The organism is Microbacterium sp. NPDC089698 (assembly GCF_044749045.1).
Classification (GTDB): Bacteria; Actinomycetota; Actinomycetes; order Actinomycetales; family Microbacteriaceae; genus Microbacterium.
In genome coordinates, this window is sequence record NZ_JBIVHE010000001.1 from 169,119 (window position 1) to 225,769 (window position 56,651).

At 70.1% G+C, this 56,651-nt stretch carries 48 protein-coding genes, 2 tRNA genes and 1 other RNA gene (2 of these 51 cut by a window edge); 28 read left to right on the forward strand and 23 right to left on the reverse strand.

The annotated features are described in order from the left end of the window. Positions 1-253: the 3' end of a gamma carbonic anhydrase family protein gene (locus tag ACIPY5_RS00790; RefSeq protein ID WP_309340307.1), read on the forward strand. Its footprint begins 278 nt before the window's first position; 253 of the gene's 531 nt are visible here — the last part of the coding sequence; its start codon lies off the left edge, out of view; it ends in the stop codon at positions 251-253. A 55-nt stretch (positions 254-308) separates the two neighbouring features. Further along, positions 309-382, forward strand: a tRNA-Ile gene (locus ACIPY5_RS00795). Between the two features lie 41 nt (positions 383-423). Here the strand turns inward: ACIPY5_RS00795 and ACIPY5_RS00800 are convergent. Further along, positions 424-630 (reverse strand): CsbD family protein, encoded by a 207-nt coding sequence (locus ACIPY5_RS00800; RefSeq protein ID WP_400965535.1) that lies wholly within the window; start codon positions 628-630, stop codon positions 424-426. Between the two features lie 145 nt (positions 631-775). On the opposite strand from ACIPY5_RS00800, the gene ACIPY5_RS00805 reads away from it, so the two are divergent. Together ACIPY5_RS00805 and ACIPY5_RS00810 are read left to right on the forward strand one after the other, a co-directional pair. Beyond that, the gene (locus ACIPY5_RS00805; RefSeq protein ID WP_105689801.1) at positions 776-1,093 is read left to right on the forward strand and encodes a helix-turn-helix transcriptional regulator; all 318 of its coding nucleotides are present in this window, start codon (positions 776-778) and stop codon (positions 1,091-1,093) included. Beyond that, a complete protein-coding gene (locus tag ACIPY5_RS00810; RefSeq protein WP_400965538.1) occupies positions 1,090-1,614 on the forward strand; it encodes an SRPBCC domain-containing protein in 525 nt (174 codons plus the stop codon). The genes ACIPY5_RS00805 and ACIPY5_RS00810 overlap by 4 nt, the downstream gene beginning before the upstream one ends. 34 nt (positions 1,615-1,648) lie before the next feature. On the opposite strand, the gene ACIPY5_RS00815 is transcribed toward ACIPY5_RS00810, so the two are convergent. After that, the gene (locus ACIPY5_RS00815; RefSeq protein WP_400965541.1) at positions 1,649-2,911 is read right to left on the reverse strand and encodes an alpha/beta fold hydrolase; all 1,263 of its coding nucleotides are present in this window, start codon (positions 2,909-2,911) and stop codon (positions 1,649-1,651) included. Next, the gene (locus tag ACIPY5_RS00820) at positions 2,911-4,911 is read right to left on the reverse strand and encodes a DUF262 domain-containing protein (RefSeq protein WP_400965544.1); all 2,001 of its coding nucleotides are present in this window, start codon (positions 4,909-4,911) and stop codon (positions 2,911-2,913) included. Before ACIPY5_RS00820 ends, ACIPY5_RS00815 begins: the two co-directional genes overlap by 1 nt. A 173-nt stretch (positions 4,912-5,084) precedes the next feature. On the opposite strand from ACIPY5_RS00820, the gene ACIPY5_RS00825 reads away from it, so the two are divergent. Both ACIPY5_RS00825 and ACIPY5_RS00830 read left to right on the forward strand, forming a co-directional pair. Continuing rightward, positions 5,085-5,858 (forward strand): hypothetical protein, encoded by a 774-nt coding sequence (locus ACIPY5_RS00825; RefSeq protein ID WP_309340292.1) that lies wholly within the window; start codon positions 5,085-5,087, stop codon positions 5,856-5,858. Positions 5,859-6,076: 218 nt separating this feature from the next. Further along, a complete protein-coding gene (locus ACIPY5_RS00830) occupies positions 6,077-6,580 on the forward strand; it encodes a DUF3145 domain-containing protein (protein ID WP_045270635.1) in 504 nt (167 codons plus the stop codon). 240 nt (positions 6,581-6,820) lie between these two features. On the opposite strand, the gene ACIPY5_RS00835 is transcribed toward ACIPY5_RS00830, so the two are convergent. The 9 genes from ACIPY5_RS00835 to ACIPY5_RS00875 all read right to left on the reverse strand — a co-directional run bounded on the left by ACIPY5_RS00835 (position 6,821) and on the right by ACIPY5_RS00875 (position 17,402). After that, positions 6,821-8,062: a beta-ketoacyl-[acyl-carrier-protein] synthase family protein gene (locus tag ACIPY5_RS00835; protein ID WP_400965548.1), complete on the reverse strand. Its 1,242-nt coding sequence runs from the start codon at positions 8,060-8,062 to the stop codon at positions 6,821-6,823. A gap of 122 nt (positions 8,063-8,184) precedes the next feature. Then, positions 8,185-8,433, reverse strand: a complete 249-nt coding sequence (locus tag ACIPY5_RS00840; RefSeq protein WP_045250084.1) for an acyl carrier protein — start codon at positions 8,431-8,433, stop codon at positions 8,185-8,187. Between the two features lie 63 nt (positions 8,434-8,496). Then, entirely contained in the window at positions 8,497-9,495 is a 999-nt protein-coding gene (locus ACIPY5_RS00845) for a beta-ketoacyl-ACP synthase III (protein ID WP_309340286.1), read from the reverse strand. Then, a complete protein-coding gene (locus tag ACIPY5_RS00850; RefSeq protein WP_400965552.1) occupies positions 9,492-10,427 on the reverse strand; it encodes an ACP S-malonyltransferase in 936 nt (311 codons plus the stop codon). The genes ACIPY5_RS00845 and ACIPY5_RS00850 overlap by 4 nt, the downstream gene beginning before the upstream one ends. Before the next feature lie 110 nt (positions 10,428-10,537). After that, positions 10,538-11,746 carry a PucR family transcriptional regulator gene (locus ACIPY5_RS00855; protein WP_400965555.1) on the reverse strand — a complete coding sequence of 403 codons (1,209 nt, stop codon included), beginning with the start codon at positions 11,744-11,746 and terminating at the stop codon, positions 10,538-10,540. A 31-nt stretch (positions 11,747-11,777) separates the two neighbouring features. Continuing rightward, positions 11,778-14,501 (reverse strand): pyruvate dehydrogenase (acetyl-transferring), homodimeric type, encoded by a 2,724-nt coding sequence (aceE, locus tag ACIPY5_RS00860; RefSeq protein ID WP_400965558.1) that lies wholly within the window; start codon positions 14,499-14,501, stop codon positions 11,778-11,780. Between the two features lie 98 nt (positions 14,502-14,599). Then, positions 14,600-15,601 (reverse strand): helix-turn-helix domain-containing protein, encoded by a 1,002-nt coding sequence (locus tag ACIPY5_RS00865; protein ID WP_400965561.1) that lies wholly within the window; start codon positions 15,599-15,601, stop codon positions 14,600-14,602. Then, on the reverse strand, positions 15,594-16,583 hold the full coding sequence (locus ACIPY5_RS00870) for a helix-turn-helix domain-containing protein (protein WP_400965563.1): 990 nt from the start codon (positions 16,581-16,583) through the stop codon (positions 15,594-15,596). The genes ACIPY5_RS00865 and ACIPY5_RS00870 overlap by 8 nt, the downstream gene beginning before the upstream one ends. Before the next feature lie 129 nt (positions 16,584-16,712). Next, positions 16,713-17,402 carry a hypothetical protein gene (locus ACIPY5_RS00875; protein WP_400965566.1) on the reverse strand — a complete coding sequence of 230 codons (690 nt, stop codon included), beginning with the start codon at positions 17,400-17,402 and terminating at the stop codon, positions 16,713-16,715. A gap of 182 nt (positions 17,403-17,584) precedes the next feature. Here ACIPY5_RS00875 and ACIPY5_RS00880 point away from each other — a divergent pair. Next, positions 17,585-17,658 (forward strand) — tRNA-Val (locus ACIPY5_RS00880). Positions 17,659-17,677: 19 nt separating this feature from the next. Continuing rightward, positions 17,678-18,808, forward strand: a complete 1,131-nt coding sequence (locus ACIPY5_RS00885; protein ID WP_400965569.1) for an aminotransferase class V-fold PLP-dependent enzyme — start codon at positions 17,678-17,680, stop codon at positions 18,806-18,808. Positions 18,809-18,835: 27 nt separating this feature from the next. Here ACIPY5_RS00885 and ACIPY5_RS00890 read toward each other — a convergent pair whose 3' ends face one another. Further along, positions 18,836-21,019, reverse strand: coding sequence for a heavy metal translocating P-type ATPase (locus ACIPY5_RS00890; protein ID WP_400965571.1), 2,184 nt, complete (start codon positions 21,017-21,019; stop codon positions 18,836-18,838). Between the two features lie 70 nt (positions 21,020-21,089). Here ACIPY5_RS00890 and ACIPY5_RS00895 point away from each other — a divergent pair, with 70 nt between their 5' ends. Together ACIPY5_RS00895 and ACIPY5_RS00900 are read left to right on the forward strand one after the other, a co-directional pair. Next, the gene (locus ACIPY5_RS00895; RefSeq protein ID WP_400965574.1) at positions 21,090-21,494 is read left to right on the forward strand and encodes a YchJ family protein; all 405 of its coding nucleotides are present in this window, start codon (positions 21,090-21,092) and stop codon (positions 21,492-21,494) included. A gap of 48 nt (positions 21,495-21,542) precedes the next feature. Then, positions 21,543-22,295, forward strand: coding sequence for a zinc ribbon domain-containing protein (locus ACIPY5_RS00900; protein ID WP_400965576.1), 753 nt, complete (start codon positions 21,543-21,545; stop codon positions 22,293-22,295). A gap of 15 nt (positions 22,296-22,310) precedes the next feature. On the opposite strand, the gene ACIPY5_RS00905 is transcribed toward ACIPY5_RS00900, so the two are convergent. Beyond that, complete coding sequence (locus tag ACIPY5_RS00905; protein ID WP_400965579.1) at positions 22,311-23,150, reverse strand: aldo/keto reductase; 840 nt, start codon at positions 23,148-23,150, stop codon at positions 22,311-22,313. 144 nt (positions 23,151-23,294) lie between these two features. Between ACIPY5_RS00905 and ACIPY5_RS00910 the strand changes: the two genes are divergently transcribed. Together ACIPY5_RS00910 and rnpB are read left to right on the forward strand one after the other, a co-directional pair. Further along, positions 23,295-25,025 (forward strand): bifunctional 3'-5' exonuclease/DNA polymerase, encoded by a 1,731-nt coding sequence (locus tag ACIPY5_RS00910; RefSeq protein ID WP_400965582.1) that lies wholly within the window; start codon positions 23,295-23,297, stop codon positions 25,023-25,025. A gap of 12 nt (positions 25,026-25,037) precedes the next feature. Then, positions 25,038-25,401, forward strand: an RNA gene (rnpB, locus tag ACIPY5_RS00915) — RNase P RNA component class A. A gap of 60 nt (positions 25,402-25,461) precedes the next feature. On the opposite strand, the gene ppgK is transcribed toward rnpB, so the two are convergent. Then, positions 25,462-26,205, reverse strand: a complete 744-nt coding sequence (ppgK, locus tag ACIPY5_RS00920; RefSeq protein WP_309357002.1) for a polyphosphate--glucose phosphotransferase — start codon at positions 26,203-26,205, stop codon at positions 25,462-25,464. Between the two features lie 66 nt (positions 26,206-26,271). Here ppgK and ACIPY5_RS00925 point away from each other — a divergent pair, with 66 nt between their 5' ends. Genes ACIPY5_RS00925 through ACIPY5_RS00940 form a run of 4 tightly spaced genes read left to right on the forward strand, consistent with a single transcriptional unit; the run spans position 26,272 to position 31,784 of the window. Next, positions 26,272-26,475, forward strand: a complete 204-nt coding sequence (locus ACIPY5_RS00925; RefSeq protein ID WP_309357001.1) for an SPOR domain-containing protein — start codon at positions 26,272-26,274, stop codon at positions 26,473-26,475. 5 nt (positions 26,476-26,480) lie between these two features. Beyond that, positions 26,481-27,818 (forward strand): glutamine synthetase family protein, encoded by a 1,338-nt coding sequence (locus tag ACIPY5_RS00930; protein ID WP_309357000.1) that lies wholly within the window; start codon positions 26,481-26,483, stop codon positions 27,816-27,818. A 12-nt stretch (positions 27,819-27,830) separates the two neighbouring features. Then, entirely contained in the window at positions 27,831-30,812 is a 2,982-nt protein-coding gene (locus tag ACIPY5_RS00935) for a bifunctional [glutamine synthetase] adenylyltransferase/[glutamine synthetase]-adenylyl-L-tyrosine phosphorylase (protein WP_400965587.1), read from the forward strand. A 48-nt stretch (positions 30,813-30,860) separates the two neighbouring features. Then, positions 30,861-31,784, forward strand: a complete 924-nt coding sequence (locus ACIPY5_RS00940; RefSeq protein WP_400965590.1) for a diacylglycerol/lipid kinase family protein — start codon at positions 30,861-30,863, stop codon at positions 31,782-31,784. 57 nt (positions 31,785-31,841) lie between these two features. On the opposite strand, the gene ACIPY5_RS00945 is transcribed toward ACIPY5_RS00940, so the two are convergent. Beyond that, entirely contained in the window at positions 31,842-32,447 is a 606-nt protein-coding gene (locus ACIPY5_RS00945; protein ID WP_309356997.1) for a TetR/AcrR family transcriptional regulator, read from the reverse strand. Positions 32,448-32,567: 120 nt separating this feature from the next. Here ACIPY5_RS00945 and ACIPY5_RS00950 point away from each other — a divergent pair, with 120 nt between their 5' ends. The 3 genes from ACIPY5_RS00950 (at position 32,568) to ACIPY5_RS00960 (ending at position 37,355) form a co-directional block, all read left to right on the forward strand. Next, the gene (locus ACIPY5_RS00950; protein ID WP_400965593.1) at positions 32,568-34,010 is read left to right on the forward strand and encodes an MFS transporter; all 1,443 of its coding nucleotides are present in this window, start codon (positions 32,568-32,570) and stop codon (positions 34,008-34,010) included. Continuing rightward, on the forward strand, positions 34,007-34,948 hold the full coding sequence (locus tag ACIPY5_RS00955) for an alpha/beta hydrolase (protein ID WP_400965596.1): 942 nt from the start codon (positions 34,007-34,009) through the stop codon (positions 34,946-34,948). Before ACIPY5_RS00950 ends, ACIPY5_RS00955 begins: the two co-directional genes overlap by 4 nt. Before the next feature lie 64 nt (positions 34,949-35,012). Continuing rightward, positions 35,013-37,355, forward strand: coding sequence for a family 78 glycoside hydrolase catalytic domain (locus ACIPY5_RS00960; RefSeq protein ID WP_400965598.1), 2,343 nt, complete (start codon positions 35,013-35,015; stop codon positions 37,353-37,355). On the opposite strand, the gene ACIPY5_RS00965 is transcribed toward ACIPY5_RS00960, so the two are convergent. Next, a complete protein-coding gene (locus ACIPY5_RS00965; RefSeq protein ID WP_400965601.1) occupies positions 37,352-38,749 on the reverse strand; it encodes a YibE/F family protein in 1,398 nt (465 codons plus the stop codon). The genes ACIPY5_RS00960 and ACIPY5_RS00965 overlap by 4 nt on opposite strands. A 247-nt stretch (positions 38,750-38,996) precedes the next feature. Here ACIPY5_RS00965 and ACIPY5_RS00970 point away from each other — a divergent pair, with 247 nt between their 5' ends. Together ACIPY5_RS00970 and ACIPY5_RS00975 are read left to right on the forward strand one after the other, a co-directional pair. Next, positions 38,997-40,394 carry a hypothetical protein gene (locus tag ACIPY5_RS00970; RefSeq protein ID WP_400965604.1) on the forward strand — a complete coding sequence of 466 codons (1,398 nt, stop codon included), beginning with the start codon at positions 38,997-38,999 and terminating at the stop codon, positions 40,392-40,394. A 202-nt stretch (positions 40,395-40,596) separates the two neighbouring features. Further along, the gene (locus ACIPY5_RS00975) at positions 40,597-42,432 is read left to right on the forward strand and encodes a right-handed parallel beta-helix repeat-containing protein (RefSeq protein ID WP_400965607.1); all 1,836 of its coding nucleotides are present in this window, start codon (positions 40,597-40,599) and stop codon (positions 42,430-42,432) included. A gap of 60 nt (positions 42,433-42,492) precedes the next feature. On the opposite strand, the gene glnA is transcribed toward ACIPY5_RS00975, so the two are convergent. Beyond that, complete coding sequence (glnA, locus tag ACIPY5_RS00980; protein ID WP_309356975.1) at positions 42,493-43,917, reverse strand: type I glutamate--ammonia ligase; 1,425 nt, start codon at positions 43,915-43,917, stop codon at positions 42,493-42,495. A 221-nt stretch (positions 43,918-44,138) separates the two neighbouring features. On the opposite strand from glnA, the gene ACIPY5_RS00985 reads away from it, so the two are divergent. The 5 genes from ACIPY5_RS00985 to ACIPY5_RS01005 all read left to right on the forward strand — a co-directional run bounded on the left by ACIPY5_RS00985 (position 44,139) and on the right by ACIPY5_RS01005 (position 47,855). Further along, the gene (locus tag ACIPY5_RS00985; protein WP_400965611.1) at positions 44,139-45,050 is read left to right on the forward strand and encodes a MetQ/NlpA family ABC transporter substrate-binding protein; all 912 of its coding nucleotides are present in this window, start codon (positions 44,139-44,141) and stop codon (positions 45,048-45,050) included. Between the two features lie 5 nt (positions 45,051-45,055). Beyond that, on the forward strand, positions 45,056-46,120 hold the full coding sequence (locus ACIPY5_RS00990) for a methionine ABC transporter ATP-binding protein (protein WP_400965614.1): 1,065 nt from the start codon (positions 45,056-45,058) through the stop codon (positions 46,118-46,120). Then, on the forward strand, positions 46,117-46,818 hold the full coding sequence (locus ACIPY5_RS00995) for an ABC transporter permease subunit (protein ID WP_309356978.1): 702 nt from the start codon (positions 46,117-46,119) through the stop codon (positions 46,816-46,818). The genes ACIPY5_RS00990 and ACIPY5_RS00995 overlap by 4 nt, the downstream gene beginning before the upstream one ends. Before the next feature lie 60 nt (positions 46,819-46,878). Beyond that, positions 46,879-47,307 carry an RDD family protein gene (locus ACIPY5_RS01000; protein WP_309356979.1) on the forward strand — a complete coding sequence of 143 codons (429 nt, stop codon included), beginning with the start codon at positions 46,879-46,881 and terminating at the stop codon, positions 47,305-47,307. Positions 47,308-47,378: 71 nt separating this feature from the next. Further along, positions 47,379-47,855 (forward strand): GNAT family N-acetyltransferase, encoded by a 477-nt coding sequence (locus ACIPY5_RS01005; protein WP_400965619.1) that lies wholly within the window; start codon positions 47,379-47,381, stop codon positions 47,853-47,855. Between the two features lie 6 nt (positions 47,856-47,861). Here ACIPY5_RS01005 and ACIPY5_RS01010 read toward each other — a convergent pair whose 3' ends face one another. Further along, the gene (locus ACIPY5_RS01010) at positions 47,862-48,353 is read right to left on the reverse strand and encodes a RimK/LysX family protein (protein ID WP_309356980.1); all 492 of its coding nucleotides are present in this window, start codon (positions 48,351-48,353) and stop codon (positions 47,862-47,864) included. Positions 48,354-48,370: 17 nt separating this feature from the next. Here ACIPY5_RS01010 and ACIPY5_RS01015 point away from each other — a divergent pair, with 17 nt between their 5' ends. Then, complete coding sequence (locus ACIPY5_RS01015; protein WP_400965623.1) at positions 48,371-49,567, forward strand: RimK family alpha-L-glutamate ligase; 1,197 nt, start codon at positions 48,371-48,373, stop codon at positions 49,565-49,567. 74 nt (positions 49,568-49,641) lie between these two features. On the opposite strand, the gene ACIPY5_RS01020 is transcribed toward ACIPY5_RS01015, so the two are convergent. After that, positions 49,642-50,352 carry a DUF4191 domain-containing protein gene (locus ACIPY5_RS01020; RefSeq protein ID WP_309341588.1) on the reverse strand — a complete coding sequence of 237 codons (711 nt, stop codon included), beginning with the start codon at positions 50,350-50,352 and terminating at the stop codon, positions 49,642-49,644. Between the two features lie 156 nt (positions 50,353-50,508). Here ACIPY5_RS01020 and ACIPY5_RS01025 point away from each other — a divergent pair, with 156 nt between their 5' ends. Further along, positions 50,509-52,056, forward strand: a complete 1,548-nt coding sequence (locus ACIPY5_RS01025; RefSeq protein ID WP_400965626.1) for a hypothetical protein — start codon at positions 50,509-50,511, stop codon at positions 52,054-52,056. A gap of 6 nt (positions 52,057-52,062) precedes the next feature. On the opposite strand, the gene sucB is transcribed toward ACIPY5_RS01025, so the two are convergent. From sucB to ACIPY5_RS01040, 3 genes are all read right to left on the reverse strand, one after another. Next, complete coding sequence (sucB, locus tag ACIPY5_RS01030; RefSeq protein ID WP_400965629.1) at positions 52,063-53,769, reverse strand: 2-oxoglutarate dehydrogenase, E2 component, dihydrolipoamide succinyltransferase; 1,707 nt, start codon at positions 53,767-53,769, stop codon at positions 52,063-52,065. A 97-nt stretch (positions 53,770-53,866) separates the two neighbouring features. Beyond that, a complete protein-coding gene (gene lpdA / locus ACIPY5_RS01035) occupies positions 53,867-55,240 on the reverse strand; it encodes a dihydrolipoyl dehydrogenase (RefSeq protein ID WP_400965632.1) in 1,374 nt (457 codons plus the stop codon). Further along, on the reverse strand, positions 55,237-56,651 hold the 3' portion of the coding sequence (locus ACIPY5_RS01040; RefSeq protein ID WP_400965635.1) for a leucyl aminopeptidase. 64 nt of this gene lie beyond the right edge of the window; the window shows 1,415 of its 1,479 coding nt (coding positions 65-1,479); the start codon falls outside the window, past its right edge; its stop codon occupies positions 55,237-55,239. Before ACIPY5_RS01040 ends, lpdA begins: the two co-directional genes overlap by 4 nt.

Genomic DNA, 56,651 nt, shown 5'->3' on the forward strand with positions numbered 1-56,651 from the left:
CACGATCGGCGACGGTTCGCTGATCGGCATGGGCGCCGTGGTGCTCTCGGGCGCCGTGATCGGCTCGGAGTGCCTGATCGCCGGCGGCGCGCTGGTGCTCTCCGGAACGGAGGTGCCCGACGGCTCTCTCGTCGCGGGGGTGCCGGCCAAGGTCCGCCGCGCGCTCACCGCGTCCGAGCGCGAAGGGCTCAGGGAGAACGCGCGGGTCTATCGCGGGCATTCGACGACGCATCGCGAGGCCATGCCCGCCTGACCCCGTGCGCGAGGCGTCCTCGATCGATCACAGAGACCGGTAGTCTCGAAGATCCGGGGCGGTGGCCAAGCTGGTGAAGGCAGTGGGCTCATAACCCAACGATCGCGGGTTCAAGTCCCGCCCGCCCCACCGGATCCGTTCTCCGCACCCGGCGGGGCTCCACCGGCGGATCAGTCGTGCATGGCGTCCTTGACGTGCTCCCCGACCTTCTTCACGTCGTCCTTGAGGTTCTCTCCGGCCTCCTTCAGATCGGCCTTGGCCTGATCCATCCGGCCCTCGTTCTCGAGCTTCTCGTTGTCGGTGACCTTGCCGACGCCCTCCTTGATCTTTCCCCCCATCTTCTCGGCGGCGTTCTTCGCGTGATCGGCAGCGCTCATGGCCTGCCTCCTCTCGTGTGTGTCGTGACCACACGCTCGCAGGCCCGCCCTGCGATCGCGAGGGGGTTGACGACCGTGCACGGCATCGCTATCGCGAGGTGAGCGTACCCTTGCGGGTACGTAACGAAGAAGGTACATTCAAGCCATGGATGCAGTTCTGCAGGCTCTCGCCGACCCGAGTCGCCGTGTCGTGCTGGGCATCCTGCGCGATCACGAGGCGACGGCGGGCGAGCTCGCCGAGGCGTTGCCGATCGCGCGGCCCGGCGTGTCGCGGCATCTGCGCGTGCTGCGTGAAGCGGGCCTGGTCGACGTGCGACAGGACGCGCAACGTCGGATCTATCGCCTGCGCCCCGAGGCGCTGGTCGACCTCGACGACTGGCTCGAGGAGTACCGCGATCTCTGGGTGCAGCGCCTGGACGCCCTGCACACCGAGATCGCCCGAGGGAAGAAGGACAGGACATGATCGCGACCGGGACGATGTGGGATCTCGACGACACCCGTGGCGCCATCCGCGTCGAGGACGTCTACGACACGGACGTGGACGACCTCTGGCAGGCGTGCACGGATCCCACGCGGTTGGCGCGCTGGATCGTGCTGGTGGCCGGCGACTTCCGGGTCGGAGGCATGCTGGAGGCCACGTTCACGAGCACATGGACCGGGGCGATGCGGGTCGAGGTCTGTGAGGCTCCGCACCACCTGGTGGTCACCCAGGAGCCCGGCACCGACGAGGAGACCGTGATCGAGGCCTGGCTGTCCGCCGAAGGGGCCCGGTCCCGGCTGGTCGTGGAGGAGCGCGGACTCGGCGTCGGCGTCCTGCACTTCCACGCGGCCGGCTGGCAGGTGCATCTCGAGGATCTCGGCCGCTCCCTGCGATCCGCCGCCGGTGCGCATCCCTCCGGCTGGTCCGCCGAAGAGCCCGCGCCCGCCTGGAAGGAGCGCTGGCAGGCGCTTCTCCCCGAGTACGAGGCGGTGCGCGCCGGCTGATCGCCCGCGCGCACCGCGCCCGTTCCGGGTTCGCTCAGCGCGCGCGGCGGTCGTGCGCCAGGTCCACGAGGTGCTCGAGCACGCGCCCCGCACGCAGACCGTTGTGCTCGTGCTCACTCGTGACCCACAGACGCAGGTCGGGAAGCAGGGCCGCGGTCTCGAGGGAGAACTCGATCGGCACGTAGGGGTCGTTCACGTAGACCGAGGCCGCGCCGCGTGCGCCGGAGGCCGCGAGGGCGGCGGGATCGTAGATCGCGGGCCACTCGTGATCGGCGAGCGCGAGGGCGACATCGCGCCAGGGCTGGAAAGCGGGGACCGTCTCTGTCCAGTCGCGCCGGATGTGCTCGCCCGTGAACAGCGTGACGTCCTCGACGAAGTCGGCCGGCTCCACACGCTCGGCCGACCAGCCGGTGACGTGTCCGTTCGCGTAGCTGGACTCGTGGAACACGAAGTACAGCGGATTGCGTCCGCCGAACGGCATCGCGGCCGCGAGGTCGTAGCGGAACGCGTTGGTCGCGGGATCCAGCTCGAGCAGCTGCCACAGCGTCTGCCAGCCGTCGTTGGTGCCGAGGGCTGATCCCACCGAGCGGAGCCGCGACGGCGAGACGACCTCGCCGGACGGGAGCAGGATGTCGCCGGACTCCGCGAGATCCACCAGGCGGCGCATCCGCTCGCGATGCTCCGGGAAACGCCGGTAGTAGCGCTCGGAGGCGTCACGCATCTTGTCGTAGCAGAGCGCGTACACCTCGTCGGGGCCGCGGGTCACGGTGCTGAGGCCTCCGGTGAGGTACGCGCGGTCGATCGACGAGGCGTCCGTGGAGAGGTAGGCGAGCGTCGTGAACCCGCCGAAGGACTGCCCGAGCACGTTCCAGCGGTCCGCACCCAGGTGCGCCCGCAGGGTCTCGCAGTCCCGCACGATGGCATCCGCGCGCAGGTGCGTGAGGTGCTCGGCGACCGCCTCCGCACCGCGGGAGAGGATCCCGTCGCCGACGGGTGTAGAGCGCCCGGTTCCGCGCTGGTCGATCATGACGACGCGGTGGTGCGCGAGCGCCTGATCCAGCCAGGACGGCGCGGCGGGCGCGTGCAGCGCGCGCGGGGCCTCGGATCCCGGGCCTCCCTGCAGGAACACCAGGTAGGGGAGATCCTCGCCGCCTTCGCGGGAGACGACCGAGGCGAACACGTCGATCGTCCTGGTGTCGGAGGGATCCGACCACACCAGGGGCACCGTGAGCGTGTGCTCCTCGAGGGTGAGGTCCATCATCCGGCGGCGGATCACAGGGGCGGCAGAGATCGTCATCACATCACATTCCCGATGTAGGAGTACTTCACGAACACTTCCGCGGCCAGGCCCGACTCCTCCAGGAGGCTTTGCACCGCGCTCATCATGTATTTCGCGTCCCACCCCATGTAGAGGAAGTGGTCGGCGTCGAGCTCGTCCCAGGTGCCGTTCCACGCCTTCTCGCCGTAGATCGGTCCGCCGTTGCGGGCGTTGAACGCGTCGAGGGCCTCGCGGGTGTCCGTCCAGCCTCGCCGGAAGACCCGGTTGAACAGGTACTTGACGTCGGGCACCTCCCAGCGCTCACCGCGGTACTCGACGTAGTCGAACTCGCGCTCCCAGCCGGTCGGCCATCCTCGGCGCCGCACGGCGTCGAGGATCGGGGTGAGCCCGTCATCGTCGATCTCGACGACGGCGGGCCGGCGCCAGACCTGCACGAACGCATCGGTGAGCGCCGCCGTGCGCTCGGCGATGGCGGCGGTGCCCCACGAGTCGAGTCCGGCCAGCGCGCCGTTCTCGTCGACGCGGCTGCGGCGATAGGCGTCGCGCTTGTCCGGGAAGGACGCGCCGTAGATGCGCTCGGCGAGGTGCTCCTCGAGCAGGGTCAGGTTGCCCAGGGTCCCGGCGAGGGCGCGGTGGCTGTTCTGCTCGTCCTCAGAGTACTCGCTCCAGGGGCGCACGCCGTCGCCCGACCATGCGTCATGCGGAGCGGTCGGCACGATGTGCTCGACGTCGAAGCCGTGCGGATCCGCGACGCCCTCGATCCGGCCCAGCACATACAGCGCATGCGGCAGGTCGGTGAACTTGAGCGCGACCCGGATGCGCTCGTCGGAGGGCGTGATCCGGGCGAACGCCCGCAGCAGTTCCTCGGGCCCCTGTGACCGGGCGCGGCACAGCCGGGCGATGAGACGGTCGTTGGGGATCCCGACCACGGCACGGCGCAGCAGCAGCGACTGGATGCGCTCCAGCGTCTGCACCAGCTCATCCTTCGAGATCGCGCCGAGCCGGTGATCCCGGTACGCGCTGAGCACCAGGGGATAGGTCGAGCGGCCGAAGGTGTTGACGTAGGCCAGCTGCCGGCGGATCTCCGGATCCTGCTCCTGGGAGGGATCAAGGAGGATCCGGTAGATGTCGGAGTACTCGCGCCAGACGCGGGCATGGGCGGGCAGATCCTCCAGGCCCATGTGCGGGAACTCGTGCCGGAAGGCGCTGTAGACGCCGTGCTCGCCGGCGACCGAGACCTCCCGTCCCGTGGTCATGATGAGGAAGTGGCGCCAGAACGCGCCGATCGCCTCGCCGGTGTTGCGCTCGATCGGCAGCCAGAACTCCTCCTCGACCTGCTGCTGCTCCGCATGCGACAGACCCATGAGGATGTAGTTGTGGATCAGCTCGTGATCGCGCAGCGGCTCGCCCGTGGAGTTGAGGCTCTCGAAGATCTGCTGCGCGTTGGCAGCCTCGCCGAGGGTGATCGAGACGTGCTCGAGCTTCTGAAGACCCCGCCAGATCCGCGGCGCCTCGTCGGCGTGCACCTGGGAGCGGAAGAAGGCGTAGTTGTCGTCGAATCGCGACTCGGGCAGCTCGGCGCCGCGGCGATCCAGCACGACGGACTCGAACAGGCCCGCCCATGCCTCGTGCGGGCGGAGCTTGGTGCGGCTCGCATCGTCGGGGCGCACGAGCACCCGCGACAGTTCGGCGGCGAACGGCGGATCGGTGTCGCGTACGGCATGGTGCAGCGCGGCGATGAGCAGCATGAGCGTCGTGATGCGCTGCTGACCGTCGATGAGGATCAGGTCGGCGTCGGGGTGGGCGTGGTCCTCGGCGGAGAGGATCGAGCCGATGAAGTGCCGATGGGCGTCGTCCTCGTCCGCCACGGCGCGGATGTCCGACAGGAGCTTCTCGCAGCCGCCGATGTCCCACCGGTACTGGCGCTGGTAGACGGGCACGACGATGGTCGTCGCGGGGGAGGAGAGCCACTCGATCGTTGAGACTGCGGTTGCTTCGACGTTGGTGGCCGTGCTCATGCTGCTGTGCTTCTCCTCGGATCGCGTGCTGCTCGGACCAGTCTATTCAGGCCCCGGCGGGGGTCGGATATTCACGGCCCACCTCCCGGGGGCGTCGAAACGGCGCTGTTAGGCTGTCCTAAGAAGGGCCTGTTAAAACGTGCTGGCCCCTTATGAAAGGACATGACTCGCTCATGGCATACATCAAGTCCGCCGCCCTCGAAGACAAGGGCTTCGTCGTCCTCGACAGCTACAACCAGGAGCTCGACCCCAAGGAGTGGCTCGACATCGAGTACAACGACTGGAAGTCCTCCGGCGACACCCGCTTCGCGCCTCTCGCGTCCGCCAAGGGCGAGATCGAGTGCAACGGCTTCTGGAACCACGTGCCGCCGCGCACGGACAAGGACGGCGTCTGGATCGACGAGCAGACCGCCAAGGCCCCGAATCTCACGCGCCGCGCGCAGGAGCCGGGCGCCAACGTCGGTCGCTGCCGTGTCATCGAGCTGCAGCCCACGCCCTACGGCGAATGCCTCTACAACCTCCACCAGGACGACAACAACCGCCTGAACCCGGACGGCACCGGCTGGGTCGTGCGCGGCTTCTTCAACCTCACCGACGACAAGGACAGCTACTTCGTCCTGCGCGAGAACCGCACCGACCCGAGCGTCGAGTACCGCATCGCCCTCCCGGCGGGTGCGCAGCTGATCGTCGACACGCAGCGCCTCTGGCACGCCGCCACCCACAACGGCACCGAGCCGCGCTACTGCCTGATCACGTCGTGGACCTCGGGCCCCGAGCTGGACGCCTACATCGAGAAGTACCACGGCACCCAGGACGTGGCGAACTACGAGGTCGCGCAGGAGATCCTCGACGCGGGATACGAGGAGCAGGCGCGTCGCGACGCCGCCCGCGCCGCGTACTACGCCGCCAAGGGCCAGCAGGAGAAGATCGCGATGAGCGAGGCCTGAGCCTCCTGGTCCCTGAGCCTGTCGAAGGCCCCTGAGCCTGTCGAAGGGCCTATAGACGGTCCCCGGTGCTGCGGTGCCGGGGACCGTTGCCTTTTCGCAATGAGTTACACAGTTGTGATTTCGCTGAGGATCGGTGAGAATGGGCGCATAACCGCATACCCGCCGTGCTTCGCGGATCAGGTCGTAGGGGAAGACGCACCTGATGAAACGGAGAGACCATGGCGACAGCACAAGCACGCGGAGTGGTGTACATCCACTCCGCACCGCGCGCGCTCTGCCCGCACCTGGAATGGGCGGTCGGACGCGCTATCGGGCGCGCCGTCAACTTCGAGTGGTCGGAGCAGCCCGTCCTCGACGGCGCCCGTCGGGCGGAGTTCTACTGGGACGGCCCTGTGGGCACCGGCGCCGCTCTCGCGACCGCGATCCGCGGCTGGGAGCACCTGCGCTTCGAGGTGACCGAGGACCCGACGCCGCGCAGCGACGGCGGCCGATGGCTGCACACGCCCGACCTGGGCGTGCACTACGCGCAGACGGACGCGGCCGGGAACATCGTCGTGGGCGAGGACCGGATCCGCTACGCGATCGAGATCGCCGCGGGCAGTCCGATCGAGCTGCAGCGCGAGCTCGACGTCGCCCTCGGCTCCGCCTGGGACGAGGAACTGGAGCCGTTCCGGCACGCGAGCGATGACGCCCGCGTCGTCTGGCTCCACAAGGTCGGATAGCGGAGTCGGCGGTCGGAGAGGACTCGTGTGATCCGGTCCCGAGGGCCGGGTCACACGAAGGGACGAGGATCGGAGGAGGCGCGATTATCGGGAGTCGGAGAGCAACGACCCGGAACTCGAGAAAGCGTATCCCCGGTCCGCAACCGGAGAGATAACAGAACAGCACAACCGAAGAGAACGAGAATCGCCCCGACCGCTTCGATGAGGAAGCGACCGGGGCGATTGTCGTCGACGCGGGGCTCAGCCGTCGTAGGAGCGGAACGCGACGACCGCGTTGTGGCCGCCGAAGCCGAACGAGTTGCTGATCGCGAGCTGAGGACCGTCGCCGAGCGGCTGCGTCTCGCCGGAGAGCTTGAACGGCACCGCCGGATCCGGCTCGGTCATGTTGATCGTCGGCGGGGCGACGCGGTCGCGCAGCGCGAGGATCGTGAAGACCGCCTCGAGCGCGCCGGTGCCGCCGAGCAGGTGCCCGGTGGACGCCTTGGTCGCAGACACGGGGATCTCGTCGATCCGGTCGCCGAACACGCGCCTCAGGGCGCCGTACTCGTTCGGGTCGCCGACCGGGGTCGAGGTGGCGTGCGCATTGATGTGCGTGACCTCGTCGGGGCTCGCGCCGGCCTGCGCCAGCGCCTGCTCGACGGCGCGCGCGGCGCCGTGACCCTCGGGATCGTTGCCGGTGATGTGGTACGAATCGGCCGAGACGCCGCCGCCCACCACGTACGCGTAGATCTTCGCGCCGCGGGCCTTGGCGTGCTCCTCGGTCTCCATGACGAGAGCGGCACCGCCCTCGCCCATGACGAAGCCGTCGCGGTCGATGGCGCCGGGCCGCGAGGCGTGCTCCGGGTCGTCGTTGCGGCGCGAGAGCGCCTGTGCGGACGCGAACGACGCCATCGTGATCGGATGGATCGCGGATTCTGCGCCACCGGCGATCACGACGTCCGCGAGGCCGTCCTGCAGGTGCTCGTACGCGTTCGCGATCGACTCGGTGCTGGAGGCGCACGCGCTCACGACCGTGCGGGCGAAGGCCTTCGCGCCGAAGTGCAGCGACAGGTTGCCGGCGCCGGCGTTCGGCATGAGCATCGGGACCGTGAGCGGCATGACCCGGCGCGGTCCCTTCTCGCGCAGCGTGTCCCAGGCGTCCAGGAGCGTCCAGAGACCGCCGATGCCCGTGGCCCAGTCGATGCCCAGGCGCTCGGGGGCGATGTCGGGGGCGCCCGCGTCCTCCCACGCCTCACGTGCTGCGATCATGGCGAACTGCACGGACGGGTCGAGGCGCTTGGCCTCGTGCCGCGGCAGGACCTCCTCAGGGCGGACGGAGGCCTCTGCGGCGAACGTCACCGGGAGCTGGTGCTCGGCGACCCAGTCGTGGGTCAGAGTGTGCGTGCCGGAGACGCCGGCGAGCAGGTTGGCCCAGTTCTCCGGGGCGGTGCCGCCCAGGGCGGACGTGGCACCGATGCCGGTGACGACGATGCGCTTGGTCATGCGTGATCCTTCTCAGGGAGCGGGTGGGGGGATCCGGGTCCTTCGACGTGCTCGGGGACCGGTGAGGGCGGAAGAGGAGGATGCCACGCCCCGCGGAATGCGGGGGGTGGCATCCGCAGGTGTCACTCCTGGCCGGCGACGATGAAGTTCACGGCGTCTCCGACGGTCTTGAGGTTCTTGACCTCGTCGTCGGGGATGGTGACGCCGAACTTCTCCTCCGCGTTGACGACGATCGTCATCATGGAGATCGAGTCGATGTCCAGGTCATCGGTGAAGGACTTCTCCAGAGCGACCTCCGAAGCGTCGATGCCGGTCTCGTCGGTGATGAGCTCTGCAAGGCCAGCGAGGACCTCGTCGTTGCTGAAGGCCATGATTTCCTCTTTCTATGGGTGGTTTCGAACCGGTGAACAGTCTAGGAGGTCGCGTCAGCCCGCTCAGGGCAGGACGACGACCTGCGCGCCGAACACCAGACCCGCGCCGAAGCCGATCTGCAGGGCGAGGCCGCCGCTGAGCTCGGGGTGCTCCTGCAGCAGGCGGTGCGTGGCGAGCGGGATGGACGCCGCGGAGGTGTTCCCGGTGGTCTCGATGTCGCGCGCGATCACGGTGGTCTCGGGCAGCTTCAGCTGCTTGGCGAACTCGTCCACGATGCGCATGTTGGCCTGGTGCGGGATGAACGCGGCCAGATCCGAAGCCTCGACGCCGGCCTGCTCGAGCGCCTGCTTCGCGACCTTCGCCATCTCCCAGACGGCCCAGCGGAACACGGTCGGCCCCTCCTGGCGGAGCGTCGGCCAGGGCGCCTGTCCGTCGCGGAACTCGGTGAGGGTGTGGTTCATGCCGACCGCATCGGCCTTCGAACCGTCCGAGCCCCACACGGTGGCGGAGATCCCGGGGGTGTCGCTGGGGCCGATCACGACCGCGCCCGCGCCGTCGCCGAGCAGGAACGAGATGCTCCGGTCGGTGGGGTCGACGATGTCGGAGAGCTTCTCGGCGCCGATGACGAGCGCGTGCTTCGCGGCTCCCGCGCGGATCAGCGCGTCCGCCTGGGCGACCGCGTAGGCGTAGCCCGCGCAGGCGGCGTTGATGTCATAGGCCGCGGCCGGGTTCGCGCCCACCCGGTCCGCCACGATGGCGGAGACGGAAGGGGTCTGCTTCGGGTTGCTGATCGTCGCGACGATGACGACGTCGATGTCCGAGGGGGCGACGCCCGACTTCTCGATGGCCTCGACCGCGGCCGCGGTGGAGAGGTCGATCGCATCGGTCTCGGGGACCGCGCGCGTGCGGGTGATGATGCCGGTGCGCTGACGGATCCACTCGTCGCTCGAGTCGATCGGCCCGATGAGGTCGTCGTTCGGCACGGCATTCTCACCACGGGCCGCGCCGACGGAGTAGATGCGGGTGAACGCGGGGCCTGTGGCCTGCTTGAGCGTGGTCATGCTGCTTCTCCGTTGTTCGAGGTGCCGTCGAGCAGCGCCGCCGCCGCGTCGAGGTCGTCCGGGGTCTTCACGGCGACCGCGGGGACGCCGCGCAGGCCGCGCTTCGCGAGGCCGGTGAGGGCGCCGGCGGGGGTGAGCTCGATGAGGCCCGTGATCCCGTTGTCGGCGAACGAGGCCATGCAGAGGTCCCAGCGCACGGGGGAGGAGACCTGGGTCACCAGGTTCTCCAGCGCGGTCGTGCCGTCGGTGAGGACGGATCCGTCCTTGTTGGTCCAGAGCGTCACCGTCGGGTCCGCCGCGTCGACGCCGGAGACGGCCTCGCGCAGGGTGTCGACGGCCGAGGCCATGTACTGCGTGTGGAACGCCCCGGCGACCTGCAGCGCGATCACGCGGGATCCGCGGACGGGTGCTTCGGCCAGCGCCGCGAGGGCGGGCAGGGCGCCGGCGGCCACGATCTGTCCGCCGCCGTTGTAGTTGGCGGGGGTGAGGTCGAGGTCGGAGAGCAGCGCGAGCACCGCCTCCTCCTCGCCGCCCAGGACCGCGCTCATGCCGGTCGGCGTCCTGCCGGCGGCATCCGCCATGGCGCGTCCGCGGATGCCGACCAGGCGCATGGCGGTCTCGCCGGGGATCACACCGGCGTCCGCGACGGCTGCGAACTCGCCGACCGAGTGCCCGGCGATGCCGTCGGGACCGCGCCCGGCGCGCGCCCGAAGGGCCTTCGCGGCGACGAGCGAGGCGGCGACGATGAGCGGCTGTGCGATCCGGGTGTCGCGGATCGTGTCGGCGTCCGAGACCGTGCCGTGCTGGACCAGGTCGACCTCGGCGGCCTCCGAGTAGAGCGCGAGGTCTTCGGCGACGCCGTCGAGCTCGAGCCAGGGGGAGAGGAAACCAGGGGTCTGGGAGCCCTGTCCAGGGCATGCGAAGACGATCACGTTCCCAGTCTGCCAACGATTCGCCGGATTCGGTGGCTCAACCCTCACAAGAATCCGCAGATCGGTTATCCGAGTCGTACAACGTTGTCGTCGGCGACGGGGCGGAGAGGTCAGCGGGGTCGACGAGGACGGAGCCCGCGACGGACCGGATCCGCCGTGCCGATCGTGCCGAGCACGAGAGCGGTCTGCAGGATGAACGCCTCTCGCGGGCCAGTCGCGTCCCAGCCGATCACCTCGCTGATCCGCTTGAGGCGATAGCGCACGGTGTTGGGGTGCACGAACAGCTCGCGCGCGGTGGCCTCGAGCGAGCGGCCGTTGTCGAGATAGCTCCACAGCGTGGTCACGAGGTCGGTGGAGTGATCGTGCAGCGGGCGGAACACGCGCTCGATGAGCGTCTGCTTGGCCAGCGGGTCTCCGGCGATGGCGCGCTCGGGCAGCAGTTCGTCGGCGTCCACCGGACGCGGCGCGCCGCGCCAGGCGCGCGCGACGGCGAACCCGGCCAGCGCCGCACGGGCGCTCTGCCCGGCGTCCACGAGCGCGGCGACCGCGGGGCCGACCACGACGTGCCCGGGGCCGAACGAGGGCTCGAAGGTACGCGCGATCTCCGCGAAGGAGAACTCCTCCGGCTCTGCGGTCTCGGCGGCTTCTTCTCCCGCGGCGGGCTTGGCCCGCCCGACGACGAGCACGAGCCGGGATCCCTGCACGCCGATCAGCACGTCGACCGCGAGCTTGCGGGCGGTGCGGCGCACCTGGTCCACGTCGAACTGGGGCGGCGTGGTGCCCACGATCACACAGACCTCGCCGTGGCCGTGCCAGCCGAGGGCCGCGATGCGGCTGGGCAGCTCCTCGTCGGCCTCGCCCGTGAGGATCGAGTCGACGACGAGCGCCTCCAGGCGCGCGTCCCACAGACCTCGGGCCTCGGCGGCGCGCGCGTAGACGTCGGCGGCCGCGAAGGCCACGTCCCGCGAGTACAGCAGGATCGCGTCGCGCAGGTGCTGGCCGTTGCCTGCCACGCGCTCCTCGGTCACCTCGACGGTGACGCGGATGAGCTGGAGCGTCTGCTGCAGGCTGACGCTGCGCAGCAGCTCACGAGGGGCCGCGGCGAAGATGTCGGCGGCGATCCACGGCGTCGACGTCGGATCGTCGTACCACTGGATGAACGAGGTGATGCCGGCCTGGGCCACCAGCCCGACGGCGGAGCGTCGGGCCGGTGGCATCTCGGCGTACCACGGCAGCGAATCCTCGAGACGCTGCAGGGTCGCCGTGGCGAGGTCCCCGGAGATGCGGCGCAGCCACGCCAGCGTCTCCTCCTTGGTCATCTCGGGAGGTCTGCTCATCGTGCCGCGCGGGTCAGCTCTCGCCGCCGGCGTTGCCGCTGGTGCCCGCGTTCACGTTGTACAGGTCGTACTTCGCGATCGCCTGGCCCACGACGGAACGGTCGATGCGGCCCTCGTCGGCCAGCGCCTGGAGGGCGCGGACGACCATGGACGGTCCGTCGATCTTGAAGAAGCGACGTGCGGCGGCGCGGGTGTCGGCGAAGCCGAATCCGTCGGCGCCGAGCGTGTAGTACGCGCCGGGGACCCACTGGCGGATCTGGTCCTGGACCGCGTGCATGTAGTCGCTCGTCGCGATGAACGGGCCCTGGGCGTCCTTCAGCTTCTCGGTGAGGTAGGCCGCCTGCGGCTCCTCCTCCGGGTGCAGGAAGTTGTGCTCGTCGGCGGCGAGGCCGTCGCGGCGCAGCTCGGTCCACGACGTGACCGACCAGACGTCGGCGGACACGCCCCAGTCAGTGAGCAGCAGCTCCTGGGCCTCGATCGCCCACGGCACGCCCACGCCGGACGCGAGCAGCTGCACGCGCTGGCCCTCGCCGGATCCGACCGAGATGCGGTGCAGGCCCTTGCGGATCCCCTCCACGTCCACGTCCTCGGGCTCCGCCGGCATGCGCATCGGCTCGTTGTACACCGTGAGGTAGTACATGACGTCCGGGTTCGGGTGGGTGCCGCCGTACATCTGCTCGATGCCGGCCTGGACGATGTGCGAGACCTCGTAGCCGTACGCCGCGTCGTAGACGAGCGTGGCCGGGTTGGTCGAGGCGAGCAGCGGCGAGTGTCCGTCCGCGTGCTGGGTGCCCTCGCCGGTCAGCGTGGTGCGGCCCGCGGTGGCGCCGATGATGAAGCCGCGGCCCATCTGGTCGCCGGCGGCCCAGAACGCGTCGCCCGTGCGCTGGTAGCCGAACATCGAGTAGAAGATGTAGATCGGGATGAGCGGCTCGCCGTGCGTCGAGTACGCGGTCGAGGTGGCGGTGAACGCCGCCACGGCGCCGGCCTCGTTGATGCCGACGTGCATGAGCTGGCCCTGCGGGCTCTCCTTGTACGCGAGCAGCAGCTCCCGGTCGACCGAGGTGTAGTTCTGGCCGTTGGGGTTGTAGATCTTCGCGGTGGGGAAGTACGCGTCCATGCCGAAGGTGCGCGCCTCGTCCGGGATGATCGGGACGATCCGCTCGCCGAAGCCCTTGACCCGCATGAGGTCCTTGACCATGCGCACGAAGGCCATGGTCGTGGCGACCTCCTGGTTGCCGGAGCCCTTCTTCGGCAGCGCGTAGTCCTTCTCCTGCGGGAGTTCGAGACCCACGTGGGTGCTGCGGCGCTCGGGCAGGAATCCGCCGAGATCGTGGCGGCGGTCCAGCATGTACTGGATCGTCTCGTCGTTCTGTCCCGGGTGGTAGTACGGGGGACGGTACGGGTCGGCCTCGAGCTGCGCGTCCGTGATCGGGATGTGCATGGTGTCGCGGAACAGCTTGAGGTCGTCCAGCGTCATCTTCTTCATCTGGTGGGTCGCGTTGCGGCCCTCGAAGTGCGGACCCAGACCGTAGCCCTTGACGGTCTTGGCGAGGATGACGGTCGGCTGGCCCTTGTGCTCCATGGCCGCCTTGTAGGCCGCGTACACCTTGCGGTAGTCGTGGCCGCCGCGGCGAAGGTGCCAGATGTCGTCGTCCGAGTAGTCCTTGACCAGGGCGAGCGCGCGCTCGTCGCGACCGAAGAAGTTCTCGCGCACGTAGGCGCCGCTCTCGGCCTTGTAGGTCTGGTAGTCGCCGTCCGGGGTGACGTTCATGAGGTTCAGCAGCGCGCCGTCGGTGTCGCGGGCGAGCAGGTCGTCCCATTCCCGGCCCCAGACGACCTTGATGACGTTCCAGCCGGCGCCGCGGAAGAAGCTCTCCAGCTCCTGGATGATCTTTCCGTTGCCGCGGACGGGGCCGTCCAGACGCTGCAGGTTGCAGTTGATCACGAAGGTGAGGTTGTCCAGGCCCTCGTTCGCCGCGACCTGGAGCTGACCGCGCGACTCGACCTCGTCCATCTCGCCGTCGCCGAGGAACGCCCACACGTGAGAGTCGTTGTCCTTGATGCCGCGGTTGGCGAGGTACTTGTTCGTCATCGCCTGGTAGATCGCGTTGATGGGGCCGAGGCCCATCGACACGGTCGGGAACTGCCAGAACTCCGGCATCATCCGCGGGTGCGGGTAGGACGGCAGGCCGTTCGGCGCGCCGGACTTCTCCTGGCGGAACGCGTCGAGCTGCTGCTCGGTGATGCGGCCCTCCAGGAACCCGCGCGCGTAGGCGCCGGGGGAGGCGTGGCCCTGGTAGAAGATCTGGTCGCCGCCGGACGGGTGGTCCTGGCCGCGGAAGAAGTGGTTGAAACCCACTTCGTAGAGCGACGCCGCCGAGGCGTAGGTCGAGATGTGGCCGCCGACCCCGATGCCGGGACGCTGCGCACGGTGCACGGTGACCGCGGCGTTCCAGCGGATCCAGTGCCGGTAGCGGCGCTCGAGGTCCTCATCGCCGGGGAAGGCCGCCTCGTTCTCCGGGGCGATGGTGTTGATGTAGTCCGTGGTGGGAACCATCGGAACGCCCAGGTGCAGATCCTTCGAGCGCTTGAGCAGGCTGAGCATGATCTCGCGGCCGCGGCCGTGACCCTTCGCGTCGACGAGCTCGTCGAGCGATTGCTGCCATTCGCTGGTCTCTTCGGGATCGCTGTCGAGCGGGCCCTGGGAGTACGGATCCTGGTCGTGAACAGTCACAGGAGGCCTTTCGTCTGTCTGGCAGGTCGTGCCAACGAAATCGGGATGCGTCGCGGGGGAGGCTTGTCGACTCCGCACAAAGGCGCGCGAGAGTCAGCCTAGCCCGGTTCTCCCGACGTCGTCGCGCCCACGGCTCGAAGCGGGTGCGGCGCGGGCAGGTCGGCCACGCGCAACGCGGCCAGCGCGAGCCCGAACTCCCCCAGCAGCGCGCGGTGCAGGGCCGTGGACGATCCGAAACCGCTCCGATGGGCGAGCGCCTGTGCAGCGATGTCCGGCTCGGAGCGGAGCAATTGGCGGGCGGTCACCGCGCGATGGCGCCGCAGGTCGCGTGCGACGCTCGACCCGCGGCGGGCGAACGCGCGGCCGAGCGAACTCCGGGAGGTCCCGAGCGCAGCGGCGATGCTGTCGGGCACCAGCTCCGGGTCGCGATGCTCGCTCGTGATCATGGCCTGCGCGCGGTCGTAGATGTCGGGGAGTTCCGGAGTGCTCGCCGACGCGATGAGCACCCTCGCCACCTCTCTCGTCAGCGTCTTCGCGACGGGGGAGAGCGCGTGATCGAGCTCGTCCGCGGTGTGCGCGAGAGCGTGCAGATACGCGTAGGAGGAGCGGAAGACGCTGGATCCGGGGGAGAGCGTGCGGATGTTCTCGGGACTCAGCGTGAGCGGTGAGACCTCGCCGACGTCGAAGGTGAAGACGAGCAGGTCGGCGGGGCGCCTGGCGATCAGCTCGACGGGCTGGTCGCCGGGGAAGACGATGAGGATGCCGCCCTCCGGCGCGCAGTGCTGCGGTCCGTGCCCGACGATCTCGACGACGCCGCGTGACACCATGAGGAACATGAAGCGGCGCTGAGCGGCCGGACGGTCCCGCTCCCAGCGCACGGTCAGGCCGGACATCGCGAGGTTCGCGACGAGGAAGGTGTCGAATCGGATCCCGCGCAGGTTGAGTCGTGAAGGGTCCCCGTCGAGCACGGTCATCCCCGCGCCGCGCAGGAAGTCGGTGACGGCGTCGCCGCCGCGGCCGCCCGAACCCGCGAACCGGAAATGACGATGAGCCGTCAACCCGCGCCATCCGTGCACCGGGTCGTAGCGCGCATCAGCCATGGTGCGACCGCAGATCGGACAGCGGCCGGCCGAGCACCGCGAGGACGGCGCGCTCGAGGGAACTCACCGAGCGGAACCCGCTGCGCATCGCGAGAGCCCGCGTGGGCAGGGTGGGATCGGCGACGAGCAGTCGGTGCGCCGTGCGGGTCCGCCGGTGCCGCAGCTCATCTGCGAGAGTGGTGCCGCGGCTGGCGAAGGCGCGCGCGAGAGTGCTCCGGGAGACACCCAGGCGGACGGCGATGCGGTCAGGGGTGAGTTCCGGGTTCGCGTGTTCGGCGTCGAGGATCTCCGCGGCGAGATCGAGGGCGCGCTGCGAGGCCGGTGCGGGATGCGCCGTGCGGGTGAGCGCACGCGCCATCTCCCCGGTGAGGGCGCGCAGCGCGGCGGTCTGCTCGTATCGCGCGTCCGTCGACCCTTGCAGCACCGTCTGGAGGTACGCGTGCACGGCGCGCAGCACGGCGCACGCGCTCGAGGTGAGCACCGTCGACCGAGGGTTCAGCTCGAGCGGCAGGATCTCGTCCTCTTCGAAGGAGAAGAGCACCACGTCGAGGGGGCGCCGGGCCGAGATCCGCACCGGATGCGTCCCGGGGAACACGACGGCGACGTCGCCATCGTCCGTCACGCGGTGCGGCGCCGGCCCGTCCAATTCGAGGCCGCCGCCCGGACTCAGTGCGAAGAGGCAGCGTCGGCGCGATGCGGGCCGACTCCGCTCCCAGAGCAGGCCGATGCGGTGCGCGACCTCGGGAGCGGAGGACTCGGGCCCGACGATGCGGGCGATGACGAACGCGTCGAAGCGCAGGAGGTCGACGCGCAACGGTGCGACGACCGGCTGCAGCAGCTTCACCCCGGAATCGGCCAGCAGACCCGCGAGCGGTCCTGACCTCGATCCTGTCGGGACCTCGATCCGGGCACGCCGATGATCGGTCAGGCCGGCCCATCCCTGAATCGGGTCGTAGGAGACGGGCGGCGGCGACGTTGTCACGCTGTGCTCCTTCCTTTCGCGCGCAGGAGTGCCCCCTCTCGGGGACACCGTACCGTGGGCGGAGGAATCGTCGACCGGTGCCGCCGCGGCGTGGAGCGCGTGCGCTGGCCCGCGCCCCACGCCCGCGGGTCAGACCCAGTCGAAGGTGCTGCGCGGAGTGGGCGTGCGCGGCTGGAGTCCGCCGGCGATCCACCCGCCGCAGGTCTCGAGGCCGATCGTCGGATACCAGTACGCGCCTCCGTTCAGCTTCGTCAGCGCCGTCATCGTGATCGTGAACTCGATGAACTCGCCCACACCGAGCAGGCCATCGGTCCCCGCAGCGGGTGCGATGGTCCAGTAGGTGTCGTTCCCCGCGGCGATCGCGGGGTCGCCCGGAACGCTGCCCGCGACGATCGCAGTGCCGCGGGAGGATGCCACCGTGAGCGAGCCGACGTTGACCCAGCTGGCGCTGTTGGTGCCGACCGTGCGCACCTGTATGCCCGCGATCGGGGCGGCGAGGGGGCCCGCGTTGACGACGCGGAATGTCGCGGTCACGGTGGGCTGGGTACCCGTCGGGTAGTGGTACTGCAGGTAAGGCGCGCCGTAGGTGGGGTGCGGGTCCGAGCTCGCGGGCGGCGTCACGGGTGCGTCCGTGTAGGTCCAGGTCACGGTGCTGTCGGTTGCGCAGGCGGTCTGCTGCGGCAAGGACGCCGCATGAGCGGGGACGGCGACCGCGGTCGCGATGACGGGCAGCGACCATGCCACCCCCTTCACGATCGTGCGGCGGCTGTGCCCCTTGGCGGCGCGCACGGGCGCCGCGTTCATCTGGTTCTCGTTCATCGGGTCCCCTCCCGGGTGTTCTCTTGCTCATGACAGGTCGTCATCCCCGCAGTGATCCTGCCCGAGCGCTCGAGCCGGTCATCCGCTGTGGAAGGCGGATGACCGGAAATGAGGAGGGTGTGATCAGCAACGGACGGCGAACGGGGCGGAGGATGCCGGCCGGCGGCTAGGCTGGGTGATGCGCGCCCATAGCTCAGTTGGTTAGAGCACCTCGCTTACACCGAGGGAGTCGGGAGTTCGAGTCTCTCTGGGCGCACCTGTGCCAGGGTGGGGCCATGAACCTTCCGCACGACGATGTCGATCCCGACGGCCTGCTGGAGTACTCGGTGGTCTTCACGGACCGCTCCCTGAACCACATGTCCGCGCGCTTCGTGTCCGTGATGCAGAGCGTCCAGGCCGATCTGCGCGCCGCCTACCGGGCGACGACGACCGCGATCGTCCCCGGCGGCGGCACGTACGCGATGGAGGCCGTCGCCCGGCAGCTCGCGACGGGACGACGCTGCCTCATCGTCCGCAACGGACTGTTCTCCTACCGCTGGTCGCAGATCCTCGACACCGGCGGCATCGCCCAGAACACCGTCGTGTGCACGGCCCGCGCCGCGTCGGACGATCCGCAGTCCGCGTGGGCGCCCGCGCCGATCGAGGAGGTGGTCGCGGCCATCCGCGCGCAGCGCAGCGAGGTGGTCTTCGCACCGCACGTGGAGACCGCGGCGGGCATCCTGCTGCCGGACGGGTACGTGCGCGCGCTGGCCGACGCCGTGCATGAGGTCGGCGGACTGCTCGTGCTCGACTCGATCGCCTCGGGCGCACTCTGGGTCGACATGGAGGCCCTCGGCGTGGACGTGCTGCTGAGCGCCCCGCAGAAGGGCTGGAGCGGATCCCCGGGCGCCGGGTACGTCATGCTGCGCGACGCGGGCCGCGAGGCCGTGACCTCGCGCACCTCGTCGAGCTTCGCGATCGATCTCGCGCGGTGGCTGTGGATCTCGGAGGAGTACGTGGCGGGGCGTGCTCCGTACCACGCGACGATGCCGACCGATACGCTCGCGCGCAATGCCGTGGCGATGACCGAGACGCGCGAGCGCGGGTTCGACGTGCTGCGCGCCGCGCAGTGGGATCTCGGCACCCGCGTGCGCGCCCTGCTGGCCGAGCGCGGCCTGCCCTCGGTCGCCGCCGACGGCTTCGCCTCGCCGAGCGTCGCGGTCGTGCACACCACGGACCCCGACCTGAGGACGGGCGCGCTCTTCCGCGAGCAAGGGCTGCAGATCGCGGCCGGGGTGCCGCTGCACTGCGGCGAGCCGGACTCGTTCTCGACCTTCCGGATCGGACTATTCGGTCTGGACAAGCTCGCCGACGTGGACGGCACGGTCGACCGCCTGGCGGCAGCCCTGGACCGGATCGGACTCTGAGCCCGACCCGGTCCGGACGTCAGGGCGTCAGCGGGAGCGGCTCTCGGGCGCCGCGGCGACGCTCTCGGGCCGCAGGTCGAGTCGGCGCAGCAGCTGCGCGTTGAGCGCGACGACCACGGTGGACACCGACATCAGGATGGCGCCGACCGACATCGGCAGCAGGAAGCCGATCGGGGCGAGTACACCCGCGGCGAGCGGGACGGCCGCCAGGTTGTAGCCGGCGGCCCACCACAGGTTCTGCCGCATCTTGCGGTACGCGGCCCGGGACAGCTCGATCGTCGCGACGACGGAGCGCGGATCGGAGCTCGCCAGGACGACCCCGGCGGATCCGATGGCGACGTCGGTTCCGGCGCCGATCGCGATCCCCACATCTGCCCGCGCGAGCGCCGGCGCATCGTTCACACCGTCGCCCACCATCGCGACCGTGCGTCCCTCGGACTGCAGCTCGGCGACGCGCGCCGACTTGTCCTCGGGGCGCACCCCGGCGAAGAACCGCTCGATGCCGAGCTCCGCGGCCACGGAGGCCGCCACCGCTTCGGCGTCCCCGGTGATCATCACCACGTCGACGCCGCGCTGCTGCAGGGCGCGCACCGCGGCGCGGGACTCCTCCCGGATCGCGTCGGCGAGCCGCAGCGCGCCGGCCACACGGCCGTCCACGAGCACATGCAGGATGATCGCGCCCTCCGCACGCCATCCGGCGGCCTCGGACAGCTCCGCTGCGTCCGCCTGGCGGAGCAGCGCGGGTCCGCCGACCTCGACCGTGCGGCCGTCGACGACGGCGCGCACGCCGAGTGCCGGTTCTGACCGGAACGCCGACACGGTGACGCGAGGGAGGGCGCGGCTCTCGGCGGCCGTGCGGATCGCGGCCGCGAGCGGGTGCTCGGAGTCGGACTCCGCCGCGGCGGCCAGGCCCAGCACCTCGTCCTCCGTGAATCCGGCGGCCACCGCGATGCCGGTCACCGCGGGCGCGCCCTCGGTCAGGGTTCCGGTCTTGTCGAAGAGCACGGCGTCGACCTGGCGCATCCGCTCCAGGGCCATCCTGTCCTTCACGAGGATGCCGCCGCGCGCCGCGCGCTCGGTGGCGATCGAGACCACGAGCGGGATCGCGAGGCCCAGGGCGTGCGGGCAGGCGATCACGAGGACGGTGATGACCCGGACGACCGCGGCATCGGGCAGCCCGACGGCCGTCCACACCACGGCCGTGACGATTCCGGCGATGAGGGCGAACCAGAACAGCCACCCCGCCGCGCGGTCCGCGAGGCGCTGGGCACGGGAGGACGAGGACTGCGCCTCGGCGACCAGGCGCCCGATCCCCGCCAGGGCCGTGTCGTCGCCGACCGCGGTCACCCTTGCTCGCAGCGCGGAGTCGGTCGCGATCGTCCCCGCGACCACCTGATCGCCGGTCGTGCGCGGCACCGCACGGGACTCGCCGGTGATCATCGACTCGTCGAGGTTCGCGGAGCCCTCCACGACCATCGCGTCGGCCGGCACCCGGCCTCCGGGGCGGATCAGCACCACATCCCCGACGCGCAGCTCTGCGGGGGAGACGAGTTCGACGTCGTCGCCGTTCACGCGCTCCGCCTGATCGGGCAGGAGCGCGGCGAGCGAATCGAGGGCCGAGGTCGTCTGCGCGAGAGAGCGCATCTCGATCCAGTGCCCGAGAAGCATGATCACGATGAGGAGGGCGAGCTCCCACCAGAAATCGAGCTCGTGGTCGAGGAGTCCGAGTGTCGCGCCCCATGAGGCGAGGAAGGCGACGGTGATCGCGAGTGCGATGAGCAGCATCATCCCGGGTCGGCGCCCGCGGATCTCGGAGATCGCGCCGGTCAGGAACGGCTGCCCGCCCCAGACGTACAGCACCGTGCCGATCACCGGCGGGATCGCCTGCAGGGCGAGGACCTCGGGCACGTGGTATCCGACGAGCATCGCGAACATGGGGGAGAAGGCGACGACCGGCACCGCCAGCACCAGCATGATCCAGAACAGGCGGCGGAAGCGGGCGACGTGGTCGCCGTGACCGGCATGGCCCCCGTGGCCGCCGTGGTCATGCGATCCCGCGTGATCCGCATGGCTCGCGTGATCCGCGTGATCCGCGTGGCTCGCGTGATCGGCGTGCTCCGACGCCTCGGTGTGCAGTTCGTGCTCCGCGGCGTGATCGTGCATCGCGATCCGGTCCGCGGGGTGGTCGCCGTGCTGCGTTCTCTCGTCCATGATGGCCACAACCTTATACCCCCTAGGGGTATTCCCGAGGGGTGCGTCCGGTGCGAATAGGCTGAAGAGGATGAATGAGGGAGCGAGCGCCGAGCAGAGCACGCAGCGATGCCCGTGCGGCAGCGGCGATGTCTTCGGCGCCTGCTGCGGGCCGATCCTCGCGGGACGCCCTGCGCCGACCGCGGAGCGTCTCATGCGCTCGCGGTACACGGCTTTCGCGATCGGGGACACCGCGTACCTGCGGCGCTCGTGGCATCCGTCCACCCGCCCGGCCAGCATCGAACTCGATCCGGACGTGCGGTGGCTGCGCCTCGACATCCTCGCGAAGTCCGCCGGCGGGCCGTTCGACGCGGAGGGCGTCGTGGAGTTCGAGGCGATCCACCGGGATGCGAGCGGACGCGGGGTGCTGCACGAGCGCAGCCGCTTCTTGCGCGAGGACGGGAACTGGTTCTACGTCGACGGCGAGGTGTCCTGACGCGCATGCGCGCGCGGCGGGATGCCCGTCTGGCGTAGGTTTGAGGGCGTGAAAGCCAACCCCGCGCACCAGATCGTGCTCCTCGACATCGCCGACATCGACCGCCGCATCGTGCAGGCCGACTACGCGCGGACCCACCCGGTCCAGGGGGAGCGGATCAACGAGCTCGCCGCCCAGCGGCAGGGCCAGCTGCGCGAGCTGACCGGGCTGTCCGGGCAGCGCGACGACGTGCAGGCGGAGCTCAAGCGTTTGGAGTCGGATGTGGCCCTCGCGGCGCAGCGCCGCGACCGGGACGCCGCGCGGCTCGCCGCGACGCAGAACCCGAAGGATGCGGTCGCGCTCGAGCAGGAGATCGCGAGCCTCGGGCGTCGGATCAGCGATCTCGAGGACGCGGAGCTCGAGCTCATGGGGCGCCTCGAGGATGCGGAGGCCGCCGTCTCGGCCCAGCAGGCGCTGATCGACGAGACGGTGGCGGAGGGCACGCGGCTGACGGCGGAGGCCAAGGCGCTCATCGCCACGGCGACGACGGAGGGCGAGCAGCTCGCCCGGGATCGCGTGGCGCTCGTGGATTCCGTCTCACCCTCGCTCATGGCCGAGTACCAGCGCCGTGTCGGTCGCACGGCGGGCGCGGCCCTGCTGCGACGCGCCACGTGCGAGGGGTGCCGCATGGTGCTCTCCGGCACCGATCTGAACACGATCCGCCAGGCCGCCGACGACGAGGTCGTCTCCTGCCCCGAATGCGGCTGCATCCTGATCCGCACCGAGGAATCAGGGCTGGGGAGCGCCACGCTGGCGGACTGAGCGCGCCGACGCGCCTCAGAACTCCTCGTGGGTGGCGGGATCCGCGCCCCAGAGACGCCCGTCCGGGGCGCCGAGTGCGGTGATCTCGGCGATCTCATCCGCGCTGAGCCGCACCTGGGCGGCCGCGAGGTTCAGTGCCTGATGCTCGGGGGACGCCGCCTTCGGGATCGCCACCACGCCGCGACCCGCGTGCCAGGCCAGCACGGCCTGGGCCGGCGTGATGCCATGGGCGGCGGCGACGCGGGTGATCGCAGGGGTATCGAGCACGTCGCCGGCACGGCCGAGAGGGCTCCACGCCTCCGTGAGGATCCCCTGAGCGCGGTGGTACTCGAGCGCTTCCTCCTGGGGGAACCGCGGGTGCAGTTCGATCTGGTTCACGACGGGCCGCACGCCCGTCGCATCCTCGATGCGCTCGAGGTGCTCCGGCAGGAAGTTCGACACGCCGATCTGGCGCACGAGCCCGCGCTCGCGAGCCTCGATGAGGGCCTGCCACGCCTCGATGTAGGAATCCACGCGCGGCAGCGGCCAGTGGATGAGGAACAGGTCGATCGCGTCGACGCCGAGCCGGAACCGGCTCTCCTCGATCGCGTCGAGCGCCTTCTCCCGCGCGTGGTGGCGCCCGGCGAGCTTCGAGGTCACGATGAGCTCCGCGCGGTCCACGGCGGCGCCGGAGATGCCCCAGCCGACCGCGCCCTCGTTCTCGTAGTTGAAGGCGGAGTCGATGAGCCGGTATCCGCTCTCGATCCCGCTGCGGACCGCGTCCGCACCGGCCTCTCCGCGGAAACCGTAGGTGCCGAGACCTTGCGTGGGCAGGGCGAAGCCGTTGTGGGCGATGAAGGGGGATGCATCGGACATGGGGGACTCCTCTCCGGTGACTCCACGCTAACCGTCCCGGGAGCGGAGCGCCCGGTGGTCGATACATGACGACACACCGGCGGATCCGCGGGGACGCGACGTGGATGCCGTGGCGGGGGTCGAAGAGGGCGTAGATTCGAAGACATGATCGAATCGGCCCCTCCGCACGAGATCGTGCTGGGGCGGTCGGCCCGGCCCGACTCGTGGTCGCTCGTGCTGTTCGACGTGGAGGGGGCCGAGCAGAGCAGGCACGAGATCGCCGCGTCCGAGCTGCCGATCGAGGTCGCCCGCCTCGAGGGGGGTGCGAGCCCGCGCTGGATCGTCCGGCATCTCCGCGAGGTGTACCCGCCGCTGCTCGCCGCGGGGATCAGGATCCGCCGCGCCCACGACCTGCTGCTCTGCCACGCGATCCTCAGGGACACGACGAGCCTCGCAGACCCGATCCCGTCCTCGACGCGCTGGGTCAGGGCGGATCCGCTCGCGACGACCATCGCGACCCCCGCACTGTTCGACCTGCACGAGGTGTCGCCGCAGGACTCCGGCGACGCCTCGGCGGAGATCGACGAGATGCTCGCCGAGTACGCCCGCCAGCGGGCCGCCCTGCGCCGGGCTGCGGACGGTCGCCTCGCGCTGCTGTGCGCGGCCGAGTCCACGGGTGCGCTCATCGCGGAGGAGATGACGGCCGCGGGCCTGCCATGGAGCACCGCGGTGCACGAGCGGCTGCTCGTCGACGCGCTCGGACCGCGCCCGGCGACCGGCGCGCGGCCGATCCGGATGGCCGAGCTCGCGGTCGCGATCGGCGAATCCCTCGAAGACGCCACGGTCAACCCCGACAGCCCGCCGCGACTGCTGAAGTCGCTGCGCCGGGCGGGGATCCTCGTCGACTCCACCTCGCGCTGGGAGCTCGGCGAGATCGAGCACCCCGTGGTCGAACCGCTCCTGGCGTACAAGAAGCTCGCCCGCCTCTACTCGGCCAACGGCTGGTCCTGGCTGGCGGAGTGGGTGCATGAGGAGCGCTTCCGCCCGATCTACCTCACCGGCGGCGTGGTCACCGGCCGCTGGGCGTCGAGCGGAGGGGGCGCGCTGCAGATCCCGCGGAGTCTGCGCCCGGCGGTGCGCGCGGACGACGGCTGGACCCTCGTCTGCGCCGACGTGGCGCAGCTGGAGCCGCGTGTGCTCGCGGCGATGTCGAAGGATCGGGCGATGGCCGCGGCGGCGAGAGGAGCCGACCTCTACGAGGGCGTGGTGCGCTCCGGCGCGGTGCAGACGAGGCAGGAGGCGAAGTACGCCGTCCTGGGTGCGATGTACGGCGCCACGACCGGCCCGAGCGGGAGGCTCGGCCCGAGGCTGCGGAGCGTCTTCCCGCGCGCGATGGCGCTTGTGGACGCGGCGGCGAAGACCGGGGAAGACGGCGGTGTCGTCTCGACACTCCTCGGCCGGAGCTCGCCCCGCCCGGACGCGATGTGGGCGGCCGCGCAGGCGCGCGCGAGCGATCCGGACGCGGACGGCTCCGACGAGCGGGTGGCCCGGAGCAGGGCCAGGGATCGTGGCCGGTTCACGCGCAATTTCGTCGTGCAGGGCACCGCGGCGGAGTGGTCGCTGCTGTGGCTGGCCGAGATCCGGCACCGGCTCTCGGCGTTCCCCGAGGCTCGCGACCCCGTGCCGCGCTCCGGGCCCGTCTTCGCGCGGCGTGCCCACCTGGCCTTCTTCCTGCACGACGAGGTGATCGTGCACGTGCCGCTCGATCAGGCCGAGGAGGCCGCGCGCGCGGTGCAGGACGCGGCCGAAGCGGCGACGCGTCGACTGTTCCCCGGATTCGAGATCGACATCCCGCTCGACCTGCGGATCGCGGAGGACGCGGGCAAGGACTCGTAGACTGGAGTCGAACGGGTCGGCTGGACGGTCGCGTGGCGGGAGACCGCACCGAGGAACGTCCGGGCTCCGCAGGGCAGGGCGGTGGGTAACACCCACCCGGAGCAATCCGCGAGACAGTGCCACAGAGAGAAGACCGCCCCGCAAGGGGTAAGGGTGAAAGGGTGGTGTAAGAGACCACCGGGGGCCGTGGTGACACGGCCCGCCAGGTAAACCTCGCCCGGAGCAAGGCCAGACAGGGGATGATGACGCGGCTCGCCGAGTCCCCGGGTAGGCCGCTGGAGCGGCGCGGCAACGCGTCGCCGAGAGAGATGACCGTCGAAGGGATGCCCCGAGAGGGGCCCCGGCACAGAACCCGGCGTACAGGCCGGCCCGTTCCTCTCACGAAGAAGGCCCGGATCCGCGATCGCGGATCCGGGCCTCTCGGCGTGAGGGGGGCTCAGTCGCCCGCGAGCGAGGCCGCGCCGATGATGCCGGACGAGTTGCGGTGGATCGCGGCGACGATCGGCGTCTTCAGGTCCAGCAGCGGGATGAACTTCTCCGGGTGCTTGGAGACGCCGCCGCCGACCACGAACAGGTCGGGGCTGAACAGGAACTCGACGTGCGAGAAGAAGTCCTGCAGTCGTGCCGACCAGTCCTCCCAGCTCAGCTCGTCGCGCTCCATGGCGGAGTACGCCGCCCACTTCTCGATCGACTCGCCGCGGAAATTCAGGTGGCCGAGCTCGGTGTTCGGCACGAGCACGCCGTCGTAGAGGAAGGCGGAGCCGATGCCGGTGCCCAGCGTCGCGAGGATCGTGAGTCCGCGGGCGTCGCGCGCCGCGCCGTGGCGGCTCTCCGCGACGCCGGCGGCGTCCGCGTCGTTCACGAAGTGGATCTGGCGGCCCAGGCCGTCCTCGAAGAACTGCTCGGCCTCGAAGCCGATCCACTCCTTCGAGATGTTCGCGGCGGACAGCGTCTTGCCGTACTTCACGATCGCCGGGAAGGCCACGCCCAGGGGCAGGGTGGAGTCCTGCACTCCCAGCGTCGTGAGCACCTCCTTGACGGCGGCGAGGACGTCGGCAGGCGCCGCGCCCTTCGGGGTGGGGACCCGGATGCGGTCCGATTCGAGGGTTCCGTGCTCGAGGTCGACGATGCCGGCCTTGATGCCGGTTCCGCCGATGTCCACGCCGATCGCTTTTGCCATGAGCAACAGCCTAGCGAGACGCGGGCGCGCCAGTAGGATCGTGACAAAGGCCCAGGAGGAGCAGCGATGTCCGGCGAGAACAAGTACTGGTTCAACAGCAGCACCGGCGAGGTCGAGTACGGTCTGGAATCGCCGTCGATCGACCGGATCGGCCCGTTCGACACCGCTGAGGAGGCTGCTCGCGCCCCGGAGGTGCTCCAGGAGCGCGCCAAGGCGTGGGCCGACGAGGACGCGGCCGAGGACAACTGGGGCGCGGACGGCGCTCGATGAGCGGGATGGACAAGCAGCGCGACTTCGTGCTGCGCACCATCGAGGAGCGCGGCGTCAAGTTCATCCGGCTCTGGTTCACCGACGTGATCGGCACCCTGAAGTCCGTCGCGATCGCGCCGGCCGAGGTCGAGGGCGCGTTCGCGGAGGGCATCGGGTTCGACGGCTCCGCGATCGAGGGGCTCACGCGCACCTTCGAATCCGATCTGCTCGCGCAGCCGGATCCGACGACGTTCCAGATCCTGCCGTGGCGCGGAGAGATCGATCCGACTGCGCGGATGTTCTGCGACCTGACGACCCCGGACGGACGTCCCGCCGTCGCCGACCCGCGGCACGTGCTCAAGCGCACGCTCGCCAAGGCGGCCGACGCCGGATTCACGTTCTACACGCACCCGGAGATCGAGTTCTACCTGCTGAAGTCGTCGCAGTTCGGACCGGAGGGGCCCGTCCCGGCGGACTCCGCGGGCTACTTCGACAACGTGCCGGGCGGAACGGCGCACGATTTCCGCCGCAGCGCCGTGCGGATGCTGGAGGACCTCGGGATCTCGGTCGAGTACAGCCATCATGAGGGCGGTCCCGGTCAGAACGAGATCGACCTGCGTTACGCGGATGCGCTCACCACGGCCGACAACATCATGACCTTCCGCACCGTGGTCAAGGAGGTGGCGATCGAGCAGGGCGTCTATGCGACGTTCATGCCGAAGCCGCTCAACAACCACCCGGGCAGCGGCATGCACACGCACCTGTCGCTCTTCGAGGGCGACCTGAACGCGTTCTACGAGGAGGGCGCGAGGTACCAGCTCTCCCGTACGGGGCGCCAGTTCATCGCCGGGCTCCTGCGGCACGCCAACGAGATCGCGGCCGTGACGAACCAGTTCGTGAACTCGTACAAGCGGCTCTGGGGCGGGGACGAGGCGCCGAGCTTCGTGACCTGGGGTCACGCCAACCGCTCCGCGCTCATCCGCGTGCCGATGTACAAGCCGAACAAGGGCCAGTCCACGCGCATCGAGTACCGTGCGCTGGATTCGGCCGCCAACCCCTACCTCGCGTACGCGCTGATGCTCGCCGCGGGGCTCAAGGGCATCGAGGAGGGCTACGAGCTGCCGCCCGAGGCCGAGGACAACGTCTGGTCGCTGAGCGACGCCGAGCGCCGCGCGCTCGGCTACGCGCCGCTGCCGGCCAGCCTCGACCACGCGCTCGAGCTCATGGAGGACTCGGAGCTCGTGGCGGAGACCCTCGGCGAACAGGTCTTCACCTACGTGCTGCTGAACAAGCGCAAGGAGTGGGAGGCGTACCGCGGTCAGGTCACGCCGTTCGAGCTCAAGAGCAACCTCGAACTGCTCTGATCGGGTACCGCGGTGCCCCGGTTCGACGACTCTCTCTCGCTGTCCGCGCTCGCGCGGCTCGGCTTCGTGGGGCTGTCCGCGGCGTCCGCGGGGCTGAGTGAGCTCGGAGAGATCACCGGCCTCGCACCCTCGGCGCTGATCACGTCGCTGCGCAGCGCGGATCCCGACGAGGCACTGGCGGGGCTCATCCGGGTCGCGCGCCGTGATCCTTCCGCCATGACCGCCGCGCTGTCCGACGAGGCGGCGCGCCTGCGCGCCTGGGCGGTCTTCGGCGCCTCGCCGGGACTCGGCCGGTTCTTCGAGCGCCGACCGGAGGAGCTCGCACTGCTGCGCGAGGAGCGTGCGGGGCTGCCGAGCGCGGAGCGGCTCCGTGCGACGCTGCTGGCGGCCGTGGGCTCCGCGGACGGCTTCGCCGCGGCCGGCGACGCCGCGGCCCGGGTGCGCCTGCGTGTCGCGTACCGGCGGGCGGTCGCCGGAATCGCGGCCTGGGACCTCGCTGCGGCGGATCCGGTCGAGGCCGTGGGCGCCGTCTCGGCGGCACTCGCGGACGCCGCATCGGCGGCGCTGGAGGCGGGGCTCGCGATCGCCCGCACGGCGGTCGCCGACGGCTCCGCCGACGTACGGGGCGACGTGGCCCTGACGCGGCTCGCGATCATCGGGATGGGCAAGACGGGTGCGCGCGAGCTCAACTACGTGAGCGATGTGGACGTCATCTACGTCGCCGGTACCGCGGACGAGGACCGGTTGTCGGAATCGCGCGCGATCGACATCGCCACCCGGCTCGCCCGCGAGACCATGCAGGCCCTCGCCGGGATCGAGGCGGAGCCTCCGCTCTGGGAGGTCGACGCCGCGCTGCGTCCCGAGGGCAAGCAGGGGGCCCTGGTGCGCTCGCTGGGATCGCACATCGCCTACTACGACCGCTGGGCGAAGAGCTGGGAGTTCCAGGCGCTTCTCAAGGCGCGCGCGATCGCCGGCGATCCTGAGCTGGGCGAGGCCTACGTGAGCGCCGTGCAGCCCAAGGTCTGGTCGAGCGCGGCGCGGGAGGACTTCGTCGGGAGCGTGCAGAGGATGCGCGAGCGCGTCACCGAGCACATCGCGCCCGAGGACGTGCCGTATCAGCTGAAGCTGGGCCCGGGCGGCTTGCGCGACATCGAGTTCACCGTGCAGCTGCTGCAGCTCGTGCACGGACTCACGGATCCGGACATCCGCACCAGGGGAACGCTGGAATCGCTCGACGCGCTGGTCGCCGGAGGGTATATCGGGCGCGCCGAGGCGGGGCTGTTCGCGCACGACTACCGGGTGCTCCGGCTCATCGAGCACCGCCTGCAGCTGCGCGAGATGCAGCGGACGCACCTCGTGCCGCGCGAGGAGGAGGCGCTGCGGGTGCTCGGGCGCGCCACGGGTCTCGCGGAGACCGCGGAAGGCATCCGCGGGGTATGGGAGGACGTGCGCCGCGAGGTGCGCGACCTGCACACCCGTCTGTTCTACCGTCCGCTGCTGAGCGCCGTGGCCTCGCTGCCCGAGGAGGAGCGCACGCTCTCCGCCGACCAGGCGCACGACCGTCTCGCGGCGATCGGCTTCCGCGACCCCGCGGGGGCGCTCCGCCACATCGGCGCACTCACCACGGGTCTCAGCCGCAAGGCGACGATCCAGAAGCACCTGATGCCGATCATGGTGCGCTGGTTCGCCGACGGCACGGACCCCGACTACGGCCTGATCGCATTCCGCCGCATCAGCGAGCGCCTCGGCGACACCCCGTGGTTCCTGCGGATGCTGCGAGACTCCTCGGGCGCCGCGGAGCGGCTCACCCGCGTGCTGTCCTCCTCGCGCTACGTCGGCGAGCTGATGGAGTGGATCCCGGAGTCCGTCGCGTGGCTGGAGAGCACGGAGCAGCTGCGTCCCCGGCCCCGGCCGGCCCTCGACGAGGAGGCCAGGGCGATCCAGACGCGGCACGACACGATCCTCGACGCGATGCGCTCGGTGCGCGCACTGCGGCGGCGCGAGCTGCTGCGCACCGCGATGGGCGCGGTGCTGGATGTGCTCACGATCGACGATGTCGCCCTGGCGCTCACCGGGATCACGGATGCCACGATCCAGGCCGCGCTGCGGGCCGTGCGCCGCGAGGTCGTGCCGGAGGAGGACGACGCCCTGGACTTCTCGGTCATCGGGATGGGGCGCTTCGGCGGTGCGGAGCTCGGGTTCGGCTCCGACGCGGATGTGCTCTTCGTGTACGACCCGAACGGCGTCGAGCCTCAGCGCGCGCAGCAGCTGGCGACGCGCATCGTGGCGGGGCTCCGTGAGCACCTCACGGACCATCGCCTGCCGCTCGACCTCGACGCCGACCTCCGCCCCGAGGGACGCAACGGCCCCCTCGTGCGCACGCTCGACGCCTATGCGGCGTACTACCAGCGCTGGTCGCTGTCCTGGGAGGCGCAGGCGCTGCTGCGCGCGAGAGGCGTCGCGGGCAGCCACAAGCTCATCGAGCGCTTCCTCGTACTCGCCGACGGCGTGCGCTACCCGGAGTCGCTGGATCTGGCCTCGGTGCGGGAGATCAAGCGCATCAAGGCCAGGGTCGAGGGGGAGCGGCTGCCGCAGGGCGTCGATCCGCGCCGCCACCTCAAGCTCGGCCCCGGCACGCTCAGCGACGTGGAGTGGCTGATCCAGATCGTGCAGCTGCAGCACGCGCATGCGGTGCCGGCGCTGCGCACCACGTCGACGCTCGAGGCACTGGACGTCGCCGTGGCGTCGGGGTTCGTGCCCGCGGACTCCGGCGAGCTCCTGCGCGAGGCGTGGCGGCTGTCCAGCCGGCTCCGGTCGGCGATGACGCTGCTCACCGGGCAGACGAAGGACGTGCTCCCGGCCGACCCGCGCGAACTCGACGGCGTGGGAAGGATCCTCGGCTATCCCGATCGCTCCGCGGCAGCCGTGGAAGAGGAGTACCTGCGGGTCACGCGCCGCGCCAGGAAGGTGTTCGAGACGCTGTTCTACGGCTGACGGGCGCTGTGCGCCGCGTTCCCACGGCGGCGCAGAGAGGATGGACTCATGACGATCATCGGCGTGGTCCGCAATCCTGTGAAGCTCGAGTCGGAGGAGGAGGTGCGCGCGGCGATCCTGGAGCGCCTTCCCGATGCCGACGTCCGGGTGTTCGACACCACGGAGGACGACCCGGGCCGGGCGATGGCGGAGGAGGCGATCGATGCCGGGTGCGCGCTCGTCTTCGCCGCAGGGGGAGACGGGACGGTGCGTGCGGTCGCGGGGGTGCTGGCCGGCACCGAGGTCGCGCTCGGGATCCTGCCGCACGGCACGGGCAATCTGCTCGCGCGGAATCTCGGGGTGCCGCTGACGGGGACGTCCGATGCGGTCGCGCACGCCCTCTCCGCCGAATCCCGGCGCATCGACGTGGGCACGATCGAGGTGACCGACGGCGACGCCCAGGGGGAGCACCTGTTCGTCGTGATGGCCGGTCTCGGCCTCGATGCGCGCATGCTCGAGGAGACCGATGAGGAGCTCAAGGCGAAGGCGGGCTGGCTCGCCTACGTGAAGGCGCTCGGAGCGGCGGCGGCGGGCACCGAGCTCGTGCCGGTCGAGCTGAGCATCGACGACGAGCCCCGCGATCGTGCGCGCATCCACACCCTCATGATCGGCAACTGCGGCACGATCCAGGGCGGGATCACGCTGCTGCCCGATGCCGTGCCGGACGATGGCCTGCTGGATCTGCTGCTCATCAGCGCGGACGGCGTCGTGGACTGGTTCGAGACGGTCCGCACCGTGGTGTGGGACAACGGCCTGCGACGGCTCCTGGGCGGCGAGACGAGGAGCACGGATGTGGTGCGGCATGCGTCGGCGCGCCGTGTGGACGTCGAGCTGGGCCGCCCGCAGCCCTTCCAGATCGACGGGGAGGAGCGCGGTCAGGTGCGCTCGTTCACGGCCGGCATCCGTCCCGGGGCCCTGCTGGTCCGCGCCTGAGGCGGTCCCGCACGCGCACCGCGGACGGAGGTGATCAGGGGAGCCACGGCGCGAACGTCAGATCTCGACCACCAGAAAACGCTGGATCTCCTCGCGCACCAGCGCGACCATGTCGACGCCGTCGCGGTTCAGCAGCCACTGGGTCTGGACGCCGTCCGTCAGGGCGATGAGCGTGCGCGCAGCGGACTCCGGATCCGCGCCGGCGACCAGGTCGCCGCGCGTCTGCAGCGCCGTGAACGTGTCGCGGAGGAAGGCGACGGCGAAGCCGTAGCGCTCCCGCAGGTACTCGTGCAGCGGATGGTCGGCGGAGGTGGCCTCGGCCGCGAGCGTCACCTGGAGCTCCACCATCCGCTGGGCGCCCTGGTTGTAGCGGGCCGCCTCGATCCACTGCCTCAGCACCTCGAGGGGATCCTCCGAGGAGGACATCCGGCGGATCGCCTGCTCGTCCCGCCATTCCAGCACGGCGTGCAGGAGGTCGAGCTTGGTCGGGAAGTAGTGCCGCACTCCGGCGTGCGTGAGCCCCGCTTTCGCGGCGACCTCGCGCAATCCACCGGTGCGGTAGCCGGCGGTCGCGAACACCTCGAGGGCCGCCTCCAGGATCGCCGTGCGACGCGCCTCGCCCTTGGGATAGCGCCGCGGTGCGGGGGAGGGATCGGTGGTCACGGGTTCGAGGCTACCCCAGCGGATCCGCGTCGCGGAAGAAAAACCACCCAGCTGGATGGTTGTCTGTTAGTGTCGTCGCCAGTCGAGCCGATCGGGCTCGCTCGATCCCCTGGAGCCACCATGGTCAACGCCGACCCGACGCTCGTCCCCGGCAACCCGGACACGCCTGAACCCGCTCCCGCGCCGGGGACCTCGGCGTTGTACCGGCGCGGGGCGCACTTCCGCCGGTACCGCGCGAGCTATCTGATGGCAGGTCTGTCGATCGCGGCGATCTGGGGTGCGGTGGGCGGCATCCTGCTGCCGCTGCACGTGCAGCAGATCGAGTTCGGGCACTTCTTCACCGGTGCGGACGCGGGCGCTGACCTGCAGTCCCTCACGGCCCTCAAGTACGCGGTCGACGCAGGCAGCACGGTCCCGACCGCGGATCAGAACCGTCTGCTCGGTCTTCTCGCGGAGTTCGAGGCCGCACGGGCGCTGGGCCTGTCGTCGATCGCCGTCGTCTCGTCGATCCTGACGATGCTCATCCAGCCCATCGCCGGGATCCTCTCGGATCGCACGCGCTCGCGCTGGGGACGGCGCGCGCCCTGGATCGTCGCGGGGGCCGTGATCGGGGCCGCCCTCCTCGTGGCGATGCGGTTCTCGCCCACGATCGGGCTGCTTCTCGTGACCTACTCCGTCGCCCAGCTGGGACTCAATCTGGCGTCCGGACCGCTGAACGCGACCGTGGCCGACCGAGTGCCGCCCGCGCAGCGCGGGTCGATGTCGGCGCTGTCCGGTTTCTCCTCGCTCATCGGCGGGGCGATCGGCTCGATCGTCGCCGGGGCGCTGTTCGCGGTCATCGGCCTCGATGCCTACTTCCCCTTCGTCGTCGCCGTGATCGTGTTCACGGTGCTCTTCGTGCTGCTCGCGCGGGATCGATCCTCGCGGAACCTCGTCGTACCGCCGATGACTCCGAAGCAGGTGCTCGTCTCGTTCACCGTCGCCCTCAGGGATCGCGACTTCCGATGGCTGTGGATCGCCAAGGTCGCGCTGTTGTTCGGCGGTGGCGTGTCCGGCGCGTTCGGGATCTACATGCTGCAGAGCTACATCCGGCCGGGGCTGTCGGCCGCCGAGGCCGCGCAGATCTCGCCGTTGCTCGCGATGGCGGGGATCCCCGGCACCGTGGTCGCGCTGCTCGTCGCCGGATGGTGGTCGGATCGGGTCGGACGCCGCAAGCCGTTCGTCATCGGCTCGACGTTCCTGATCGCGGGGTCCATGTTCATCCCGCTGCTCAGTCCGACGCTGCCCGCCCTGTTCATTCAGGGCGTCGTCGCCGGGGTGGGGGTCGGCACGTTCCTCACGGTCGACCAGGCCATGTTCATCGACCTGCTGCCGGATCGTGACGCCGCCGCCCGCGATCTCGGGGTGAGCACGCTGGGCGGCAACCTCGGGCAGGCGCTCGGCCCCCTGCTCGCGGGCGTGGTGGTCGCCGTGACCGGCGGCTACACGGCCCTGTGGATCGTGGCGATCGTGATCGTCGTGATCGCCGCGCTTCTCGTCTTCCCGATCCGGCGGGTGCGATGAGCGCGCTCCCGCCCCCGCTGCGCCCCACCCCGGCGAATCAGCTGCTCGCACGGATGCTGGTGCGCACCGCGGCCCGGTTCATGCCGGATGAGAGCACGTCGAGCGCCGAGCTCATCGCCCTGGACCCGGAGCTCGGGGCCGTGGACGCCGAAGACATCGCGGTACCGGGTCCACGCGGGGAGATCCCGGTGCGCCTGTACCGACGGCGTGACGCGGAGCCCCGCGCGGGCTTCGTCTGGGTGCACGGCGGCGCCTGGATGTTCGGCACGCTCGACTCCCCGGAGGCGCATGCGGTCGCGATGTCGATCGCGGCGCGCGGAATCGCGGTCGCATCCGTCGACTACCGCAAGGCGCGCGGACGCGCGGGGTTCCCGGTCCTCTCCGATGACGTGCTCGCCGCCTGGCAGTGGGTGCACGCCCACGCCGATCGCCTGGGCGCGACGCCGGAGCGCCTGCACCTGGGCGGTGCGAGTGCAGGCGCCAACCTCGCCACGGGTGTGGTGCGACGACTCCTCGCGACGGGCGAGCAGCCGCCGGCCACCCTGGTCGCCGCATACCCGCTGCTGCACTTCGATCTGCCTCCCCTCCCGGAGGATCTCATCACCGCTCTCGAGCGCACGCCGCCGCCGTTCCGCTTCACCCCGCGCATGGTGAGCCTCCTCAACCTCAACTGGGCCGGGGTCCGGTATCACGAGGATCCCGTCGCCTTCCCGGCACTCGGACCGCTGGATCGCCTGCCGCCCACCTTCGTGATGGACGCCGAGTCCGATGAGCTGCGGGCGTCGTCGGCGGCGTTCGCTGCCGCACTGCAGGCGGCCGGCGTCGAAACGCGCTACGAGACGGTGCCCGGCACCTTCCACGGCTACCTGGCGCAGCCGGGGACCCCCGCCGCGCAGGACGGGATCCGCCGGATCGTCCACTGGATCGACGAGCACTGACCAGCAGGTCCCACCGACACATCCCGCTCGACGCTTCGGGCCCCGACTGAGAAGGAACTCCTCCGTGACCACGCCACCGACCGCCCTCATGATCACCCCGGACCAGGCGATCGACGGAGCCCCCGCCGTCCGCCGGGTCTTCGCTCTCGATCCGGATCATGGGCCGGTGGTCGCCGCGGAGGTTCTCGCGACCGCGCACGGCGTCTGCGAGGTGCGGGTGAACGGCGCGCCCGTCTCGACGGACCTGCTGACGCCCGGCTGGACCAGCTACGAGTGGCGGCTGCGATACGCGCAGTGGGATGCGACTCCCGTCCTCGCCGGGCGGGCGGGCGGGCGCGCGGTGATCGAGGCGGTCATCGGATCCGGCTGGTACGCCGGGCACCTCGGATGGGACGGCAGCAAGGAGGTGCACGGCTCGGAACGCGCCGCGCTCGTCGAACTGCGGATCAGGTTCGCGGACGGCCATGTGCAGACCGTCGGGACCGACGAGACCTGGACCTCGGTGCCCACGGAGACGACCGCCGACGACCTCTACGACGGGCAGCGGATCGACCGGCGGATCTCCGCGGCCGATCGTTTCGCGGCAGCGCCGATGCCGGGAGAGGGCGGAGTGCGGATCGTGCCTTTCGACGCCGCGCGGCTCGCCGCCTACACCTCTCCGCCGGTCCGCAGGCAGGAGGAGATCTCGCCGATCCGGGTCTGGCGCTCGCCCGCAGGGGCGCTGCTCGCGGACTTCGGCCAGAACCTCGTGGGCTGGACCCGGCTGTCGGTGCGCGGCGCCGCGGGCCAGGAGATCACCCTGCGTCACGCCGAGGTGCTCGATGCGGAGGAGCTCGGCACACGGCCGCTGCGGCGCGCACGCGCGACCGATGTCTTCGTACTGTCCGGCGCCGACGACGTCTTCGAACCCACGCTCACCTTCCACGGGTTCCGGTACGTGGAGGTGTCCGGCTGGTCCGGTGCCGATGAGGATCTCGCGGAGGCGCTGCGGGCGGTCGTGATCGGATCCGATCTGACCCGCACCGGCACATTCCGCAGTTCGCATCCCCTCCTCAACCGCCTTCACGAGAACATCGTCTGGGGGATGCGCGGCAACTTCGTCGACGTCCCCACCGACTGCCCCCAGCGCGATGAACGGCTGGGCTGGACGGGGGACCTCGCCGCGTTCGCGGAGACCGCGGTCTACCTCTACGACACGGAGGCGTTCCTCGCGGACTGGCTGCGGGATCTCGCCGTCGAGCAGGAGCACGCCGACGGCCGGATCCCCATCGTGGTCCCGGACAACCTGAAATACGAGGAGATCGGGGCGATGGCCGCGGCGATGGGGTCGAGCCTCGTCATCGCGCTCTGGAACGATGCGGCCTGCTGGGTGCCGTGGGCGATGTACGAGGCCTACGGGGATCCCGGGGTGCTCGGGGAGCAGTATGCGTCGATGACCGGGCACGTCCGCCGTGTCGCCGCCGCGCTGTCTCCGCGGGATCTGCTGGAGGGCGGCTTCCAGCTCGGCGACTGGCTGGATCCGACCGCGCCGCCGGACGCGCCGCACCTGGCGAAGGCGGATCCGGCGGTCGTCGCGACCGCGTGCGTCCATCGCTCCGTCGTGATCGCGCGGGATACCGCGCTCGTGCTCGGGCGCGACGACGACGCGGCCGAGTTCGCTGCGCTGGCCACGCGCATCGGCGGCGCCTTCGCCGAGCACTGGGTGCGTGACGGACGGATCCACAGCGATGCGCCGACCGTGTACGCGCTCGCGATCGCGTTCGGACTGGTGGAGGGGACGGATCGCGCGGCTGCGGGGGATCGGCTGGCCGAGCTCGTCGCAGAGTCCGGGCACGTCATCACGACCGGATTCGCCGGGACGCCGTTCATCCTCACGGCGCTGTCGGAGACGGGACATCTCGAGACCGCGTACCGGCTGCTGCTGCAGGAGCGGTGCCCCTCATGGCTGTATCCGGTGACGATGGGCGCGACGACGATGTGGGAGCGCTGGGACTCGATGCTGCCGGACGGCACGATCAACCCCGGCGAGATGACGAGCTTCAACCACTATGCGTTCGGCGCCGTCGGGACGTGGCTGCATCGCGTGGTCGCCGGCCTCGCGCCCGCCGCACCAGGACACTCCCGCGTCCGCATCGCACCGCGGCCGCCCGAGACGGGGTTGACCTCCGCCGAGACCGCGCTGGACTCGCGTCACGGCAGGATCGCGACGGGATGGAGCGTCGAGGGCGGGAGGCTGCGGGTGGTCGCGACGATCCCCGAGGGCGTGACCGCCGAGGTCTCGCTGCCGTCAGGATTCGCGGTCGAGGTGGGGGCGGGCGCCCACGAGTGGGAGGAGTCGTTCCCGGGGGTCGTGGTGCGGAGCGCCGCGTCCCGGCCGTGGGTGTCGACGGGGGAGTCGGAGGGTTAGGCCCGCTCGCCGGTTGTCCTCGCGTCCGCGACGGGGAAGAGCGGGCTCTCCACGGTGCGGAGGGTGCGCAGCCACTCGACCTTGGCGGCATCGTCCTCGGGCAGTTCCGCCGACGCGGGCTCTCCCTTGGCGGAGGCTGCTCGCGGAGGGACCAGTGCCACGGCGATGGCCGTGGTGAACGGCACGGCGAGCACGAGCCCGATGCCGCTGCACAGGGTGCGGACGATCTCGGTCGCGATGTCCTCGAGGCTCAGCAGGTTCAGCATCGGCTGGTTGTAGACGTAGAGCAGGAGCACGACGCTCAAGGACGCTCCGACGTAGGCGAACACGATGGTGTAGATCGTGGACGCGATGTGGTCGCGTCCGATGCGCATGGCCCGTACGAAGAGCTGCCGACGCGACAGCTCGGGGGCGACCGCGCGCAGCTCCCAGACCGAAGAGCTCTGCGTGATGGTCACGTCGTTGAGCACGCCCAGCCCGGCGATGATGATCGCGCACGTGAGCAGCCCCTGGAAGTCGACCTGAGGCACCATCGGGGCGAGGAATCCGGCGCTCTCGTCGATGCCGCTGAGCCGTGTGGTGCTCACGGCGAGCTGCGCGAGCAGTGCGGTGACGGCGACCCCGGCCAGCGTGCCGGCAAGAGCCGCACTCGTGCGCATCGAGACGCCGTGGGCGAGGTAGAGGACGACGTAGAGGATGGCGGAAGACGCGACGAGCGCGATGGGGATCGCCGGTCCCGCGTGCAGAAGTGCGGGAAGCATGAACATCACGATCATCGCGCCGCTGAACACCAGCCCGATAAGCGCGAGCAGGCCGCGGAGAAGACCGACTGCCACGACGACGAGGACGAACAGGCCCGCCCACACCGCCAGCGGGATCGTCCGCACGACGCCGAACGCCGAGATCCCGGGATCGACTCCTCCCGGCTGCACGACGCCGGGGGTCGACGGGAGCTGGACGTCCATGAGTTCGAGCCGGTCGCCAGGGCGGAGCCCCGCATGGGCGAACGGGCCGTTCAGCATGATGGTGACGGTGTCGCCCTTTCGCGGGCCCGAATCGACTTTGACCTTCGCGATCGCACAGGCCGAAGCGCCGGACCCCGTTGCAGTGCCCGCTCCCGGCCCGCTCGCGCTGCCTGCGGAGCCGGATGCCACCGAGGGGTCTGCAGGACTGCCGGATCCGTCGGGGGCTCCGACGCCGCCCGATGACCCGGAATCGCCGGTGGGCGAGGCCACGTTGCATCCGGGCGTGATGGCGGTGATCTCGCCGGTCGGATAGGTCGTCCCCTGGCCCGGACGCGCAGCGGACGCGGAACCGGTCGGCGCCCCGCCGGAGGGCCAGAGGAGGAGAAGCCCGACGATCGTGGTGACTCCGATGACAACGAGGATCGTCAAGAGGATCCGCTTCGGCGTTCGCGCGACGGCGACGTCCCGAGGCGTCGACGATGCGTGCGAGTGTCCGTGGCCCATCGCAGTCCTCCTCCGCCCCCAGGCAACGGTAAGCCTCGGAGCGCGCTCAGCCGCGCATGCCGGTGCGCGCGTCGAGGCGTCCGCGCGGTGGATTGTGGTGGGAGCGGCATACCGCGTCTGTAGGTCTAAGTGGGGACAGCGCGGCGCTGTCGCTCGCCAATACGTTGACCCCATGACACGAAACGCGCCTCCGGGCCTACGCAAACGCGCATACCTCACCTTCCTCGTCGCCGCGCTTGTCGGCCTTGGTTCGCTCTTGCCCGCCACGGCTGCTTCGGCGACAACGCCGCCGGCTGGTACGCAGCAGCTGGCTCAGCAGATTCTCGCGACTGGCCGCCTCTACGGGGAGGCAGAGCCCATGGCTCAGATCCAGGCTTACGCGAACGGCACGATTCGCTCGGTCGGGGGACGTGACTGCTATGTCGACACCGCGATCCTTCAGGCGCTCAAATCCGTCGTGGTGGATCAGGGGTTCAGACTCCGTGTTTCGTCTCTGAACCGCTACTGCATCGATGACACGTCTGGCAGCAGTGCCACCAGCTATCACTATCGGAACGGTGGCGGGCACGCAATCGATATCGACCAGGTCAACAATGTCTGGTCTACGGGAAGCACCGCGCAGGACATCAGTCTGATCAACGCGATGTTCCAGGCTCTCGCGACGCCGGCCGGCGTCGGGCAAGCCGGTTGCGGTAACAGAACGATCAGCCTCCCAGCGGGTTGGGTCCAGTTCCCTGACACGTGCAACCACAACCACTTCGAATACCAAGGAACGGGCGGCACAGGTCCAATTCAGAACACCGCATCGGCGTTGAGTGAGTTCGGTGTTCACGGCGGGAGCTGGAGCTCGATCCCTGTCGGGCAGGGCATGTCCAGCGCGTTCTCGGTCGTCAACATGGGCAGTGGATGGGCCGACATCTACGGCAGCTATGACGGGCACATGCAAGTCGTGACCGTGCGCAACGGTGCGTGGACCCGTCTCGATTCCGGTCTCGCGTTGAACGCGACAAGCATCGCTGCACTGAACGTCGGTCAACCGTTCCCGCAGCTACTTGCCGTTGAGAGCGGCGTGATCTTCCACGTGTATGCGGATTCCAGCGGCTGGCACAAGATGTCGACCGGGCTGACCACAACGGGGAAGATCTCGGCGGTGCGGCTTCCCTCGGGAGAGATTGAAGCGTTCACGAACATCAACGGCGTCATGTACGTCATCACCTCGCACAGTGGCTGGCAGATGGGAAACAGCGGGACGTCGATCGGCGACAACTTCAAGGCGGTACTGGTCAACGGTTCACCGCAGATCGTCACCAATATCAACGGCATCATTCACATCATCTGGCCTGGCGCTGGATGGCAACTGCAGTCGACCGGGCAGCCGACAAGCGGGAGCCTCACCGCAGTCGACATGGGCGGCGGGTACCCGACGATCATCGCCAATGAAGGATGGACCGTGACGGTCACTTCCGTCATCAACGGAGCGTGGACCAGGCAGTCCACCGGCGCCGGCGTCTCCGGCAACATCGACGCCGTAAACATGGGCGGCAATTTCCCAGTGATCTACGCCGCGTAGCGACTCATTGAAGGAGAGCGTCACACACCGGTTGTCTGGAGTGAGACGCTCTCCTTTGATGGTGGGTCCTTGGATGCCTGATCGTTCCATCCTCCGATGGAAGGTCGCGCGTGTGCGGCGCGATTCGAGGCTGGGGAGGTCGAGAGGCCAACTGTTCCTGCGCCATTGCGGCAATCTTCGAACGGGGCCCTAGGATCGGGCCATGGGCGCGTGGGGGCGTAGAGAGTTCATTAGCGGCGTCGGCATCATCACCGGCGCTGGCGCAGGAAGCCTGCTGTCGGTCGCGGCGACAGCCGGAGTCGTGCCGAGGTCCGTTTCGCCCGCTGACGACACGTCGATTGCTTCTCTCATCGACAACGACGCATCCGCCACGTCCAAGTCCCTGATCAAGCGTGGTGCCCAGCCCGTTCGATCCGTGAACGTCCGAGATTTCGGTGCCGTTCCCGTCGACCAGAACGGCGGGGAGGGCGCCAACGCAGGAATCCAGGCCGCGATCGACGACATCGCGGGCAAGGGCGGGGGCGAGGTCGTCGTCGACGACGACTATTGGATCAAGTGTCATGTTCCCGGCGCGACAGGGAACTCGCTCCTGGATCAGGGCGGCATTGCGATGAAGAGCGGAGTCCACCTTCGCTTCACGGCGGGCGGCGTGTTCCGTGTGATCCCGACAGGCGAGTCCAAGTACCAGTGCATCCGCATCTACGACAAGAACAGGGTTCGCGTGTCCGGTCCAGGAAGGATCATCGGCGACCGCGCAGCCCACACTCCCGCGGACACTGCGCATCCCGGTGAATGGGGATACGGCGTCTCCATTCAAGGCGGATCTGAGATCCGCATCGAAGACATCACCGTGACGGAGATGTGGGGAGATGGAATCGACGTCACTTTCGTCTATCAAGGCAACACCCGAGTCGTGCCGAAGAATCTGACGATCAGGAACGTCATCTGCGACGGCAATCGTCGGCAGGGGCTCTCGCTCGAGGCCGGCGACTGGGTGCTGATCGAAGATTCGCGGTTCGTGAACACCGGAGGCGCGGGCGGAACCCTGCCGATGAACGGTATCGACGTGGAGCCGAGCAGCGACACGACCGCGTGCAGCAACGTCGTCATCCGTCGCTGTTGGTTGCAGAACAACGGGAGAGCGGGAGTCGCGGACGGCGGGTTCGGGATCGGCGTGTATCGCCTCGGCACTCGCGACGTGACCGTCGATGACTGCGACTTCGTCTCCAATCTCGGTGCGCACCAGTACGTCAACAACCTCAGCGGGCCGAACGTCAGGCTCACCAACTCCCGATTCGTCGGCACGGCGACGAACTGTGCGCAGGTCATGGGCGGCGAGGGTCGTGTGCTCTCCGGAAACACGTTCGACGGCCGCGTTCGAATCGCGCCGGACTACAACGCTTCCGCGAACATTGCGAGAGGCGTGCACATCGTGAGAAACAGATTCGTCGCGAATTCGACGACGGCGGTCAGTGGTCTCGTCGAGGTCAACGAGCACGTGCGCCAGACGGAGATCGTCGACAACTACTTCGAACAGCGAGGTGCTCGAGGCATCTGCGTTTGGATACGGACCGCGGGTGCGATCCCCCCGCTCCAACTGCAGCAGGTACGGATCGCGGGCAACACCTTCATCAACATGACGGCAGCGGTGTATGCAGGAGACGTGACCGCGATGGTCATCGAGAACAACATCATCCACGCGAGTGGCGACTCCGCGATCTACCTCTACCGAGCGACTTCCTGCATCATCAGGGACAACTGGATCACTGGCTCGAACCTGATCTCCGGAACGGCAGCGGTCACCCTTGGCGGAGGCTCCTCCGGGAATCAGATCGACGGGAACAAGATCGCGCTCGACCCCGCGATCGAGGGCGTCGCTGAGACCCGTCGAGGGACGCATGCCTATCGACTCACGGGTGGACCGACGCTGGACACGGTCATTCGCAGCACCCATCTGACGGGTGCGCTCTCGTGGTACGCGGACCTGGGCACACGCACAGGTACCTATCTCGAGACCACACCCGGAACATTCATCTGAAAGACGAGAGAAGCCCGTCTCAGTCCGGCGTGACTGAGACGGGCTTGAGAGTCCGTGGACTCAGACCCCGAAGTACAGCTCGTACTCGTAGGGGTGCGGGCGCTGGGCCATCGGGAGGATCTCGTTGTTGTACTTGTAGGAGATCCAGGTCTCGATGAGCTCCTTCGTGAACACGCCGCCCTCGAGGAGGAAGTCGTGGTCCGCGCGGAGCGCCTCAAGCGAGTCCAGCAGGGAGTTCGGCACCTGCGGGATGTTCTTGGCCTCCTCCGGGGGAAGCTCGTAGAGGTCCTTGTCGATGGGCTCGAGCGGCTCGATGCGGTTGCGGATGCCGTCGAGGCCGGCCATCAGCTGCGCGGCGAACGCGAGGTACGGGTTGCCCGAGGCGTCCGGAACGCGGAACTCGATGCGCTTGGCCTTCGGGTTGGAGCCCGTGAGCGGGATGCGGATCGCGGCGGAGCGGTTGCCGGCGGAGTAGGCCAGGTTGACGGGCGCCTCGAAGTGCTTCACCAGACGGTGGTAGCTGTTCAGCGTCGGGTTGGTGAAGGCGAGCACGGCGTGCGCGTGCTTGAGGAGGCCTCCGATGTACCAGCGGGCCGTGTCGCTGAGCTGGCCGTAGCCGTTCTCGTCGAAGAACAGCGGCTTGCCGTCCAGCCACAGGGACTGGTGCGTGTGCATGCCGGATCCGTTGTCGCCGAACAGCGGCTTCGGCATGAACGTGACCGTCTTGCCCCACTCCTCGGCGGTGTTCTTGATGATGTACTTGAACTTCAGGATGTCGTCGGCCGCGTGCACCATGGTGTCGAAGCGGTAGTTGATCTCCTGCTGACCGGCGGTGCCGACCTCGTGGTGCGAGCGCTCGAGGTGGAAGCCCGCCTCGATCAGGTTCAGCGTCATGTGGTCGCGCAGATCCGCGGTCTTGTCCACCGGCGCGACGGGGAAGTAACCGCCCTTGAACGGCGTCTTGTTGCCGAGGTTGCCGCCCTCCTCCTCGCGGCCGCTGTTCCACGCGGCCTCCTCGGAGTCGACCTTGTAGAAGCTCTCGCCGGCGGTGACGGAGTAGCGCACGTCGTCGAAGATGTAGAACTCGGCCTCGGGGGCGAAGTACGCGGTGTCGGCGATGCCGGTCGAGGCGAGGTACTTCTCGGCCTTCTTGGCGACCTGACGCGGGTCCTTGCTGTAGATCTCGCCCGTGCGCGGGTTGTAGATGTCGAAGACCATGACGAGCGTCTTCGCCTCGCGGAACTGGTCGATGTAGGCGGTCGTCACGTCGGGGATGAGCTGCATGTCCGACTCGTGGATCGACGCGAAGCCGCGGATCGAGGAGCCGTCGAACAGCTGGCCGTTGGCGAAGAAGTCCTCGTCGACCGTCGCCGCGGGGATGTTGAAGTGCTGCTGCACGCCGGGCAGGTCGGTGAAGCGGATGTCGAGGAACTTGACGTCGTTGTCGCGGATGTACGCGAGCACGTCGGCGGGGGTGGTGAACATGCATCAACTCCTGGAGGAACGGGTGCGGTCGAGCGACCTGCAAGCAGGTTACGAGGAGGGGATGACGTGATCGTGTCTGGAATGTTTCGGGCGTGTTACACGATGACCGTTGCTGCGAGCGTGCCGCAGGATCCTTCCCGTGTTTCGTCGTGTGGCCATGGATGACGGAGCGTGTCGCCCTCGCGAGCGGCGGAGGGCCCGTCGATGGTTCGATCCTGCACATGACAACGCACCGAGTGAACCGCCTCCTGTCCGCCCTCGCCGTGACGGCCGTCGGGATGATGGCGCTCGCCGGCTGCGCGCCCGGATCCGCCTCGGCCTCGTCCGCCTCCTCGTCCGACGCGAAGCACATCGTGATCGGCGCCGATGACGGGAACGAGCAGTACTGGACGATCCTGAAGGGCAAGCTCAAGGCCGAGGGGATCGACCTCGAGGTCCGCACGCTCAACGACGGCGTCCAGCTCAACCAGGGCGTCCAGGACGGTGCGCTGGACGTGAACCTGTTCCAGCACCTGATCTTCCTGTCGCAGTTCAACGTCAAGAACGGCGGGACGTTGGTCCCCGTCGGCGCGACCGCGGTCTATCCGCTCGCGCTCTACTCCGAGAAGTACCACGACGTGAAGGACCTGCCCGCGGGAGCCACGGTGGCGGTGCCGAACAATCCGACCAACCTCGCCCGCGCGCTGCTCAACCTGCAGAAGGCGGGCCTGCTCACCCTGAAGGGCGGGGGCGATGCGCTCGCCACGCCGGACGACGTGCTGACCTCGTCGATCACACTCAAGCCGGTCGATGCGAACCAGACGGTCACCGCGCTCAAGGACGGCAGCGCCCAGGCGGCCGTCGTGAACAACACCCAGGCGCAGAAGGGCGGCCTCGGCGACGACCTGATCGTCTTCAAGGAGAACCTCGACGATCCGAAGCTCGCCCCGTACATCAACGTCTTCGTCACCCGCGCCGACAAGAAGGACGACCCGCGCTGGGCGAAGCTCGTGGCCGCCTACCACTCGCCGGAGGTCGAGGCGGCCGTGACGGCGCTCAATCAGAAGAACCTGAAGTTCCAGACGAGCTGGACGGCGGCGAAGCTGGGGGAGGAGCTCACCTCGCTCCAGACCGCGCTCAAGGCCAAGGGCTGAGCCGGATGGCATCGGTCATCTCGTTCGATGCCGTCTCCAAGGCGTATCCCGCCGGAGGCCCGGGGAGATCCCGGACCCCCGGCGGGTTCGTCGCGGTCGAGGATGCGAGCTTCACGGTCGAGCCCGGCTCGATCGTCGGCGTCATCGGGTACTCCGGGGCCGGCAAGTCAACGCTCGTGCGGCTCATCAACGGCCTCGAGCGCCCCTCCTCCGGCGCCGTGCGGGTGCTCGGTGTGGACGTCGGTCGCGCGTCGGCGGCGGAGCTGCGGGGCCTGCGCGGGCGCATCGGCATGGTCTTCCAGCAGTTCAACCTCTTCCACGCGCGCACGGTGCGCGGCAACGTCGCGTACCCGCTGCGGGTCGCCGGCTGGAAGAAGGCCGACATCGACGCACGCGTCGCGGAGCTCCTGGACTTCGTCGGCCTCGCCGACAAGGCGGGTCAGCGTCCTCGCCGGCTGTCCGGCGGCCAGAAGCAAAGGGTCGGCATCGCGCGTGCCATCGCGACGAGCCCCGAACTGCTGCTCGCGGACGAGGCGACGAGCGCTCTGGATCCGCAGACCACCGCGGAGGTGCTGGATCTGCTCCGCGAGATCAATCGCCGTCTGGGGATCAGCATGGTCGTGATCACGCATCAGATCTCGATCGTGCACGAGCTGTGCGATCGGGTCGTCGTGATGGACCAGGGGAGGATCGTCGATCATGGCGACACGTATCGGGTGTTCGCGCACCCCCGTGCCGCGCTGACCGCGCGCTTCGTCGACGCGGTCACCCAGGGAGTGCCGCAGGGGGAGACCTTGGAGGCGCTCAGGGCGCGCGGCGGCCAGTTGCTCAGCGTCGACGTGAACGAGGTCACGAGCGACGACGTCAGCGACGTGCTGGACCGGCACGGCGTGCGCGGCACGGTCGTCTACGGCGGCGTGACCGACATCCGCGGCCAGCAGCTCGGCACGCTCACGTACCGGATCGACGCCGAGCGCACGGTCGTCGCAGCCATCGTCGAGGAACTCTCCGTGCGCACGCGGGCCGTGCTCCTCGAGGACGCGGCGCCGACGTCGGGAGTGCGGCGATGAGCGCCGCGTCCGCCGTCCGGACCGCGCTCCTGGTCCCGTCCTCGGACTGGGGATCCCTCGCACCGGTGCTTCTGCAGTCCGTGCAGGAGACGGTCGTGATGGTCGTCGTGACCCTGGTGATCGGCGGCGTCGCCGGCCTCCTGCTCGGCGCGCTCCTGTACGCGACCCGCCCCGGGAACCTCTTCCAGAACGCGGTGCTGTTCCATGCGCTGAACCTCGTCGTGAACCTGATCCGGCCGATCCCCTTCATCATCTTCCTGACCGCGGTCGCGCCCGTGACGAAGGCGGTCGTGGGGTCGACACTCGGCACCGCGGCGGCGATCGTCCCGATGACGATCATGGCCGCGGTCGTCATCGGGCGCGTGGTGGAGCAGAACCTCGTCGCGGTGGATCCGGGCATCGTCGAGGCGGCCAGTGCGATCGGCGCACGCCGCCTCTCGATCCTGTTCACGGTCGTGATCCCCGAGGCGCTCGCGCCGCTGATCCTCGGATACACCTTCATGTTCATCGCCGTGGTCGACATGTCCGCGATGGCCGGCTACATCGGCGGCGGCGGTCTGGGCAACTTCGCGATCCTGTACGGCTACCAGCAGTTCGACGCGCAGGCGACCTGGGTCACGGTCGCGATCATCGTGGTGATCGTGCAGGTCGGGCAGTTCCTCGGCAACCGGCTGGCGCAGCGGATCCTCAATCGCTGAGGGGCGCATGCGGCCCGCTGGGCGGCGGGGCGGCACCGGCGCGTCGCCTAGGCTGGAGGGATGTCCGACACCGCGCAGACCTACCCCGGAGAGCGCCTCGGCCTCCCCAAGACCGGCACTGGCAGCGTCGGACGGATCGGCCGGCGCATCGCGGCTCTCGCGATCGACTACGCGGCGGCGTCGATCATCGCCGGTGCCTTCCTCGGGTTCCAGCAGTTCGCGCTCCCCAAGGAGGCGGGGCTCACCCAGTTCGCGCCGATGATCGTGTTCGCGGTGCTGCAGATCCTGTTCATCCCGACGATCGGCGGCAGCCCGGGCCATCGCATCGTGGGCCTCCGGCTGGTCATGGTGAACGGCGCCTGGGTCGGCCTGTGGCGCCCGATCGTGCGCACCCTGCTGCTCGTCTTCGTCATCCCCGCGGTCATCTTCGACGCCGACCAGCGCGGCCTCCACGACAAGGCCGTCGGAACGGTCCTCATCCGCGCCTGAGGTCCGTTGCGCTGCACGGCTGCGGATCCGAGCGCGATCCGCGGGATGCCGTGATCTGCGATGATGCGTGCATGCCCTCCGTGACCGTCCGGACCATGACCGACGCCGAGTGCGATGCCTGGCTCGGCGAACTCGCGCGCGAGTACGCCGAGGATCAGGTCCTCGCGGGGCGGTGGCCGGCGGAAGGCGCCGGCGCGCGCGCCGAGGAGGAGAACGCCGAGCTGCTGCCGGACGGCCCCGCCACGGCTCGCATGCTCGTGCTGCGCGGCCTCGACGAGGCCGGTGCACCGATCGGACGAGCATGGGTGGCCCTGGATCACCCGCGGGGTGCGCCCGGCGTGGCCTTCCTGTACGACATCGAGGTGCTCCCCGAGAGGCGCGGCGAAGGCCTCGGCCGCGCGCTCCTGCAGGCGGTCGAAGTCGAGACGCGTCTGCACGGCGCGGCCGCGCTCGAACTGAACGTCTTCGGCGGCAACCGCACCGCGATCGCGCTCTACGGATCCGCCGGCTACGAGGTGGTCACGCAGCAGATGCGCAAGGCCCTGTAGCGGGGCTCAGGCGGCCGTATGGCCGCGGTTGAGACGGCGGAACGTCTTCGGGGCCTTGCCGCCCAGGAACGAGCGCGCAGGATCGATCGTGAACCCCTGACGCAGAGCCTCGCGACCGATCAGCATCCGGAAGCCCATCTCGCTCCGATTGCTGAGGGTGACTTCGGCAGTGACCCTGCGGTCGACCAGGACGAGATCCAGCAGCACGACCAGCCGGCTCTGCGCGTGCCCGGAGGAGGAGCGCACGTCGCGACGGTCGAACACGGGCAGTTCCACCGGGACGAGCTCGTGCGCGCCCTGCCAGGGGCGCACGTCGAATCGCACCCAGGGGACGCCCTCGCGCTCGAACTCGCGGATGTGCTGCGCGTGCAGCGAGGAGCTGCGCGCGCCGGTGTCGACCTTCGCCTTGATCCAGGGGATTCCGACGTCGGGGAGGGACACCCACTCCCGCCACCCGATAAGGGTGCTTGAATGAGAAGGTCGGTCCACAACACTCATCCTGGCAGGAAATCACCGTGAAGCTCGCCGTGCTCTCGCGCGCCCCGCAGTCCTACTCCACCCAGCGCCTCCGTGCCGCCGCGATTCAGCGCGGCCATCAGATCAAGGTGCTGAACACCCTGCGCTTCGCGATCGACCTCACAGCCGATGAACCGGATCTGCATTTCCGTGGCCGCCGGCTGAGCGACTATGACGCGATCCTGCCGCGCATCGGCAACTCGATCACCTACTTCGGCACGGCCGTCGTCCGTCAGTTCGAGCAGATGGACGTCTACACGCCGAACACCGCGAACGGCATCTCGAGCGCGCGGGACAAGCTCCGCGCGAACCAGATCCTGTCCCGGCACAACATCGCTATGCCCCCCACGGCGTTCGTGCGCAACCGCGCCGACGTGCGCCCCGCGATCGAGCGGGTCGGCGGCGCGCCCGTCGTCATCAAACTGCTCGAGGGCACGCAGGGGATCGGGGTCATCCTCGCCCCGCAGGTCAAGGTGGCAGAGGCGATCATCGAGACGCTGCACTCCACGAAGCAGAACGTGCTGATCCAGAAGTTCATCTCGGAGAGCCGCGGCCGGGACATCCGCGCCCTCGTCGTCGGCGATCGCGTGGTCGCGGCGATGCGGCGGGTCGCGAACGGCGACGAGTTCCGCTCCAACGTGCACCGGGGCGGCACGGTCGAGGCCGTGCAGCTCGACCCCGTGTACGAGCAGACCGCGGTCCGTGCCGCGCAGATCATGGGGCTGCGCGTGGCGGGCGTCGACATGCTCGAGGGCGAGGACGGGCCCCTGGTCATGGAGGTCAACTCCTCGCCGGGCCTGCAGGGGATCGAAGCCGCCACCGGGCTCGATGTGGCGGGCGCGATCATCGACTTCATCGCGAACCAGGTGAACTTCCCCGAGATCGACGTGCGCCAGCGCTTGAGCGTCTCCACGGGGTACGGCGTCGCGGAGCTCGTCATCCACGCGGGCGCCGAGCAGGTCGGCAAGCAGCTCGGCGATCTCGGGCTGTGGGACCGCGACATCACGGTCCTGACCCTGCATCGCGGCGTCACGGTCATCCCGAATCCGCGCAAGCACGTCGTGCTCGAGGACGAGGACCGGCTGCTCTGTTTCGGCAAGCTCGACGAGATGCGTTCGATGATCCCTGAGCGGCGTCGCCGCCGGGCCAAGGTGCGCAAGCTCCCGAAAGAGCACCTGCCGGACACGAGCGCCTGACGGATCCACGGCTGAGACGACGAAGCGCCCGGCCCCGCGAGGGGACCGGGCGCTTCGTGGCGTCAGGAGCGGGCTCAGCGCGGGCGCGGTGCGCGCGTCTTGAGCGGGTCGATGCCCTTGGGGATCGGCAGCGAGGCGACGGACTGCGAGACCGACTCCATGCGCTTGATCACGGCGGCCATGGTCGCGTTGTCGATGGCCTTGGGGAGCTTCCTGATGGTCTTGGAGAGCTTGTCGATCGAGACGTCGTCGTCGCCGTGGCCGACGTAGAAGACGTTCACGGGCACGCCCTGCGCGACGCGCATGGCCTTGGTCTTCTCGTCCTTGACGAGGCGCGTGAGGCGTCCGCGTGCACCCTCGGCGACGACCACGATCCCGCCCCGGCCGATCGCGCGGTAGACCGCGTCCTGCGTCTTCGGATTCACGCCCACGGGGACCTCGGATCCCTGCCAGCTGCGGCCGAGCGAGGTGCTGATGACGTGGCCGGCGGCGCCGGGCATGCCGTCGATCTTGCGGTACATCGCGGTCGTGGACAGGCGCGTCATCAGGAACATGGCGCCCAGCACACCCAGCAGCAGGCCGGTGATGCCCCACAGCACGAGGCTCCAGATCTGGAACGGGGGGATGAGGTAGCCGACGATCAGGCCGATGAGGACGCCGACGACCAGGAGCGCGATCTGCGCCCAGGGCAGCCACGGGTAGATCTCCCGGGTGAAGCGGAAGAGCGAGCGCAGCTGCGAGAAGAAGCCGGGCTGCTTCTCCGTCGCGGAGGGACTTTTTGCCATGCCTTCCAGCCTACCGATTCCACGGGCTCGTGACGGCCCGTCCTGACACGCGCTGGGCGAACAGCTTCGTCCTGCACCGAACCGGCGCAGACCGGACTGCGCACGGATTGCGCATCGACCGCACCGCGGGGGTCACCGGGGCGCTGGGATGGGCGCATGACGGAACGCAGCAAGGGCATCATCGTGGCCGGTGCGCACCGCACCATCCGAACGCTCACGGAGGACGAGGGTCCGTTCGAGGGCGACCTCGTCACACGCGCCGGCGTGGTCGTGCGGGTGGACGCGGAGCGGATGCGCGGCTGGGCGGGGTGGACGTTCTCGGGGGCGGAGCACGTGGCGGCTCCGCTCGACGTCGCACTCACGGCCGACGGGCAGGACGTGCTGCTGCCCTGGTGCGTGCGGACCGTGCGCACCGCGCTGGCGCAGGCGGGGGAGACGGGCGGGATCTCGCATGGTGAGGCCGTCACACTCGCGGTCAGCGTCCTGCGCGGGATTCTCGAGCTCGAAGGCCGGCTGACGGAGTCCGGTCGAGGGCGACGCCGCGACGGCGACCTCGGCGAGGTGCGTGACGGCGGTGCGGGGGACGAGCCGCACGGCAGCTGGTGGCTCACGGACGAGGCACGGCCCGTGTTCGTGATCGACCCTGTCGGGGGCTGGAGCGCGGAGGGCTCTCCGGTCGCGACGGGCGAGCAGCTGCTGCGCGACCTGGAGGGGCGGATCGAGGACCGCGCGTTCCGGCGCGTCCTGGCCCGTCTCGCGGAGGCGCTGCGCGATCCGCGTCGCCTCCGCGCCGAAGCCGCGCGATGGGAGGGCGAGCTGCTGGAGATCGCCGCGCCGCGACCGGTGCGACTGATCGTGGACGAGTTCACGGCGGCGCGCGGTGAGGAGGAGTCAGTGCTGCCGGTCCTGCCGCGGTACCAACATCCTCCACGGCGGAGGGAGCTGCGGCCCGCGGGGCGTGCGGTCGGCGCGACGCGGCGGACCTGGTCACCAGGACGACGGGGCGGAGATGCGGCGGGACGGATACGGGTGCTGCAAGGCGCAGCGGGGCACGCATACGAGCGGATCCGCGAGATGCGCGCAGCAGGCGGGGCCGCACGCCGACGCCTGCGCGGAGCGCCGTCGGAGCCTCCACGACGGCCGGAGCGGTTGGAGCGGCCGGTGCGGGGCAGGCGATGGAGGGGACCCGTCGTCCTGGCGGTCGCGGCGGCGGCCGCGATCACGGTGACCGGCGCGATGTGGCCCTCCGACCCGGGTGGCAGCGATGCCGGCCGCACGTCGCGGGCGGCCGAGATCATGCTGTCGGGGAGTGAGTCGCCTTCGCCGGGTGCGCGCGTCGGTGCGGCTCCGGCGGGTGGGGGACAGTCCGTCGCGCCGGATCCTCCGCGGGCACCCGCTGCGTCCTCCCTGGCGGATGCCGAGGCGGCGGGCGGCGAGCTGATCGCCGCCGCGCGGAAGTGCGAGGCCGCGCCGCAGCCGGCGTGCGCCGAGGTGTGGGACGGCGGCACTGCGACGTCTCGTGCTCTGCGCCCGGCGCCGCAGCCCGCGGAGCTCATCGAGGACTACGGCGACATCGCCGCGCTCCGGAGCGGATCCGGTCCGGAGGCGCAGATGATCGTGATCATCCGCCGAAACGCCGAATGGCGGATCCGCGATGTGTATGACATCGCGGATCCGCCATCCGAAGGGGCTGAGCCCCCGTGACCGTGGTCAGGCGCCGAGCTGAGCGGCGAAGTCCGCATCCTCCAGGCGGGCCTTGACCGAGGAGAGGAAGCGCGCGGCGTCCGCTCCGTCGATCGTGCGGTGGTCGTACGACAGCGCGAGGTAGACGTAGGACCGCACCGCGATGGCCTGCTGGCCGTCCACCGTGACCACGCCGGGGCGCTTCACGACGATGCCGGTGCCCAGGATCGCGGACTGCGGCAGGAACACCACCGGGGTGTCGAACAGCGCGCCGCGCGAACCCGTGTTGGTCAGCGTGAACGTGCCGCCGGCCAGCTCGTCGGGCTTCAGCTTGTTGTCGCGGGTGCGTGCGGCGAGATCGGCGATCTCGTGCGCGATCTGGGCGACGTTCTTCGACGCGGCATCGCGCAGCACCGGCGTGAGCAGGCCGCGCTCGGTGTCGACCGCGATGGAGATGTTCTCCGAGGCCGGGTACACGATGTCGGTGCCGTCGACCGTGGCGTTCACGATCGGGAACTCCTGCAGCGCCTCGGCGGCGGCGAGAGCGAAGAACGGCAGGAAGGACAGCTTGTCGCCCGTCTTCTGCTGGAACGAGCCCTTGACCTGGTCGCGGTACGCGGCGAGCTTCGTCACGTCGACCTCGACCACCGTGGTCAGCTGAGCCGTCTGCTGCATCGACGCGACCGCGCGCTCGGCGAGGACCTTGCGCAGGCGCGACATCGGCTGCGTGGTGCCGCGCAGCGGGGAGATCTCGCGGGCCTTCTTCGGAGCAGCAGCCGCTGCCGGAGCGGCGGCCGGAGCCGCGGAGGCGTTCAGGACGTCCTCCTTGCGGATGCGTCCGCCCACACCGGTGCCGGTGAGGGACGCCAGGTCGACGCCCTTCTCGGCGGCGAGGCGGCGCACGAGCGGCGTCACGTAGACCGAGTCGGATCCGGAGTCCGCGACGGGAGCGGCCGGTGCCGGGGCGGCAGCCAGTGCCGGGGCGGCCGCGGCAGGAGCGGGAGCAGCGGCCGGAGCGGGAGCGGCGGCCGGGGCAGGAGCGGCGGCCGGAGCCGGAGCGGCGGCGGGAGCCGGAGCGGGCTCGGCGGCGGGTGCCGGAGCTGCCGGGGCCGCAGCAGCGGGGGCGCCGCTGCCGATGCGGGCGAGGATCGCGCCGACGGCGATGGTCTCGTCCTCGGCGGCGAGGATCTCCTGCAGCGTGCCCGCGACCGGCGAGGGGATCTCGGTGTCGACCTTGTCGGTCGAGATCTCCAGCAGCGGCTCGTCGACGGCCACGTCATCGCCGACCTGCTTCAGCCAGCGGGTGACGGTGCCCTCGGTGACGCTCTCGCCCAGCTCGGGGAGACGCACGTCGGTCGCATCCGAGGAAGCGGCCGGAGCAGCAGGGGCTGCGGCGGCGGGGGCGGGCTCTGCGGCGGGCGCGGGCGCCTCGGCCGGAGCCGGAGCTGCGGCGGGGGCGGCCTCGGCAGCGGGGGCGGCCGGGGCGGATGCGCCGGAGCCGTCGCCGATGCGGGCGAGGATCGCGCCGATCTCGACGGTGTCGTCCTCGTTCACGAGGATCTCCTCGATCACGCCGGTGATCGGCGAGGGGATCTCGGTGTCGACCTTGTCGGTCGAGATCTCGAGCAGGCCCTCGTCGGCCTGGACGGTGTCGCCCACCTGCTTGAGCCAACGGGTCACAGTGCCCTCGGTGACGCTTTCGCCGAGGGCGGGAAGGACCACGGGTGTGCTCATGACGGAGTCTCCTTAGGAAAGATCGTGATGGTGTTCAGCTTAGTGGGCAACCAGGCGTCCAGCCCAGTTGCAATTTCCACTATGCGTAAGAAAAGTTTCACAATGCGTGAAGTGGCTTGCCCGCGAGGGCGAGGAACGCCTCGCCGAGCGCTTCGCTCTGGGTCGGGTGGGCGTGGATCAGCGGGGCGATGTCCTCGGGGTGCGCCTCCCAGCTCACCGCGAGCTGCCCCTCGGTGATGAGTTCGCCGACGCGGTCGCCGAGCAGGTGGACGCCCAGCACGGGGCCGTCCTTCTGCCGCACGACCTTGACGAGCCCGCCCGTGCCGATGATCTCGCTCTTGCCGTTGCCCGCGAGGTTGTACTCGTAGGAGACGATCGCATCGGCCCCGAAGGCGTCGATCGCGGCGGCCTCGGTCACGCCGACCGAGGCGACCTCGGGGCTGCAGTAGGTGACACGCGGAATCTGGGCATCCGGGATGACCGCGGGGGTCAGTCCGGCGATGCGCTCTGCCACGGCGATGCCCTGCAGGAAGCCGCGGTGCGCGAGCTGCAGGCCCGGCACGATGTCACCGACGGCCCAGACGTGATCCACGTTCGTGCGGAGCTCGGGATCGGCGAGCACGAAGCCGCGCTCCATGGCGACGCCGGCCTCTTCGAAACCGAGTCCCGCCGTGGCCGGGCCGCGGCCGACGGCGACGAGCAGGTAATCCGCCTCGTACGCGGTGCCGTTCTCCAGGGTGACCGTGACGGCGTCCTCGGTCTGGGTCGCGCTCGCGAACCGCACGCCCAGCGAGTAGGCGATGCCGCGGCGGCGGAACGCCCGCTCCAGCCCCTTGCTCAGCGCGAGGTCCTCGTTCGGGGCGAGGTGATCGAGCGCCTCGACGATCGTGACCTCGGCGCCGAAGGAACGCCAGACGCTCGCGAACTCGACGCCGATCACACCGCCGCCGAGGATGACGACGCGCTGCGGGACCTCCTCGAGCGCGAGCGCCTGCTCGCTCGTGAGGATCCGGCCGCCGATCTCGAGGCCGGGCAGCGACCGGCTGTACGAGCCGGTCGCGAGGATCACGTCGGCGCCCGTGTAGACGTCCTCGCCGACCGCGACGGACCGATCGGGGCGCAGTGCACCCTCGCCGCTCACGACCGTGATGCCGCGCGCCTTGACGAGTCCCTCGAGGCCCTTGTACTTCTTCGCGACGATGCCCTCGCGGTAGGCGCGGACGCCGGCGGGGTCGATCCCCTCGAACGAGGCGCCTACGCCGTACTTGGCGGCGTCACGCACGTTCTCGGCGATCTCCGCGGAGTGCAGCAGCGCCTTGGTCGGGATGCAGCCGCGGTGCAGGCAGGTGCCCCCGACCTTGTCCTTCTCGATCAGGGCGACGGACTTGCCGAGCTCGGCGGCGCGCAGAGCCGCGGCGTAGCCACCGCTGCCGCCGCCGAGGATCACGATGTCGAAGGCGTGAGCGGTCATGCGCGTGCCCCGTTCGCGCGCGTCTCGGCGAAGGCGATCAGCGTGCGCACGATCGCACCGGTGGCGCCCTTGTCGGTGAAGCCGTAGGGGGCGCCCTTGTGCTCGGACGAGCCGGCGATGTCGAGGTGTGCCCAGGGGATGCGCGGCGCGTCGGCCTCGTCGGAGGTGCGTCCGACCATCCGGCGCAGGAACAGGCCGGCGAAGAGCGAGCCGCCTGCGGGATCGCCGATCTTGGCGTTGACCATGTCGGCGATCGGCGACTTCAGCTCGTCCTCCATGTGCTCGGGAAGCGGCATCGGCCATGCGGCCTCGCCGGTCGCGGACGCCGCGGCCAGCACCTCCTGCACGGTGTCGTCGTCCCCGAACACGCCGGTGTGGCGCATGCCGAGCGCGACGATGATCGCGCCGGTGAGCGTCGCGACGTCGAGGATCACGTCCGGGTTCTCGCGGCTCGCGGCCACCAGCCCGTCGGCGAGGACGAGTCGTCCTTCCGCGTCGGTGTTGAGCACCTCGACGGTCTGTCCGTCGGCGAAGCGCAGCACGTCGCCCGGGCGGATCGCGGAGCCGGAGGGCATGTTGTCCGCGATGCACAGCCAGGTCGTGAGCCGGATCGGCAGGCCGAGGGTCGCGACGGCCTTGGTCGCGGCGAGGATGCTGGCCGCTCCCGCCATGTCCGTCTTCATGCCGACCATGCTCGCCGGCGGCTTGAGGGACAGTCCGCCGGTGTCGAACGTGATGCCCTTGCCCACGAGCGCGATGTGCCCGGCGGCACCGGCGGGGGAGTAGTCGAGGCGCACGAGGCGCGGCGGGCGTTCGGAACCCTGGCCGACGCCGAGGATGCCGCCGTAACCGCCGGCGGCGAGGGCGGCCTCGTCGAGCACCTCGACGGTGACGTCGAGGGAGGCGAGCTCCTCGACGGCGCGCTTCGCCAGATCATCGGGGCCGAGCCACTCGGCCGGAGTGGTGACGAGATCCCTCGTCAGCGCCACGGCCTCGGCGAGAGCGGTGGCGTGCGCGGCGTCCTCCGCCGGGAGATCCGCGTGCAGCACGACAGTCCCCGCACGCTTCGGCTGGTCGCCGGAGCGGTAGTCGTCGAAGCGGTACCCGCCCAGCAACGCGCCCTCGGCGGCGGCCGATGCGTGCTCCGCGACGGCGTCGCCGAGCAGCACGGACACGCGGTCGAAGCCGGTGAGCGTGCGCAGAGCGGCGCCGACCGCCTCGCGCACGGCGTTCGCATCGGGGGCGGGTCCGGCGCTCACGACGGCGACCGGAACGTCGGCGACCTCGGGGGCGGGGATCCGCGTGTAGGCGCCCGCCTTCCCGGTGAAGCCCACGGCGGTCAGCGCGGCATGGGTGGAGGAGAAGGGGGACAGGTCTTCCGGGGTGTCCGTGAGACCGGCGACGACGAGCA

Coding starts and splice junctions, on each gene's coding strand:
- ACIPY5_RS00800 (WP_400965535.1), bottom strand. CDS start 630: ATGAGCGCTGCCGATCACGCGAAGAACGCCGCCGAGAAGATGGGGGGA.
- ACIPY5_RS00805 (WP_105689801.1), top strand. CDS start 776: ATGGATGCAGTTCTGCAGGCTCTCGCCGACCCGAGTCGCCGTGTCGTG.
- ACIPY5_RS00810 (WP_400965538.1), top strand. CDS start 1,090: ATGATCGCGACCGGGACGATGTGGGATCTCGACGACACCCGTGGCGCC.
- ACIPY5_RS00815 (WP_400965541.1), bottom strand. CDS start 2,911: ATGACGATCTCTGCCGCCCCTGTGATCCGCCGCCGGATGATGGACCTC.
- ACIPY5_RS00820 (WP_400965544.1), bottom strand. CDS start 4,911: ATGAGCACGGCCACCAACGTCGAAGCAACCGCAGTCTCAACGATCGAG.
- ACIPY5_RS00825 (WP_309340292.1), top strand. CDS start 5,085: ATGGCATACATCAAGTCCGCCGCCCTCGAAGACAAGGGCTTCGTCGTC.
- ACIPY5_RS00830 (WP_045270635.1), top strand. CDS start 6,077: ATGGCGACAGCACAAGCACGCGGAGTGGTGTACATCCACTCCGCACCG.
- ACIPY5_RS00835 (WP_400965548.1), bottom strand. CDS start 8,062: ATGACCAAGCGCATCGTCGTCACCGGCATCGGTGCCACGTCCGCCCTG.
- ACIPY5_RS00840 (WP_045250084.1), bottom strand. CDS start 8,433: ATGGCCTTCAGCAACGACGAGGTCCTCGCTGGCCTTGCAGAGCTCATC.
- ACIPY5_RS00845 (WP_309340286.1), bottom strand. CDS start 9,495: ATGACCACGCTCAAGCAGGCCACAGGCCCCGCGTTCACCCGCATCTAC.
- ACIPY5_RS00855 (WP_400965555.1), bottom strand. CDS start 11,746: ATGACCAAGGAGGAGACGCTGGCGTGGCTGCGCCGCATCTCCGGGGAC.
- ACIPY5_RS00865 (WP_400965561.1), bottom strand. CDS start 15,601: ATGGCTGATGCGCGCTACGACCCGGTGCACGGATGGCGCGGGTTGACG.
- ACIPY5_RS00875 (WP_400965566.1), bottom strand. CDS start 17,402: ATGAACGAGAACCAGATGAACGCGGCGCCCGTGCGCGCCGCCAAGGGG.
- ACIPY5_RS00885 (WP_400965569.1), top strand. CDS start 17,678: ATGAACCTTCCGCACGACGATGTCGATCCCGACGGCCTGCTGGAGTAC.
- ACIPY5_RS00890 (WP_400965571.1), bottom strand. CDS start 21,019: ATGGACGAGAGAACGCAGCACGGCGACCACCCCGCGGACCGGATCGCG.
- ACIPY5_RS00895 (WP_400965574.1), top strand. CDS start 21,090: ATGAATGAGGGAGCGAGCGCCGAGCAGAGCACGCAGCGATGCCCGTGC.
- ACIPY5_RS00905 (WP_400965579.1), bottom strand. CDS start 23,150: ATGTCCGATGCATCCCCCTTCATCGCCCACAACGGCTTCGCCCTGCCC.
- ACIPY5_RS00910 (WP_400965582.1), top strand. CDS start 23,295: ATGATCGAATCGGCCCCTCCGCACGAGATCGTGCTGGGGCGGTCGGCC.
- ppgK (WP_309357002.1), bottom strand. CDS start 26,205: ATGGCAAAAGCGATCGGCGTGGACATCGGCGGAACCGGCATCAAGGCC.
- ACIPY5_RS00925 (WP_309357001.1), top strand. CDS start 26,272: ATGTCCGGCGAGAACAAGTACTGGTTCAACAGCAGCACCGGCGAGGTC.
- ACIPY5_RS00930 (WP_309357000.1), top strand. CDS start 26,481: ATGGACAAGCAGCGCGACTTCGTGCTGCGCACCATCGAGGAGCGCGGC.
- ACIPY5_RS00940 (WP_400965590.1), top strand. CDS start 30,861: ATGACGATCATCGGCGTGGTCCGCAATCCTGTGAAGCTCGAGTCGGAG.
- ACIPY5_RS00950 (WP_400965593.1), top strand. CDS start 32,568: ATGGTCAACGCCGACCCGACGCTCGTCCCCGGCAACCCGGACACGCCT.
- ACIPY5_RS00955 (WP_400965596.1), top strand. CDS start 34,007: ATGAGCGCGCTCCCGCCCCCGCTGCGCCCCACCCCGGCGAATCAGCTG.
- ACIPY5_RS00970 (WP_400965604.1), top strand. CDS start 38,997: ATGACACGAAACGCGCCTCCGGGCCTACGCAAACGCGCATACCTCACC.
- ACIPY5_RS00975 (WP_400965607.1), top strand. CDS start 40,597: ATGGGCGCGTGGGGGCGTAGAGAGTTCATTAGCGGCGTCGGCATCATC.
- glnA (WP_309356975.1), bottom strand. CDS start 43,917: ATGTTCACCACCCCCGCCGACGTGCTCGCGTACATCCGCGACAACGAC.
- ACIPY5_RS00985 (WP_400965611.1), top strand. CDS start 44,139: ATGACAACGCACCGAGTGAACCGCCTCCTGTCCGCCCTCGCCGTGACG.
- ACIPY5_RS00990 (WP_400965614.1), top strand. CDS start 45,056: ATGGCATCGGTCATCTCGTTCGATGCCGTCTCCAAGGCGTATCCCGCC.
- ACIPY5_RS00995 (WP_309356978.1), top strand. CDS start 46,117: ATGAGCGCCGCGTCCGCCGTCCGGACCGCGCTCCTGGTCCCGTCCTCG.
- ACIPY5_RS01000 (WP_309356979.1), top strand. CDS start 46,879: ATGTCCGACACCGCGCAGACCTACCCCGGAGAGCGCCTCGGCCTCCCC.
- ACIPY5_RS01005 (WP_400965619.1), top strand. CDS start 47,379: ATGCCCTCCGTGACCGTCCGGACCATGACCGACGCCGAGTGCGATGCC.
- ACIPY5_RS01010 (WP_309356980.1), bottom strand. CDS start 48,353: ATGAGTGTTGTGGACCGACCTTCTCATTCAAGCACCCTTATCGGGTGG.
- ACIPY5_RS01020 (WP_309341588.1), bottom strand. CDS start 50,352: ATGGCAAAAAGTCCCTCCGCGACGGAGAAGCAGCCCGGCTTCTTCTCG.
- ACIPY5_RS01025 (WP_400965626.1), top strand. CDS start 50,509: ATGACGGAACGCAGCAAGGGCATCATCGTGGCCGGTGCGCACCGCACC.
- sucB (WP_400965629.1), bottom strand. CDS start 53,769: ATGAGCACACCCGTGGTCCTTCCCGCCCTCGGCGAAAGCGTCACCGAG.
- lpdA (WP_400965632.1), bottom strand. CDS start 55,240: ATGACCGCTCACGCCTTCGACATCGTGATCCTCGGCGGCGGCAGCGGT.